The sequence below is a fragment of the Streptomyces sp. NPDC088794 genome, assembly GCF_044750545.1.
In the GTDB taxonomy this organism is placed as follows: Bacteria; Actinomycetota; Actinomycetes; order Streptomycetales; family Streptomycetaceae; genus Streptomyces.
The window spans coordinates 1-57,671 of record NZ_JBIVKB010000010.1; the positions used below are offsets into that span (position 1 = coordinate 1).

Here is a 57,671-nt window from a genome sequence, read left to right on the forward strand (position 1 = left end):
GCTTCCTGCACGAACCAGGCGAAGTCCTCGATCGTGCCCAACCGCGGGTTGACGGCGTCGTGCCCGCCCTCCGGCGAACCGATCGCCCACGGCACCCCCACATCCTCCGGACCGGCGGAGAGGGTGTTGTTGCGGCCCTTGCGGAACGTCGTCCCGATCGGGTGGATGGGCGGGAGGTAGAGCACGTCGAAGCCCATCGCCGCGATCGCCGGCAGCCGGCGGGCCGCGGTGCGGAACGTGCCGTGCGGCTGCTCGGGCGTGCCCTCCGACCGCGGGAAGAACTCGTACCAGGCGCCGTACAGGGCCCGCTCCCGCTCCACCAGCAACGGCAGCGGGTCGGAGGCGGTGACGAACTCCCGCAGCGGATGCCCGGCCAGGACCGCGTCCACCTCCGGCGTCAACCCCGCCGCCAACCGGGAGGCCGCCGGGCGGTTCTCGTCGCGCAGGGCGGTGACGGCGGCCAGGAGCACCTCGCGCTCGTCGGCGGGGACGTCGGGGTCGGCGGCGGCCCGCTCGTACAGCCGCGCGCCCTCCTCCAGGACCAGTTCCGTGTCCATGCCGGCCGGGATCTTGATGCGGGCGTGGTGCCGCCAGGTCGTGACGGGGTCGCTCCACGCCTCCACGGTGTAGGTCCAGTGGCCCGGCGCGTCGGGGGTGACGGTGGCGCCCCAGCGGTCGGTGCCCGGGGCGAGTTCGCGCATCGGCGTCCACGGGCCCGGGCGGCCGTCGGGGTCGGTGAGGACGGCATTGGCGGCCACGGCGTCGTGGCCCTCGCGGAACACGGTCGCCGAGACCTGGAACGACTCGCCGGTCACGGCCTTGGCGGGGCGGCGCCCGTGCTGGATCACGGGGCCGACGTCGAGGACGGGGATACGCCCGATACCGGTCGCGGCGCCCGCGGAGGGTGGCTCCGGGGCCGGCGGGACGATGTCGGTGGGGGGTACAGGGGCTGGGGCGGTGCTGGGCGTCGGGGGTGCTGACGAGTGGTGCGTGGCGGGCATGACCGCTCCTGTCCGCGTCAACGTGGGTGGGCGGATGGCTGTGGGGAGGTGGGTCCTGCGTGGTGTTCCGGTGGAACGCGCTGGGATGTACCGCTGGTGTACCGCTGAGAGGTATCGGGCGAGCGTGCTGGGGGTGTACCTGGGGGAGCCTTCCCACCCTAAGCGAGTGAGCAATCCGGCACTTTGTTAACTACTCAGCCGTATGTCTACACACAAGACCGGCCCCGTTCGAGGGGAACGGGGCCGATATCGGGACTCTGCCAGGACCAGCAGGGGACTTTGCCACTACGAGGGCGGCACCTGGAGAAGTTCGTCCGGTGATCCGGGACCCCGTCCGGAGACCTTTCCGGCCACCGCAAGTTTGACCAGGGCTTTGGACACCTGGGCCGGAGACGCCCTGCGGTGGGCGGCCAGATAGAGCGCGGCGGCGCCCGCGGCATGGGGGGTCGCCATCGACGTACCGGAGAAGGTGGCCCGGCCGGTGTCGCTCGCGTCGGACGCCGACGTGATCGAGACGCCCGGGGCGAACAGGTCCACGGCGGACCCGTAGTTGGAGAAGCCCGCCCGTGCGTCCGCCCGGTCGGTGGCGCCGACGGTGACGGCCTCCTTCACGTCGGCGGGGGAGTAGCCGGAGGCCGGCTGGCCGCCGTTGCCGGCGGCGACGGTGTACGTGACGCCGGAGGCGATGGAGGTGCGTACGGCCGCGTCCAGCTGGGCGTTGCGGTAGCCGCCGAGGCTGAGGTTGGCGACCGCGGGCTTGCGGGCGTGCCGGGTGACCCAGTCGATGCCCGCGATGACCTGGGCGCTGGTGCCCGCGCCGGCGTTGTCGAGGACGCGTACGGCGACAACCTTGGCCTTCTTGGCCACGCCGTAGGTCGCGCCGGCGATGGTCCCGGCGACGTGGGTGCCGTGTCCGTTGCCGTCGTTCGCCGTGCGGTCGTCTCCGACGAAGTCCCAGCCGTAGCTCGCGCGCCCGCCGAAGTCCTTGTGCGTGACGCGGATGCCGGTGTCGATGACGTACACCGTGACGCCGTTGCCCCCGGCGGCGGGCGCGCTGTAACCCCTGTCCAGCGGCAGGGCGGGCTGGTCGATCCGGTCCAGGCCCCAGGACGGCGGGTCGGACTGCGGGGCGCCCGGCGTGCGGTCGAGCGCGATCCGGGTGTCCTGGACGACCGAGGCGACCCCGGAGTCGGCCGCGAGCCGCCTCGCCTGTCTCTCGGTCGCCTTGATCGCGTAGCCGTTGAGGACCGTGCCGTAGGTGTGGCTTATTCTCGCCCCGTACCGCTCGGCGATGTCCTGGCCGGCGGCCGACGGGGCCTTCGTGTCCCCCCTGAGCGTCACCAGGTAGCTCCCGCTGACCGAACCGGCCTCCCCGGCGCCGTGTATCCGCCCCTGTGGTACGGCGTGCGCGGGCAGTGTGATGGCCGAGAGCGCGGCGGCACAGCTCACCGCGGTCAGGCCCCCCGCCCAGCGCAGACGCCATGTGCGCGTCCTTGCCATGATTCGAGTTCCCCTCCTCGATTCGGCGTGCGGCGAGCACGGAACGCCGGGCGCACCCGACGGCCGGGCGGCACGCCACTTGGAGCCTCTCGTGCGGTGCGAAGGCCCACAAGGATGCCTATGGGGGCGGAATCGGCCATATCGGTTATGGGGTGAACAGGGTGATGACGGAAGGTTGCGCTCATTTTCGGTCGATGAGTGATCGACCTGTACCGGCACGCTTGATCCGGAAGGGTCCGCCACACGGACGCCGGGGTAACCATTACCGTCGTCAATGACGTCGAGACGCACACCGCCGTGCGTCCGCACAGCGATCTGCGCTGAGGTGGAATGTGAAGGCGATCCGTCGATTCACCGTCCGTCCCGTTCTCCCCGACCCCCTCCGGCCCCTGAGTGATCTGGCCCGCAATCTGCGCTGGTCCTGGCACGCCGAGACGCGCGACCTGTTCCAGTCCGTCGACCCCGAGCGCTGGGCGGCCTCGGACGGTGATCCCGTACGGCTGCTCGGCAGTGTCTCCCCGACGCGGCTCGCGGAGCTGGCGGAGGACCATGGGTTCCTGCACCGGCTGACCGAGGTCGCCGGTGACCTCGACGAGTACGTGACCGGTGAGCGCTGGTACCAGGCGCAGCCCGGTGGGCTGCCCGCCGCCATCGCCTACTTCTCGCCCGAGTTCGGGGTGACGGCCGCGCTGCCGCAGTACTCGGGCGGCCTCGGCATCCTGGCCGGCGACCATCTGAAGGCGGCCAGCGATCTCGGGGTGCCGTTGATCGGGGTCGGCCTGCTGTACCGGCACGGTTACTTCCGGCAGTCCCTGTCCCGGGACGGCTGGCAGCAGGAGACGTACCCGGTGCTCGACCCGAACGAGCTGCCGGTGGCGCTGCTCAAGGAGGCCGACGGCACGCCCGCGCAGGTCTCCCTCGCGCTGCCCGGCGGCAACCGGCTGCGGGCCCGGATCTGGCTGGCCCAGGTCGGCCGGGTCCCGCTGCTGATGCTCGACTCGGACATCGAGGAGAACGCCCTCGGTGAACGCGGCGTGACCGACGTGCTCTACGGCGGCGGCAGCGAGCACCGGCTGCTGCAGGAGATGCTGCTCGGCATAGGGGGTGTGCGGGCGGTGCGGACCTATTGCCGGCTGACCGGTCACGCCGAGCCCGAGGTCTTCCACACCAACGAGGGGCACGCCGGGTTCCTCGGTCTGGAGCGGATCGCCGAACTCGGCGACCAGGGGCTGGACTTCGACGCCGCGCTGGAGGCGGTGCGGGCCGGGACCGTGTTCACCACGCACACCCCCGTGCCGGCCGGCATCGACCGCTTCGACCGTGAACTCGTCGCCCGGCACTTCGGTCCCGACGCCGAACTCCCACGCATCGACGTGGGCCGGATCCTGGGACTGGGCATGGAGACCTATCCCGGTGGCGAACCCAATCTCTTCAACATGGCCGTGATGGGGCTGCGGCTCGGGCAGCGCGCCAACGGTGTGTCGCTGCTGCACGGGCAGGTCAGCCGGGAGATGTTCTCCGGGCTCTGGCCGGGGTTCGACCCCGAGGAGGTGCCGATCACCTCCGTCACCAACGGGGTGCACGCGCCGACCTGGGTCGCGCCGGAGGTGTTCCGGCTCGGTGCCCGGCAGATCGGCCCGCAGCGCACCCAGGACGCCATGACCGTCGGCGGCTCGGACCGCTGGGACGCGGTCGCCGACATCGGCGACCAGGACATCTGGGAACTGCGGCGGGTGCTGCGCGAGCACCTGGTGGACGAGGTGCGCGAGCGGCTGCGCGCCTCCTGGCGCCAACGCGGGGCGGGGACGGCCGAGTTGGGGTGGATCGACGGGGTCCTGGACCCGGACGTCCTCACCATCGGATTCGCGCGGCGCGTCCCCTCGTACAAGCGGCTGACGCTGATGCTGCGGGACCGGGACCGGCTGATGGATCTGCTGCTGCATCCCGAGCGGCCGATCCAGATCGTGGTGGCGGGCAAGGCGCATCCGGCGGACGACGGCGGCAAGCGGCTGGTGCAGGAGCTGGTGCGGTTCGCGGACGATCCGCGGGTGCGGCACCGGATCGTGTTCCTGCCCGACTACGGCATGGCGATGGCGCAGAAGCTCTACCCCGGCTGCGACATCTGGCTCAACAACCCGCTGCGCCCGCTGGAGGCCTGCGGCACCTCCGGCATGAAGGCCGCGCTCAACGGCTGCCTCAACCTCTCGGTCCTGGACGGCTGGTGGGACGAGTGGTTCCAGCCCGACTTCGGCTGGGCGATCCCGACGGCGGACGGCGCGGGGACCGACCCCGACCACCGGGACGACATCGAGGCCGCCGCGCTCTACGACCTGCTGGAGCAGCGGGTGACACCGCGTTTCTACGAGCGCGGGGAGCACGGCCTGCCCGACCGCTGGATCGAGATGGTCCGGCAGACCCTGACCCTGCTCGGCCCGAAGGTGCTGGCGGGGCGCATGGTCCGGGAGTACGTCGAACGCCTCTACACCCCGGCCGCCCACGCGCACCGCGCGATGGACCCGGCCTCGGCCCGTGAACTCGCCGCCTGGAAGGCCCGGGTGCGGGCCGGCTGGCACGCGGTCACCGTCGACCACGTGGAGACGTCCGCCGCCACTCCCACGGCGGAGTTGGGCACCACCCTCGGACTGCGCGTCCGTGTCGGCCTGGGCGACCTCGGCCCCGAGGACGTCGACGTCCAGGCCGTCTCCGGGCGCGTCGACCCCGAGGACCGCATCACCGACGCGGCGACGGTCCCCCTGAAACCGGCGGGCGGACCGGACGCGGAGGGCAAGTGGGTCTACGAGGGCCCCCTCGCCCTGGACCGCACCGGGCCCTACGGCTACACGGTCCGCATCCTGCCGACCCACCGACTCCTGGCCTCCGGCGCGGAGTTGGGCCTGGTCGCGGTGCCTTCGGAGGAAGCGGTGGAGGGGGCGGGGGTGCTGCTCAGGTAGCGTCCCGCGGTGAGCGGCGGTCCTCGCGGCCGTCGCTCACGCCGCGTCGAAGGGCGCGCACAGCTGCTGGAGCACCTTCCCGCAGCGCCGCGCGTACGCGTTCTGCAGGCCGCGCGCCGCCGGGCCGCCCGCTCGGGCGTACCACTTGGCGCCCCGGCTGAAGGCGGAGACGGTGAGCCAGACCGTGCCGTCACCGGTGCGGTCGACCAGGAAGAGTTCCTCGCCGCACTCCGGGTGGCCGGTCAGGGTGCCGTAGGCCCAGCCGGCGCGGCGGGGTTCGTCGACCGTGTAGACCACCCGGCACGGGGCCTTGATCATGCCGGCGAGGGTGACCGTGACCTCGACGTCGGGAGCCGCGCGCTCGGCGGTGGTGTCCATGCCCACGCCCATCGTGCGGTGCATCTCCCAGGTCAGGACCGCCTCGGAGGCCCGTCGGAAGACCTTCTCGCCCTCGCCGAGGCGAGTGCGGACGTGCAGGGAGCGGAAGCCGGGAGGGCAGAAACCGACGCGCCGGGTGGCGCCGACGTCGTCGTACGTGAAGTCCGTCAGAGGCATGGGAACCAAGGGTAGGGCGGTACCCGGGAATGCCTTCGTCCCGGGTACCGCCCCGTGCCAACCCCCCTCGGGTCAGCTCACGTTGACCGCGGACCAGGCCGCCGCCACCGCGTTGTACTCGGTGCTGCCGGAGCCGTACAGCGCGGCCGCCGCGGAGAGCGTGCCGGTGCGGGCCGCCTTGTAGTTCGTCGTCGACGTGAAGTACGTCGTCAGCGCCTTGTACCAGATCTGGAGCGCCTTGGCCCGGCCGATGCCGGTGACCGTGGAGCCGTTCGACGTCGGCGAGTTGTAGCTGACACCGTTGATCGTCTTGGCGCCACTGCCCTCCGAGAGGAGGTAGAAGAAGTGGTTCGCGACGCCGGACGAGTAGTGGACGTCCTTGTTGCCGACGGTGGAGGACCAGGAGTCCGCCGAGCCGCCGTCCTTGCTCGGCTTGTCCATGTAGCGCAGCGGCGTGCCGTCGCCGTTGATGTTGATCTTCTCGCCGATGAGGTAGTCACCGACGTCGGAGGAGTTGCCCGCGTAGAACTCGACGCCCGTGCCGAAGATGTCGGAGGTCGCCTCGTTCAGGCCGCCGGACTCACCGCTGTAGTTGAGGCCCGCGGTGTTGGCGGTGACGCCGTGGCTCATCTCGTGGCCTGCCACGTCCAGCGAGGTCAGCGGGTGGGTGTTGCCCGAGCCGTCGCCGTAGGTCATGCAGAAGCAGCTGTCGTCCCAGAACGCGTTCACGTACGAACTGCCGTAGTGCACGCGGGAGTAGGCGCCGACGCCGTTGTTCTTGATGCCGCTGCGGCCGAAGGTGGACTTGTAGAAGTCCCACGTCTCCTGCGCACCGTAGGCGGCGTCCGCGGCGGCGGTCACGTCCGTGGTGGAGCTGGAGGCGGTGCCGGTGCCCCACGTGTTGGTGGTCTGCGAGAACAGGGTGCCGGTGCCGGACGTCCCGTGCTTCAGGTTGTACGTCTTGTGGTTGCCGCGCGAGGCGTCGGTCAGCGAGTACGTCGTGCCCGACAGCGTGGTGGTGAGGCTGACGGTGCCCGAGTACAGCGTCTTGCCGGTGCCGGTGGCGTTCTCGATGCCCTGGTACTCGAAGAGCTTCTTGCCGGTGGCCGCGTCGGTGATGACGTGCAGCTGGTTGGGGGTGCCGTCGTCCTGGAAACCGCCGACGATCGTCTCGTAGGCGAGGACGGGGGTGCCGTCACCGGCCCAGATGACCTTTCTGGCACCGTCGGCCGCGGTCTTGTCCGAGCCGGCGGCCTTGGCGGCGGTCAGCGCCTGCTTCTCGGCCTTGGCGGTGGTGATCTTCGGCGTGACCGAGGCCACCTTGATGGTCGCCTTGACCGCCTTGGTGACACCCTCGGCCTTGCCGGTCGGGGAGGTGTGCACCACGAGGTCGCCGCCGAGTACCGGCAGGCCCGCGTAGGTGCGCTCGTAGCGGGTGTGGACGGTGCCGTCGGCGTCCTTGACGACGTCCTTGGCGACCAGCTTCTCCTTGGTGCCGAGGCCTATCTGCTGCGCCGTCTCGGAGACGTCGGCCTGCGCCTTCTGCAGGAGCGAGGTGCGGGCGGCTGCCGTCAGCGAGGTGGGCGCGGCGGCGAGCTGTGCCTTGCCCGAGGAGTCCGCCGGGGTCTGGGCGGAGGCCGTGCCGGCGGCCAGACCGGTGCTGAGCAGCGCTCCGGCGGCGACGGCGGTGGCAATGGCGAGCGTGGTGCGCTTGTGACGCGCGTAGAGGGGGGTCACACAAGCTCCTTGTGGTGGGGGAGTCCGGCCGGCGTGGGGCGCCCGGCCGGGTTGCTGTGAAGTTGTGCGGCGGTTGTGAGGAAGAGTGACATCGGGGGCGCGTACATGTCAGGACCCCGAAGTGATGTTGGCTGAAAATCGACTGACGGGTGAACATTGCTGGAATGTAAACGGACTTGACCTCGATAAAAGGCCAACCAGCGGTCGGTATAGGCGTGGCAAAAAGAAGGCGCCGCCCCGGTGGTTCGAACCACCGGGGCGGCGCCCTGACGTCGGGCCCCCGTGGGGGCCGGTCGGACCGTGCGGCCTACGGGAAGGTGAGGCTCCAGCTGTTGATGTAGCCGGTGTCCTGCGCCGCCACGTCCTGCGCCTTCAACTTCCAGACCCCGTTGGCGACTTCGGAGGACGCGTTGACCGTGTAGGTCGCCTGCACGTTGTCCGCCGAGTCGTTGGCGCTGGAGTTCTTCAGGCGGTACGTCGACCCGTCCGGGGCGACCAGGTCGAGCACCAGGTCACCGCGCCAGGTGTGCACGATGTCGACCGAAACCGAGAGGTTCGACGGGGCGTTGCCCGTCCGCCCGGACACGGTGATCGACGACGTGACGGCCGCCCCGTTGTCCGGAATCGACACGTCGGCCGTGTTCTCGAACGAGGTGCCGCCACCGCCGCCGCCACCGGAGCGCGCACCGACCGCGACGGCCGCCCACGCGTCCTGCACCGCCTTGTACTCGGTGCTCGTGGTGCCGTACAGCTCGCCCGCCGCCGCGAGCGTCCCGGTGCGGGCCGCCGCGTAGTTGGTGGTGGACGTGAACTTCGTGGTCAGCGCCCGGTACCAGATCTGGAGCGCCTTGTCCCGGCCGATGCCGGTGACCGGAAGGCCGTCCGAGGTGGGCGAGTCGTAGCTGACGCCGTTGATGACCTTGGCGCCGCTGCCCTCGCTCAGCAGGTAGAAGAAGTGGTTGGCGGGGCCCGAGGAGTAGTGGACGTCGATCGAGCCGATCCCCGAGTACCAACTGTCCTTGGATGCGCCGTCCTTGCTCGGCTTGTCCTGGTAGCGCAGCGGGGTCCCGTTGCCGTTGATGTTGATCTTCTCGCCGATGAGGTAGTCACCGACGTCGGAGGCGTTGTTGGCGTAGAACTCGACGCCGGTGCCGAAGATGTCGGAGGTCGCCTCGTTCAGGCCGCCGGACTCGCCGCTGTAGACGAGGCCCGCGGTGTTGGAGGTGACACCGTGGCTCATCTCGTGCCCTGCCACGTCCAGCGAGGTCAGCGGACGGGCGTTGCCCGAGCCGTCGCCGTACGTCATGCAGAAGCAGCCGTCGTCCCAGAACGCGTTCACGTACGCGTTGCCGTAGTGGACGCGGGAGTACGCGCCGACGCCGTTGTTCTTGATGCCGCTGCGACCGAAGGTGTTCTTGTAGAAGTCCCAGGTCTCCGCGGCCCCGTAGTGCGCGTCGGCGCCCGCGGTCGCGGTGTTCGACGTGGTGCCGTTGCCCCAGGTGTCGGTGGTCTGGGAGAACAGCGTGCCGGTGCCGGACGTGCCCCGGTTGAGGTTGTACGTCTTGTGGCCGCCGCGCGCGCCGTCGGTCAGCGTGTAGTTCGACCCGGACTGGGTCGTGGTCAGCGTGACCGTGCCGCTGTACTGCGTGTTGCCGGTGCCGTTCTTGATGGCCTGGTACTCGAAGAGCTTCTTGCCGGTGGCCGCGTCGGTGATGACGTGCAGCTGGTTCGGCGTGCCGTCCTCCTGGAGACCGCCGACGACCGTCTCGTACGCCAGGACCGGGGTGCCGCTCGCCGCCCAGATCACCTTGCGCGGTGCCGCGTCGGCGCTCGCCTTGGTGCCGCCCAGCGCCTTGGCGCGGGTGACGGCCTGCTTCTCGGCGGCGGCCTTGGTGATGTCCGGGGTGACGTCGGAGACCTTGATGGTCGCGTTCGTCGCCTTGATGACGCGCTGGGTGGCGCCCGACTTGGCGGTGTCGACGACCAGGTCGCCGCCGAGCACCGGCAGGCCCGCGTAGGTGCGCTCGTAGCGGGTGTGCAGGGTGCCGTCGGCGTCCTTGACGACGTCCCGCGGGACGAGCGTCTCCTTGGCGCTCAGGCCGATGTCCTTGGCGGTCGCCGCACCGGCCGTGTCGGCCGCGCGTATCAACTCCGCGCGCTGGGCGGGGGTGAGCTTGACGGCCGCGTGGGCCTTGGACGCCGAGGGCGCCGGGGCCGGGGCGGCGGAGGCGGCGCCCGACTGGACGGCCGCGGCGAGCAGGGCGGTCACGCCGGCCAGAGCGACGGCGGCGACGCGACGGTGCGCCGTGGGGCGCTGTGCGGTGTGGGAGGTGCGTCTGCGAGAGGAACTGCTTCTCAACACTGACTCCTTCTGCGTGGCCGCGGGTCTCACGGCCAGTGGGGATCCGGACGATGGGTCGACCGTCCGGGCAGAACTGGGTCAAACGCGGAACCAGGTGCAGGTGGCCGCTCGACGAGACGGCACTGGTTCGTGCTGTCTGTGGGGTTGCTGTGGAGCGGCCGTGGGAAGCGTGCCAGGGGAGTGCGGTTTCTGTCAGGGGCGCGTCAGAAGGTTGGCCGGAAATCGTCCGTTGTTCGGTAGTTCATGTTCGTTATACGGAGCCGTTGTCCGGTCGGTCCGGGGAGCCGCTGTCCGCTGACCGGTGAGTCAGTGCCGGTCGGCCGCACCTACCCGCCGCCAGGGGCGACGTCACCGTGCCAGGTCCGCCACAGCGCCGCGTACGCCCCGTCCCCCGTCACCAGCTCGTCGTGCGTGCCGAGTTCGGTCAGCAGGCCGTCCTCCATCACCGCCACCCGGTCCGCGTCGTGCGCGGTGTGCAGCCGGTGCGCGATCGCGATGACCGTACGGCCTTCGAGTACGGCGGCCAGGGCGCGCTCGGTGTGCCGGGCCGTGGTCGGATCCAGCAACGCCGTCGCCTCGTCGAGGATCAGCGTGTGCGGATCGGCCAGGACGACCCGGGCCAGGGCGAGTTGCTGCGCCTGCGAGCCGTCGGTACGGCAACCGCCCTCGCCCAGCACCGTGTTCAGACCGTGGGGCAGCTCCCGCACCCAGTCGTCGGCGCCGACCGCCGCGAGGGCCGCCCACAACTCCTCGTCCGTGGCGGCCGGTTCGGCGATCAGCAGGTTGTCCCGGACCGTGCCCAGGAACACGTGGTGCTCCTGGGTGACCAGGACGACCTGGCGGCGCAGCTGCTCCGGGTCCAGGCCGACCACCGGCACCCCGCCCACCGTCACCGTGCCCTCGGTCGGCGCCTCGACGCCCGCGAGCAGTCGGCTCAGCGTGGTCTTCCCGGCTCCGGACGGCCCGACCACCGCCAGCCGCTCGCCCGGCCGCACGGTCAGGTCGACCCCGCGCAGCACCTCGCCGCCGCGCTCGTAGGCGTACCGCACCCCCGTCACGTCGATACGGTCGCCGGACGGGGCCGGGGAGTCGGCCGGCACCGCCCGCGGAGCCTTCGCCAGGCCCTCCACGCGGGCGAACGAGGCGCCGCCGCTCTGCAGTTGCTCGATCCGCATCAGGATCTCGTCGAGCGGGTTGCTCAGCCGTTGCAGATACAGGGCCGCCGTCACCACGGCGCCCAGGCTCAGCGTGCCCTGCCCGTGCAGCACCCCGCCGACCAGCAGGACCGTGACCACCGGGATCAGGTACGAGACGTCCACCGACGGGAAGAACACCGAGCGCAGGAACAGCGTGTACATCCGGGTGCGCCGGGAGACCTCCAACGCGTCCCGGCTCGCCGCGATCCGGCGCTTCTCCAGCCGCAGCGCCTCGACCGTGCGCGCCCCGGACGCCGTGGCCGCGAGGATCTCGGCGACGTCCGAGGTGGCCGCGCCCTCGGCGAGGTAACCGTCGCGCGCACGGCGCAGATACCAGCGCAGCGCGACCCACGTGCTGACCAGACCGAGCAGTCCGCAGAGGCCGAGCAGCGGGTCGATCACGAACACCGCGCCGATCAGGAACAGCGCCTGCGCGCCGTTGATGAGCAGTTCGGGCCCGGCGTCGCGCAGGGTCGTGCCGACCGTCGCCACGTCCGCGGTGCCGCGCGCGGTCAGGTCCCCGGTGCCGGCCCGCTCCACGACCGCCGCGGGCAGCGCGAGCGCGCGGTCGACGAACTCCTCGCGGACGCGGGCGAGGACGCGTTCGCCGAAGCGGTGTCCCACGTAGCGTGCCCAGCGGGCCAGGAGGAGTTGGGCGACGGCGCAGAGCAGGATCCACACGGCCAGGCGGTCCACGGCGTGTACCCCGTCGCCGGCGCGGACGTCGTCGACGATGCGGCCGACCAGCCAGGGGCCGACGAGGCCGGCGGCGGCTGCGAGGGCGTTGAGGGCGAGGACGGTGGTGAAGGCCTTGGTGTCTCCGCGGATCAGGCGGGTGATGGCTCGGCGTACGTCTTTCGGTTCCGCGACGGGGAGTTGGGCGTTTGTCATCCGACGGTCTCCTCGGCGGTGGCGTCCCTTGCGACGAGGGCTCGGTAGCCGGGGTCTTCGGCCAGGAGGGTGTGGTGGGTTCCGGTGGCTGCGACCTTGCCGTCCACCAGGTAGTAGACGGTGTCGGCGTGGTCCAGTACGAGGGGGGAGGTGGTGGTGACCACGGTCGTACGGCCTTGTCTGTCCTGTTTGAGACGTTCGGCTACGCGGGCCTCTGTGTGGGCGTCCAGGGCCGACGTCGGTTCTACGGCGAGCAGGATCTCGGGGTTGGCCAGCAAGGCCCGTACGAGTCTGATGCGTTGGCGTTGGCCGCCGGAGAGGTTGGTGGCCTGGGCGTTGATCTGGGAGTCGAGGCCGTCGGGGAGGGACTGGAGGATGTCGTCGGCGACTGCGGTGTGGATGGCCTGCATGATGTGCGCCTGAGGGGGTGCCTGGTCCGGTTGTTCGGCGGGTGCGGGTTCGTCGTGGCTGGTCGCGCAGTTCCCCGCGCCCCTGAGGGGCACGCTCGCACCGGCGATCAAGTCGTGCAGTTGGCCTGTGAACAGGGTGGAGTCGTGGTCCGCCACCAGGATGTGCCGTCTGATCTGGGGGAGGGCGATCTGGTCCAGGGGGATGTCTCCCCAGGTTGCTCTCGATGGGGCGTATCGGCCCAGGCGGTCGATCACTTCCGTCGCGTCGGACGGGCGGGCGCCTGCCAGGGCCGTGAAGTGGCCGGGACGGATGCGGACGCCGGACTCCGGGTCGTGCAGGGTCGACGGTTCCGCGGGGGCGTCTCGGGTGCCGGTGTCCTCCATGGGGTCCAGGCGCAGGAAGCGGACCACTCGGCGGGCCGAGACCAGGCCGCGGCTGATCTGGTAGCCGCACTCCACCCAGAACCCCACCGGCGCCACCAGCACCGCCACATAGCCGTACACCGACACCAACTCGCCGATGCTGATGTCCCCTTGGGCAGCGAGGCGGGCCGCCAGCCAGGTCACCACGGCGAGGAAGAGGGTGGGGAGGCCGACGCCGAGTGCCTGGACCCAGCTGGTCACCGCGCCGACCCGGTAGCCCTGGCGGCGCAGGTGCTGGGAGTCGGTGCGGAAGGCGTCCGCGAACAGGCCTTTGCCGCCCAGGCCGTTGAGGACGCGCAGGCCGCCGGCGAGGTCGGCGATACGGGCCGTCAGGATGCCCTGCCGGTCCCGGTACTCGGTCTCCGCGCCCTGGAGGCGGGCGAGCAACGGGCCGACGATCAGGACGATCAGCGGCATGCCGAGCAGGACGACGGCGGCGATCAACTCCGAGACGGACAGCAGGAATCCGGCGACCGCCAGATAGGCGACGACCGCACCGACCCCCGGTCCGACCGCCGTCAGCGACGTGCTGATCGTCTGGACGTCACCCACGCCGATCGTGACGACCTCCCCGGCCCCCACCCGGCGGGGCAGCGCGGCGCCGAGGCGGACCGCCTGGTCGACGACCACCTTCACCGTGCGGAAGTTGGCGTCCATCCGCACCCGCGTCATCGTGCGGTGCCGCATCAGGCCCAGCCAGGCGTTGAACGCCCCGACTCCGAGGAGGGCCCCCGTCCAGCCCACCAGGGCCGGATGGTCGCCGGGCACCAGTCCCTCGTCGATCGCCCGGGACAGCAGATACGGCGTGGCCGCGAGCAGCACCATCCACGTGCTGCTCAGCACCGCCCCGGCGAGCGACATGCCGGGCTGGCAGCGCACCAGCCACCACAGGTAACGGCCACCGCCCCGGCGGTCGGGCTCGCCCGGATCCTCGTACGCGTCGATCATCCGTCCCCGGCCCTTTCGACCCCTGTCACGCCAGACTGTCCCGCCACGCCCGGTGCAGATCCGCGAACCGGCCCGTGCCCGCGACGAGTTCGGCCGGGCTGCCGTCCTCGACGATCCGGCCGTGCTCCATGACCAGGACCCGGTCGGCGATCTCCACGGTCGACAGGCGGTGCGCGATGACCACCGCCGTGCGCCCTTGCAGGACCGTCGACATCGCCCGCTGCACGGCCCGTTCGCCGGGGACGTCGAGGGAGCTGGTCGCCTCGTCCAGGATCAGCACGGCCGGGTCGGCGAGCAACGCCCGCGCGAACGCGACGAGTTGGCGCTGACCGGCGGAGATACGGCCGCCTCGTTTGCGTACGTCCGTGTCGTAGCCGTCGGGTAGCGCCTCGATGAAGTCGTGCGCGCCGATCGCCTTCGCGGCCCGCTCGATCTGTTCGCGGCTCGCGTCGGGGCGGCCGATGGCGATGTTCTCGGCGACCGTGCCGGAGAACAGGAACGCCTCCTGCGTCACCATCACCACCCCGCGCCGCAGTTCGGGCACGGCCAGCTCGCGCAGGTCGACGCCGTCCAGCAGGACCTGTCCCGCGGAGGGGTCGTAGAAGCGGGCGAGCAGCTTGGCCAGGGTGGACTTGCCGGCGCCGGTGGTGCCGACGACGGCGACCGTCTGGCCGGCCGGGAGGGTCAGGTCGAAGGCCGGCAGGACCTCGCCGCCGGTGCGGTAGCCGAAGCGGACACCGTCGAAGACGACCTCGCGGCCCGGGTGTTCGCTCTCCAGGGCCGGCAGCTCGACGGGCGAGGCGGGCTCCGGCACGGACGGCGTCTGCGCCAGCAGCCCGGCGATCTTCTCCAGGGAGGCCGCCGCCGACTGGTAGGAGTTGAGGAACATGCCGAGCCGGTCGATCGGGTCGTACAGGCGGCGCAGATACAGCACCGCGGCGGCCAGCACGCCGAGTTCGAGGGAGCCGCTCGCCACCCGGTAGGCGCCCCACAGCACGATGCCCGCGACCGCCGTGTTGGCGACGAGGCGGGAGCCGACGACGTACCGGGCCATCTCTAGGAGCGCGTCGCCGTTGCTGAGCTCGTGCCGGCGGTTCAGCACCCGGAAGTCGGTGTCGTTGGCGGCCTCGCGGCGGAAGGCGCGGACCGGCCGGATGCCGTTCATCGTCTCGACGAACTTGACGATCACGGCCGCGATCGCGGTGGACCGCAGCCGGTACACGCGGACCGCGCGCCGCTGGTAGACGCGGACCAGCAGGTACAGCGGCACGAAGGACGCCACCGCGAGCGCGCCGACGCCGAGGTCCAGCCAGAGCAGCATCGCCGAGATGTAGACGAAGGACAGGATGACCGTGATCAGTTCCTGGAGGCCCTCGTTCAGCAGCTCGCGCAGGGACTCGACGTCGGTGGTGGAGCGGGAGATCAGCCGGCCCGAGGTGTAGCGCTCGTGGAAGTCGATGCTGAGCGCCTGCGCGTGCCGGAAGATACGGCCGCGCAGGTCGAGCAGCACGTCCTGGTTGACGCGGGCCGAGGCGATGATGAACGCGTACTGCAGTCCGCCGGAGATCAGCGCGCACAGCAGATAGGCCACGGCCACCGCGATCAGCGGTCCGTGGTCGGCGCGCCGGAACGCCGGCACCGCGCTGTCGATCGCGTACGCCACCAACAGCGGGCCCGCCTGGACGGCCGCCTGCTGGACGAGCAGCAGGAAGCTGGTGAAGGCGACGCGGGCCTTCATGGGGGCGAGCAGGGAGCGCAGCAGGATCGAGGTGGCGCCCGGGGGAGTGGGCAGCACGTCGCGGTCGAAGGGGTCGCCGGCGCCCTTGGGGCGGGGCAGGTCCGGTTCGTCGTCCGCCGCCGGGACGGGGGAGGAGGTGGTCGGAGCCGTCATCGGTCGTCCTCCGCTTCGTCGGTCCCGGACATGAGGTGGGCGTACTCGGCGTTCGTGCGCAGCAGTTCCTGATGCGTGCCGACGGCGGTGATCCGGCCGCCGGAGAGCAGGGCGACCCGGTCGGCGAGCAGGACCGTGGAGGGGCGGTGGGCCACGATGAGCGCGGTGGTGTCCGCGAGGACCTCCCGCAGCGCGGCCTCGACGGCGGCCTCGGTGTGCACGTCCAGCGCGGACAGCGGATCGTCCAGGACCAGGAACCCGGGTCTGCCGACCACCGCCCGCGCCAGCGCCAGGCGTTGCCGCTGACCGCCCGACAGACTCAGGCCCTGCTCGCCGACCTGCGTGTCGGTGCCCTGCGGGAGCGCGTGCGCGAAGTCGGCCTGGGCGACGGAGAGCGCGCGGTTCAGCTCGGCCGCGCCCGCCTCGTCGTCGGCGCCCATGAGCACGTTGTCCCCGATGCTCGCCGAGAACAGCGTCGGCTCCTCGAAGGCGACGGCGACCCGGGAGCGCAGCTCCGCCCTGGACATCGCGGTGATGTCCTCGCCGTCCAGGGTGATGTGCCCCTCGGTGACCTCGTGCAGCCGCGGCACGAGCGCGGTCAGCGTCGTCTTGCCGCTGCCGGTGGACCCGACCAGCGCCATGGACTCGCCGGGACGGATGTGCAGGTCTATCCGGTCCAGCACGGGCGCGGACCCGGGCTGGGCGTCGGGGTATCGAAACCGGACCCCACGGAACCGGATCCCGCGCTCGCGCTCGCCGTCCGGACCCTCGGCCGGCTGCTCCGAGCCGAACGCCCGCTGCTCCTCCGGCAGTTCGTCCATCACCTCGAAGTACCGCTCCGTGGCCGTCGCCGCCTCCTGGCTCATCGCCAGCAGGAAGCCGATGGAGTCCACCGGCCAGCGCAGCGCGAGGGCCGTCGAGAGGAAGGCGACCAGGGTGCCCGCCGACAGGTCGCCGTCGGCGACCTGGACGGTGCCCAGGACCAGGGCCGCGCCGATCGCCATCTCGGGCAGCGTCACGATGACACCCCAGATGGCGGCCAGCAGCCGCGCCTTGCCCAACTCGGTGCCGCGCAGGGTGTGCGACAGCTTCCGGAACGCCAGGGCCTGGCTGCGGTGCCGGCCGAACCCCTTGATGATGCGGATGCCGAGGACGCTCTCCTCGACGACCGTCGTCAGATCGCCGACCTGGTCCTGCGCGCGCCGCGCCACCAGCGCGTACCGCTTCTCGAAGACCACACAGGTGACGATCACCGGGATCGCGGGACCCAGGATCACCAGCCCCAGGGTCCAGTCCTGGAGCAGCATGATGATCACGCCGACCAGGATCGTCACCCCGTTGACCAGCAGGAAGGTCAGCGGGAAGGCGAGGAACATGCGCAGCAGCATCAGGTCCGTGGTGCCCCGGGACAGCAACTGCCCCGAGGCCCACCGGTCGTGGAAGGCGACCGGCAGCCGCTGCAGATGTCCGTACAGATCCGCCCGCATCTCCGCCTCGACGTGCGACAGCGGCCTGGCCACCATCCACCGTCGCAGCCCGAACAGCAGCGCCTCCGCCAGCCCGAGCAGCAGCAGGTACAGCGCCCCGAGCCACACCCCGGCCGGATCCCGGTCGGCGACCGGCCCGTCGACCATCCACTTCAGCACCAGCGGGATCACGAGCCCCGTACAGGAGGCCAGCACGGCGACGAACGCGGCGGTGAACAGCCGCGCCCGCACGGGCCGGACGTAGGGCCAAAGACGCAGCAGGGTGCGCACGGTGGACCGCTCCCCGGTCGCCGTGCCTTCCTCGGTGGTCGAACGTGTAGTGGCCATCGTCAGTGAGCCTACGGATCGGCACTGACAACGCCCAGCGAGTTTTGGCCGGACCCTGATCGGCCGCTGGACCTACGACCTGCGCGTTCGAGGAGTCGTACAGGGCCGTGGAGGGCGGGGAGCCGGCCGGTAGGAGGCCGGCATCAACCGATCGGTTGATGCCCCTTCGAGCGCGACGGGCGATGTGGCGGATGCCCGCTCCCCGGGACGCTGAAGCCATGTCCGTCATCGAAGTCACCGAACTGCGCAAGTCCTACGGGGGCCGGCCCGTCGTCGACGGCGTCTCCTTCGCCGTCGAGGAGGGCGAGATCTTCGGGATCCTCGGCCCCAACGGCGCCGGCAAGACCACCACCGTCGAGTGCGTCGAGGGACTGCGCGTCCCCGACGCCGGCCGCGTCCGCGTCACCGGCCTCGACCCGATCGCCGACCACGAGCAGGTCGCCCGCGTGCTCGGTGCCCAGCTCCAGGAGAGCGAACTCCAGGCCAAGCTCACCGTCCGCGAGGCCCTGGAGCTGTACGCCTCCTTCTACCCGAGCCCGCTGGACTGGGGCCCGCTCGCCGAACGCCTCGGCCTGACCGCGAAGCTCACCACCCGCTTCGCGAAGCTCTCCGGCGGCCAGAAGCAGCGCCTGTTCATCGCGCTCGCGCTCATCGGCAACCCCCGGATCGTCGTCCTCGACGAACTCACCACAGGCCTGGACCCGCGGGCCCGCCGCGACACCTGGCAGCTCATCGAGGACGTGCGCGCGGGCGGGGTCACCGTCCTGCTCGTCACGCACTTCATGGAGGAGGCGCAGCGCCTGTGCGACCGGATCGCCGTGATCGACCAGGGGCGGGTGGCCGCCCTGGACACCCCGGACGGCCTGATCCGGCGCTCGGCCGGCTCCACCGTCATCAGCTTCACGCCCTCCGCGCCGCTGGACGAGGGTGACCTGAACGCGCTGCCCGCGCTCGTGTCGGTCGAGTACAAGGACAGCCGGGTCACGCTGTCCGGCACCGACGAGACCGTCAACGCGGTCATCACCCTGCTCGCCCGCCGGCACATCACCGCCCACCAACTCCGCGTGTCCGACGCCACGTTGGACGACGCCTTCCTGGACCTGACGGAGGTCTCCGCATGAACACCGCCGTCCTGCGCACCGAGGTGCGCCTCTTCCGCCGCGAACCGGGCGCCCTCTTCTGGATCCTGTTCTTCCCGACCCTGCTCCTGGTGATCCTGGGTTCCATCCCGTCCTTCCGCCACCACCAGGCGGACCTGGGCGGCCTGCGCACGGTCGACGTGTACGTCCCGGTCGCCGTCCTGCTCGGCATGATCGTCGGCGCGCTCCAGTCGATGCCGCAGAACCTCACCGGCTACCGCGAGCGCGGCATCCTGCGCCGCATGTCCGCCACCCCGGTCCGCCCGTCCGCCCTGCTCTCCGCACAAATGCTGGTCTACGGCGGGGCGGCGCTGATCTCCGCCCTGCTCGCGCTGGTCGTCGGCCGGCTCGCCTTCGACGTACGGCTGCCCCAACAGGCCTTCGGCTACCTGCTCGCCCTGGTCCTCGCGATCCTGGCCGCGCTCGCGCTGGGCGCGGTGGTCTCGGCGCTGTCCCGCACGACGAAGATCGCGGGCGCCATCGGCTCCGCGGTGTTCTTCCCGATGATGTTCTGCGCGGGCGTGTGGATCCCCGTGCAGGCCATGCCGGACACCCTCGCGCGGATCGTCGGGTACACGCCTTTCGGGGCCGCCGCCGAGGCCCTGAACCGGGCGGCGGCGGGGAACTGGCCGGGCTGGACGCACCTGGGTGTGCTGGTCGCCTGGACCGTGCTCCTGACGGCCGGCGCCTCGCGCTGGTTCCGCTGGGAGTAGGGGAGGCGGCCGTGCAGACTGGGGAGATGACCACGAAGGACCGGCAGATCGAGCGGCGCTGGGAGCAGCTACACACATGGGGGCCGTACGGTCTGCTCGGGATCAGTGTCGTCCTCGCGGTCGCCGCCTCCGGCCTGGACGACCGCTCCGTCGACTGGTACCTCGGCTGGTCCCTGGTCGGTGCCGCGGTCGTCCTCCAGCTGTGGTGGCACGGCACCCGCTCCCGCCGTCCGGGCCGTGGCCGTGTCCCCTCCCGGACAGGGACGGCGTACTACGTCGTCCGCTGGGCCATCGCCTTCGTCCTCACCTGGATCAACCCGTTCTTCGCCTTCTACGCCGCCGCCGGCTTCATGGACGCCGACGAACTGCTCCCGGGCCGGTGGCAGCGGCTCGGACTGCTCGCGAACGCGGTCACCGTGGCCGGTGCGCAGGCCGGCGGGCTGCCGTTCGAGAGCGGGGTCCAGTGGATCCTCTTCCCCGCGCTCGTGTTCGCCAACTCCGGCCTGCAGATGGTGATCGCGCATCTGCAGGAGCAGGAGACCCAGCGCTCCCACGAGCGCAACGAGACCATCACCGAACTCGAACGCACCAACACCGCCCTGCAACAGGCCCTCGACGAGAACGCCGCCCTGCACGCCCAACTCCTGCTCCAGGCAAGGGAGGCCGGGGTCGCCGACGAGCGCCGCCGGCTGGCCGCCGAGATCCACGACACCATCGCCCAGGGCCTGACCGGCATCATCGCCCAGCTCCAGGTCGTGGCCAACGCACCGGACCTGACGACCGCCCGCACCCACCTCGACCGCGCCTCCACGCTCGCCCGGCACAGCCTCGGCGAGGCCCGCCGCTCCGTGCAGAACCTCGCGCCCATGGCCCTGGAGAACCACGGACTGCCCGAGGCACTGAAGAACACGGTCGCCGAGTGGGGCGAACGCACCGGCGTCCGCGCCGAGTTCACCGTCGCGGGCACCGCCGAGCACCTCCACGACGAGGTCTCGGCGACCCTGCTGCGCATCGCCCAGGAGGCCCTGTCGAACGCCGCCCGGCACGCGGGTGCCGGCCGCGTCGGCGTGACCCTCACCTTCCTCGGCTACGAGGTCATCCTCGACATCCGCGACGACGGCCGGGGCTTCGACCCCCTCGCCCTGCCCGAACGCACCCGCACCGGCGGCTTCGGCCTCGACGGCATGCGGGCCCGCGCCGAACGCATCGCCGGCACGCTCACGATCGAGACCGAACCGGGGCACGGCACGGCCCTGTCGGCTCGCGTACCGTTGGTCCGCCATGAGTGACGAACCCCTGATCTCCCCTGCCGAGCCCCAGATCTCCGTGCTGATCGTCGACGACCATCCCGTCGTACGGGACGGTCTGCGCGGCATGTTCGAGTCCGCGCCCGGCTTCCGCGTGCTGGGCGAGGCCGCCGACGGCGTCGAGGCCGTGGAGCGGGCCGCCGCCCTCGACCCGGACGTGATCCTGATGGACCTGCGCATGCCGGGCGGCGCGGGGGTCGACGCGATCCGCGAACTGACCCGCCGCGGCGCCCGCGCGAAGGTGCTCGTCCTGACGACGTACGACACCGACTCCGACACCCTGCCCGCGATCGAGGCGGGCGCGACGGGCTACCTCCTCAAGGACGCCCCGCGCGACGAACTGTTCACCGCCGTCCGCGCGGCGGCGGCAGGCCGTACGGTCCTGTCGCCCGCCGTCGCCTCCCGCCTGGTCTCCGCGGTCCGCACCCCCAAGGCGCCCGGCAACGAACCCCTCTCCACCCGCGAGCGCGAGGTCCTGGCCCTGGTCGCCAAGGGCACCTCCAACCGCGAGATCGCCCGCGAACTCTTCATCAGCGAGGCGACCGTGAAGACCCATCTCACCCACCTGTACGGCAAGTTGGGCGTGAACGACCGCGCGGCGGCGGTGGCGACGGCGTACGAACGGGGAATTCTCGGCTAGTTCGGACCTCGGCCGGTTCGGCTAGTTCGGGTAGGGGAGCAGGCCGGAGGCTGTCTTCTCCCAGGCCGCCTTCAGTTCGGCGAGCAACTCGGGCTTGTCGGGCGCGAGATCGGCCTGCTCGCGCACGTCGGTGCCGAGGTCGTAGAGGTGGTCGTCGCCGTCGGCGTCCTGGTAGTACTTCCAGTCGCCGCGCCGCAGGGCCCGGTTGGCCCGCACCCGCCAGAACAGGTCGCGTTCCGGGAGCCGTTCGCCGTGCAGCAGGTAGCCGGCGAAGGAGGTCCCGTCGAGCGGATACGCCGGGTCGGGCCGGGCGCCGGCCAGCTCCAGGAAGGTCGCGGTCCAGTCGGGGGAGAAGTTCGGTTCGTGGCTGACCTGGTTGCCGTCGATCCGGTGCGGCCAGCGCACGATGGTCGGCACCCGGATGCCGCCCTCCTGGAGCACGAACTTCTCGCCGCTCAACGGCCACAGGTACGACCAGCGTTCACCGCCGTTGTCGCTGGCGAAGTACACCAGCGTGTTCTCCTCCTGCCCGGACCGGCGCAGCGCGGTGAGCACCTCGCCCACGGCCGCGTCGAGGCTCTGCACCATCTCCGTGTACTTGGCGACAGACCCGCCGTCGTAGTGGTTGAGCGCGTTGGAGACCTCGGCCTGGTTCTTCGCGGCCCGGATCCTCGCCGCGATCTCGGCGCCGGTCTCCTCGTCGCCCTCCGCGAGCCAGGGCCAGTGCGGAGTGGTGAAGTTGAGGTTCAGCAGCCACGGCCGGTCGTGGTCGCGGCCGACGTACTCCACCGCCCGCTCGGTCAGCACCTCGGTGTAGTAGCGCAGGTCCCTGTAGGTCGCGTCGCCCTCGTAGAGGTCGTAGTCGCCGAGCTGCCCCAGCTTGGAGAAGTACTCCAGCACGCCCCCGTGGTTGCCGAAGAACTCGTCCCAACCCGACTTGGTGGGGCTGTAGTCGGGCAGCCAGCCGCAGTGCCACTTGCCGATGAGGGCGGTGGCGTAGCCGGCCTTCTTCACCAGCGAGGCCAGGGTGGGGTGGTGGGGGTCGAGCCCCTGCGCCCGGTTGGCGATCGGCTCGGCAAGGCCGCCCGGCGTACGGCCCGGATAGCGCCCGGTGTAGAGGCTGAACCGGGTCGGCGAGCAGGTCGCGGAGCCGGAGTAGGCGTCCGTGAACCGCACTCCCTGCCGGGCCAGCCGGTCCAGGTTCGGTGTCTTGATGTGCGGGGCGCCGTAGGAGGAGAGGTCGGCCCAGCCGAGGTCGTCGCCGAGGATGACGAGAAGGTTGGGACGCCTGCCGGAGGCTCCGGGGCGGGCCTTGAACGGCTGTTCGGCGGGGGCGGCTGCGGCGGAATCGGCGGCTGCGGCGACGGTCGGCACACCGCCGACGGCGGTCACGGCACCGCCGCCGACAAGACCACCGAAGGCGCGACGGGATATCTGAGGCATGCGTTCCAGTCGATCAGCGGCTCCGGACCTTGGCCAGGAATCCGGCCCGGAGTTCATGGGCCTGAAACGAACCGCACCGGACCCTCACCCCACCCTCAGCAACAACACCGACCGCGCCGCCACCGTGATCGCCGCCCCCGCCCGGTGCACCGCCCCCGGTGCCTCCCCCTGCTCCTCCTTCGACGTGTCGACGACCACCTCGTACCGCTCCGCCCACGGCGAGCCCGGCAGCACGAAGGTCGCCGGACGGTCGCCGGCGTGCAGGACAGCGAGGAAGCTGTCGTCGATGATCGGGTCGCCGCGTTCGTCCCGGCCGGGGATGTCCCGCCCGGAGAGGTACATGCCGAGCGTGGCGGCGGGCGCGTACCAGTCCCGTTCCGTCATCTCCGTGCCGCGGGCCGTGAACCAGGCCAGGTCCCGCAGGCCGTCCACGGAGTGCGCACGGCCGGAGAAGAAGGCGCGGCGGCGCAGCACCGGGTGCCGGTGGCGCAGGTCGATCAAGCGGGCGGTGAGGTCGGTCAGGGCCCGCCAGCCGGGGTCGTCCAGCAGGCTCCAGTCGATCCAGCTGATCTCGTTGTCCTGGCAGTACGCGTTGTTGTTGCCCCGCTGGGTGCGCCCCAGTTCGTCGCCCGCGACCAGCATCGGCACGCCCGTCGACAGCAGCAGCGTGGTCAGCAGGTTCCGCAACTGCCGCCGCCGCAGCGCCTGTACGCGCTCGTCGTCCGTCTCGCCCTCGGTCCCGCAGTTCCACGACCGGTTGTCGTCGGTGCCGTCCCGGTTGTTCTCGCCGTTGGCCTCGTTGTGCTTGCGTTCGTAGGAGACCAGGTCCCGCAGGGTGAAACCGTCGTGCGCGGTCACGAAGTTGACGGACGCGTACGGCCGTCGGCCGCCCCACGCGTACAGGTCGCTGGAGCCCGACAGGCGGTAGCCGAGATCCCGTACGTCCGGCAGCGCGCCGCGCCAGAAGTCCCGTACGGCGTTGCGGTAACGGTCGTTCCACTCCGTCCACAGCGGCGGGAACGCGCCCACCTGGTAGCCCCCGGACCCCACGTCCCACGGCTCGGCGATCAGTTTCACGCGCCGCAGCACCGGGTCCTGCGCGATGACCGCGAGGAACGGGGACAGCATGTCGACGTCGTGCATCGAGCGGGCCAGCGCCGCCGCGAGGTCGAAGCGGAAGCCGTCGACGCCCATCTCGGTCACCCAGTAGCGCAGGGAATCGGTGATGAGGCGCAGCACGTGCGGCTGGACGACGTGCAGGGTGTTGCCGCAGCCGGTGTAGTCGGCGTAGCGGCGGGCGTCGGACTGGAGGTGGTAGTAGCCGCGGTTGTCGATGCCCTTGAGGGAGAGGGTGGGGCCCTGTTCGCCCGCCTCGGCCGTGTGGTTGTAGACGACGTCGAGGATGACCTCGATACCGGCCGCGTGCAGTGCGCGGACCATCCGCTTGAACTCGCCCACCTGCTGTCCCGTCGTACCGGAGGCCGCGTACCCGGCGTGCGGGGCGAAGTAGCCGATGGAGTTGTAGCCCCAGTAGTTCTTCAGGCCGCGGCGCAGCAGGTGGTCCTCGTGCGCGAACTGGTGCACCGGCAGCAGCTCCACCGCCGTCACGCCCAGCTTCACCAGGTGCTCGATCGCCGCCGGATGCGCCAACCCGGCGTAGGTGCCGCGCAGTTCCTCCGGTATCTCCGGGTGCAGGGCGGTGAAGCCGCGCACGTGGAGTTCGTAGATGACGGAGTCGGCCCAGGGGGTCTTGGGGCGGCGGTCGTCCTCCCACTCGTCGTCGTCGTGGACGACGACTCCCTTGGGGACGAACGGCGCGGAGTCGCGGTCGTCGCGGACGGTGTCGGCGACCTGCTGCTGCGGCCAGTCGCGGACATGCCCGTACACCTCCGGCGGCAGGCCGAAGTCACCGTCCACCGCGCGCGCGTACGGGTCGAGGAGGAGTTTCGCCGGGTTCCAGCGGCCGCCGGTCCACGGGTCCCAGCGGCCGTGCACCCGGTAGCCGTAGCGCTGTCCGGGCAGCACGCCCGGCACGAAGCCGTGCCAGATCTCGTGCGTCAGCTCGGTCAGCCGGGCCCGGGTCTCCTTGCCCGACTCGTCGAACAGACACAGCTCGACGGCCTCCGCCCCGCCCGCCCACAGCGCGAAGTTGGTGCCCGCCACCCCGTCGGGACCGACCCGGTACCGGGCGCCCAACGGCATCGGCGCACCGGGCCGCACGGGCACGCCCGGCGTCCTGCGCCGGGACCCGTTCACCACGGCGGCCGGAGCTACGAGCTCCGCTGCCACCGCCTCCTGCTCGGCTGCGCTGGACACCTGTCAGCCTCCCACGGCTCGTGGGACGACGGGGAAAGGGGCGTACGGCGTCCCGACCGGACGTGCCCTCTCCTGTCGTCCTCCCCACTGTTCTGCCCAGAGCTTGCGTCGCACTCACGTTTCCCTTGGCGACCCCTGTCGTTGTCACGCCGTGAGGCATGCACACGGGCGCGCACGGCGCGCGGGGGCCGCGCTGGCCGCCCTACTGACCTGGGCCGGACTGCTGGCCGGAGCCGCCGGCTGCTCCGCGGACCCCGACGGCGGCATCGACATCGGCGGGGCCTTCGGCAAGGCACCCGCCCCCGAGGACGTCATCCGCGTCTCCCCGGACGACGCGAGCAAGGGCGTGACCCCCGAGGAGACCCTTCGCGTACGGGTGCCCAGCGGGCGCCTGGAGTCGGTGCGGGTCGTCAAGGCGCAGGACGCGCAGGAGTCGGAGGTCGCCGGGCACATCTCCGACGACGGCCTGCGCTGGGAACCCGACGAGCCGAGGCTCGCGCTGGCCGCCAAGTACACGGTCGACGCGGTCGCCCTGGACGGCTACGGCCGCCGCTCGGCCCGGCACACCACCTTCACCACGTACGTCCCCGACGAGCGCTTCATCGGGTACGTCACCCCCGAGAACCGCTCCGTCGTCGGCACCGGCATGATCGTCTCCCTGGAGTTCAACCGGGAGATCGACGACCGTGCCGCCGTCGAGCGCGCCGTCCACGTCACCTCCCGTCCGGCCACCGAGATCCGCCCGCACTGGTTCGGCAAGGACCGCCTCGACTTCCGCCCCGAGAAGTACTGGAAGCCCGGCACCCGGGTCACCGTCTCCCTGCGGCTGCGCGACGTCGAGGGCGCGAGCGGGGTCTACGGGCTCCAGTACAGGACGTTCTCCTTCACCGTCGGCCGCAGCCAGGTCTCGCTGGTCGACGCGGCCCGGCACACCATGCAGGTGCGGCGGGACGGCGAGCTGCTGGCCACCGTGCCCGTCACGGCCGGGGCGCCGAAGACCACCACCTACAACGGCAAGATGGTGGTGACCGAGATGCTCGACGTGACCCGCATGAACAGCCGCACGGTCGGCTTCGGCGGCGAGTACGACATCCCCGACGTCCCGCACGCCATGCGCCTGACCGACTCCGGCACCTTCCTGCACGGCAACTACTGGGCACCGAGCGCTCCTGGACGCGTCAACGTCAGCCACGGGTGCGTGGGGCTCAGGGACGTGAAGGGCGGCGGCTCCGACACCCCCGCGGGCTGGTTCTTCGACCGCAGCCTGATCGGGGACGTCGTCGAGGTCGTCCACAGCGATGACAAAAAGGTCGCTCCCGACAACGGGCTCGGAGGGTGGAACATGGGTTGGAAGGAGTGGAAAGCGGGCAGTGCGCTCAAGTGACCCGGTGAGGGGCCAGGACGGGGGGAGCGCGTCGGGGAAGCGGGCGAAGGGCGATGTTGCTACTGAACGGTGACCTTCGGCTCACAACTTCCCCAAAACCTTGCAGTTAATATGCGCCAATGTGCGCGTCGGACGCGCCGGGGTGCGGGCCTGACCAGGCCCGGCGAGGGGAGAACGAGTTGAACGTGCGGCCGATATCGGGGGCGTCGGTTGACGCACGCGGACGTGGGAGCAGAAAACTGCCGGCGCTGGTTCTTGGAGTGCTGCTGGTGACTCTCACCGCGTGTGGCGGAGGAGGATCGGACTCCGGTTCGGGGTCGGGGGACAGCAAGGGCAAGGACGCGGCGAGCACCGCGGAGACCAAGCAGTCGGAGGCGGTCGTCGCGATCGCCCCGAAGGACGGCGCGAAGTCCGTCGACACCAGTGGCGCTCTCAAAATCAGCGCCAGCAAGGGCACGTTGACGCAGGTCGAGGTCAAGGACGCCAAGGGCACCGCGATATCCGGCAAGATCGCTGCCGGCGGGGCGAGTTGGACGCCCTCCACGCACCTGGCCGCGGCCACCAGGTACACGGTGCACGCGGTCGCCAAGGACGCCAAGGGCCGGGTCGCCGCCGAGGACTCCAGCTTCACGACGCTGACCCCGGCGAACACCTTCATCGGCAACTTCACGCCTGAGGACGGCTCCACCGTCGGCGTCGGGATGCCGTTCTCGGTCCGCTTCACCCGGGGCATCACCAACCCGGAGGACGTGAAGAAGGCGATCACCATCACGACCTCGCCGGCCGTCGACGTCGAGGGCCACTGGTTCGGCAACGACCGCCTCGACTTCCGTCCCGAGAAGTACTGGAAGTCCGGCACCAAGGTCACCGTCAAGCTCGACCTCGACGGCGTCGAGGGCCGGTCGGGCGTCTACGGCAAGCAGTCCAAGACGGTCAAGTTCACCATCGGCCGCAACCAGGTCTCCGTCGTGGACGCCAAGAAGCACACGATGAAGGTCACGCAGGACGGCAAGACCATCAAGACCATCCCGGTCACCACCGGCAAGCCCGGCTACGACACCTGGAACGGCCAGATGGTCATGAGCCAGAAGCTCGAAGTGACCCGGATGAACGGCGAGACGGTCGGCTACGGCGGCGAGTACGACATCAAGGACGTCCCGCACGCCACCCGGCTGACCGACTCCGGCACCTTCATCCACGGCAACTACTGGGGCGGCGGCGCCTTCGGCAACTACAACGCCAGCCACGGCTGCATCGGCCTCCAGGACGTCAAGGGCGGCTGGAGCAAGACCGTGTCGGCCGCGTGGTTCTTCAACCACTCGATCCTCGGTGACGTCGTGGTCGTGAAGAACTCCAACGACGCGACCGTGGCGCCCGACAACGGGCTCAACGGCTGGAACATGTCGTGGGCGAAGTGGAAGTCGTGACACCTCGTAGATCACCGGCATAGATCCACGGGCCCGGCGCTGTGACCGACAGCACCGGGCCCGTTGCCGTCCGACCCCCTTAACCTGCGTACATGACCGTGAATCTCGAAGTCGCCGAGGGCGTCGGCACGATCCGTCTCGACCGCCCGCCGATGAACGCGCTGGACGTCGCCACGCAGGACCGCCTCAAGGAGCTGGCGGAGGAGGCGACCCGGCGCGAGGACGTACGGGCCGTGGTGATCTACGGCGGGGAGAAGGTGTTCGCGGCCGGGGCGGACATCAAGGAGATGCAGAACATGGACCACACCGGGATGATCCTGCGGGCGCGTGCGCTCCAGGACTCGTTCACGGCGGTGGCCCGGATCCCCAAGCCGGTGGTCGCGGCGGTGACGGGGTACGCGCTGGGCGGCGGCTGCGAGCTCGCGCTCTGCGCGGACTTCCGGATCTGCGCCGACAACGCCAAGCTCGGCCAGCCCGAGATCCTGCTCGGCCTGATCCCGGGCGCGGGCGGCACCCAGCGGCTGGCCCGGCTGATCGGCCCGTCCAAGGCGAAGGACCTCATCTTCACGGGCCGGATGGTCAAGGCGGACGAGGCGTTGACGCTGGGTCTGGTGGACCGGGTGGTACCGGCCGACGAGGTGTACACCGCCGCGCACACGTGGGCGGCGAAGCTGGCGCAGGGCCCCGCGCTCGCGCTGCGTGCCGCGAAGGAGTCGATCGACACCGGCCTGGAGACGGACATCGAGACCGGGCTCGCGGTCGAACGGAACTGGTTCGCGGGCCTGTTCGCCACGGAGGACCGGGAGCGGGGGATGCGGAGCTTCGTGGAGGAGGGTCCCGGCAAGGCGAAGTTCCTCTGAACCCCTTGCAATTGACGCGGTGTCTGATTCGGGTCCCTCGATGGGGCGGTTTATGGGAGCCTTAATGCAACCTTAAATCTGTCGTGTCGAGGGAGTCCGTCGATTGCCTCCAGCAGAGCCGTCACCGCAGATCAGACGGGCCGTCGAGACACCCGAACTGCCTGTGACATATGCCGAACGCCCTAATCGGAGCGGTGGATTCCGGGGGGCGTATTCCAGCGGAACGGCCCCGGAGGACGGGCCCGGCGGCCATGATGGGGTCATGGCGGGGCTGGAGGGCATGGAACAGCCGCGGGGAAACGGCCGTGCGACCGCGGCGCGTTGGTCGCCCGCGGTCGAGGACGAACGGGCGCTGAAGGCGCTGGAGTTGTTCGGAAACCCGACCGAGGCCGAGGTCCCCCTGCCGTCCCGTCCCGAGTCCGCCGCGACGGCGCGCCGCCTGGCCCAGGTGGTCGTCCTGCGTCAATGGGGGCTCACCCCGAAGCTGACGGAGGACGCGGTCCTCCTGGTCTCCGAACTCGTCGGCAACGCCGTCCGCCACACCGGCGCCCGGGTCTTCGGCCTCCGCATGCGCCGCCGCCGAGGCTGGATCCGCGTCGAGATCCGCGACCCCTCACGAGGCCTCCCCTGCCTGATGCCGGTCCAGGAAACGGACATCAGCGGCCGCGGCCTGTTCCTGGTCGACAAACTCTCCGACCGCTGGGGCGTCGACCTGCTGCCGAGGGGCAAGACGACATGGTTCGAGATGAGAGTGGCGGACCGCTGACGGTTCAGTTTCTTTGTCTTTCAGCCCGTCCGGCGTTTGAGGACAAGGCCCCTTCAGGGCCGATCGGGGTCCGGGGCGGAGCCCCGGCGGGGTCGAAGGGGCAGCGCCCCTGGGGATGGGACGGGTAGGGGCGGCGGGGGCGAGAAACAGGTTCGCGACCCGCGCAAGCCACCGATCGGACGAATCACCCCTTTTCACGCCTGGCCCACCTTAAATGGACCGGTGACCCCGACCAACCGCCGGACGGCGCTTCGCCTCCTCGCCGCAGGCGCGTTCACCACAGGCTGCGCAGCAACCGGCGCCGTCGCCCACCCCGCCCCCACCTCCACGCACGCCAAGCCCGCCCCCGCTCCCACCCCCCGCCACTACCCCGGCCTCCCCGCCCAGCTCACCCACGGCCCCCGCACCCACCCCCGCGTCGCCCTCACCTTCCACGGCCAGGGCGACCCCGCCATCGCCCGCAGCCTGCTCACCGAGGCCGAACGGCACGGCGCCCACGTCACCGTGCTGGCCGTCGGCACCTGGCTGGACGCCCACCCCGACCTGGCCCGCCGCATCCTCGACGGCGGTCACGACCTCGGCAACCACACCCAGCGCCACCTCGACATCAACGCCATGTCGGAGGCCGACGCCCTCGCCGAGATCACCGCCTGCGCGGACCGCCTCAAGCGCCTCACGGGATCGATCGGCACCTGGTTCCGCCCCTCCCGCGCACCCCGCGCCTCGCCCCAGGTCACCCGCCTCGCCGCCCGCGCCGGCTACCCGCACGTCCTGTCCTACGACGTCGACTCGCTCGACTACACGCGGCCCGGCGCAGCCGCCGTCACCCGCCAGGTCCTCGGCGAGGTCCGCGCCGGCTCCGTGGTGAGCCTGCACTTCGGCTACCCGGACACGGTCGCCGCCCTCCCCGCCGTACTGGAAGAACTCGACCGCCGCGGCCTGACCGCGGTGACCACGACGGAGCTGTTCAGCTGATGCACCGCACCGCGATCACCCGCACCCCGATCACCCGCACCCCGATCACCCCGACCCACCTCACCCGCGCCCTTCTCGTGGGCGCCGCGCTCGTCGGCCTCGCCGCCTGCGGCACCGGCACCCGCAGTCAAGAGAACGAGGCTCTCGGCACCAAGGCCGCGCGCCCGCCCGCCAAGGCGGCGAAGCAGGCCGCCGTCCAGGGACTGCCCGGCATGCCACCGGTCCTCGACCCGAAGGACGTCTACGCGGCCGACCGCCCAGGCAGACTCTCCCCGGTGGTCAAGGACTTCCCGTCTCGCGTCTACGTCCCCAACACCAACTCCGACACCGTCTCCGTCATCGACCCCAAGACGTACAAGGTCATCGAGACCATCCCGGTCGGCGCCCAGCCCCAACACGTCGTGCCCTCCTGGGACTTGAAGACGCTGTGGGTCAACAACGACCGGGGCAACACCCTCACCCCCATCGACCCGAGGACCGGAAAAGCCGGCAAGGCGGTCGACGTGCACGACCCGTACAACCTCTACTTCACGCCCAACGGCAAGTACGCCGTCGTCATGGCCTCCCTCGACCGCGAACTCGTCTTCCGCGACGCGCACACCATGAAGCGCATGAAGACCGTCCCGGTCAGCTGCTACGGCGTCAACCACGCCGACTTCTCCCTGGACGGCCGCTACTTCATCGTCTCCTGCGAGTTCAGCGGCGAACTTCTCAAGGTCGACACCGAGAAGATGAAGGTCGTCGGGCAGCAGAAACTGCCGTTCGACGGCGCGATGCCGCAGGACGTCAAGATCTCCCCGGACGGCGGGAAGTTCTACATCGCCGACATGATGGCCGACGGCATGTGGGTCCTGGACGGCGACACGTTCGGCAAGCCGTCCTTCCTGCACACCGGCAAGGGCTGCCACGGCCTCTACGTCAGCCGGGACTCGCGCGAGATGTACGTCTCCAACCGCGGCGAGGGCACCATCTCCATCTTCGACTTCACCGAGAACAAGCTCACCAAGAAGTGGCACCTGCCCGACGGCGGCAGCCCCGACATGGGCGGCGTCTCCGCCGACGGCAAGGTCCTGTGGCTGTCGGGCCGCTACAACTCCGAGGTGTACGCCGTCGACACCCGCACCGGCCACCAACTGGCCCGCGTCAAGGTCGGCAGCGGCCCGCACGGCCTCGCCGTCTACCCGCAGCCGGGCCGCTACTCGCTCGGCCACACCGGCATCTTCCGCTGAGGCGCGGTCAGTCGGTCCGGGCGGGCAGCAACAGCGCCTCCGCGCCCACCGGCAGATAACCGGCCGCCAGGAACGCCCGCATGCTGCGGGCGTTCCCCGGTGCGACCTGCGCCCACAACGGTTCCGCGACGAGATGGCGGGCGGCGGTCACCAACCGCCGCCCCAGCCCCCGGTGTCGTACCGAAGCGTCCACCTCGACCGAGACCTCGAGGCGGCCGGCGATCCCGCGCCCCATGACCAGGACCCCGCCCTCCGCCGTCCACGCGCGCACGTCGTCGCGCCGGCCGCGGGCGTACACGATGCGCGGATGGTCGCCGTCGGTGATCTCCATCAGCGGGAGCGGCGGTTCGCCGGGCAGCGGGGAGCCGACGAGCATCGCGTCGATGGTCTCGGCCGTCCGGCCCGTCCGCTCCAGGAGCGCGGTCAGGAAGCGCGGGTTCATCGGTGCCGCGAGCGCGTCGCACGCCACGGCGGCCAGGGTGTCGCGGACCCATCGCGGGTCCTCGTCCGTGAAGACCACCGCGTGCGCGGTGAAGGCGAGCACGCCCGCGTCCCGGTCGGACGCCTGGGACACCACCGTCGTACCGCCGTCCGCCGGCGGGAAGACACCACGGGCCGCCGAGTCGAGAATGTCCCGCAAGGTCTCCATCGCCGCGCTCCTTGAGTCTCCACCCACTGGAAGGCCCAGACTCCCAGACATGATCGACGACGGCACCGGACTTCTCACCATCGGAGAACTGGCCAGAGCCACCGGACTCACCGTGCGCACCATCCGCTACTGGTCGGACGAGGGCGTGCTCACCCCGGTGACCCGCTCCGCCGGCGGCTACCGGCTCTACGACGCCGAGTGCGCCGCCCGACTCGAACTGATCCGCACGCTGCGCGAGTTGGGCCTCGGTCTGGACGACGTGCGCAAGGTGCTGGCCGGTGAGACGACGGTCGCGGAGGTGGCCGCCGCTCATGTGGTGGCGCTGGACGCGCAGATCCGTTCCCTGAGGGTGACCAGGGCGGTGCTGTCGACCGTGGCGCGACGCGGTTCGACCGCGGAGGAGATGACGCTCATGCACAAGCTGGCACGGCTCTCGGCGGCCGAACGCAGGCGGATCATGGAGGAGTTCGTGGACGAGTTGTTCCACGGGCTCGACACGGTGGACCCGTGCATCAAGGAGCGGATGCGGTCCATCGCGGTGGACCTGCCGGACGAGCCGACCCCCGAGCAGGTGGACGCCTGGGTGGAACTGGCCGAGATGGTCCAGGACCCGGAGTTCCGGGCGTACATGCGCAAGGCGGTCGAGTTCAACGCGTCGGACCAGGAGCGCGCCGCCGTCCGCGGGCGGTCCACGTGGTTCCCCATGCGGCTGGTGCAGCTGGGCGCGGAGGCCAGGCAGCGGGGCATCGCCCCCGAGTCGCCGGAGGCCGAGGCGATCCTGCGGGAGGTGCTGGGGGACGGCGGCGACCCGGCCGTCGTACTGGAACGGATGGAGTCGGCGGCCAACCACCGGCTCGCCCGGTACCGGGAGTTGCTGTCCACGGTGAAGGGCGCCGGGCCCGCGGCGGCGCACCGGGAGGAGTTCGCGTGGGTGGTCGCCGCACTGCGGGCTCGCGCGGCCGGTTAATCTGGCCTGCGTCAACAAGCAGTAGCGCGTTACGAAGGGGCGGATCCGGTGGCGGACATCGAGGAAGCACGCAAGCATTTCCAGCGGATCGACACGGACGGTGACGGGTTCATCACCGCCGCCGAGTTCAAGACCGCCCTCGCTCAGGGAGGTGACTGGAACGTCACCGAGTCGGTCGCCGAGGTGATCATCAAGAGCCGTGACCTGAACGGCGACAAGGTCCTGTCCTTCGACGAGTTCTGGGCGCACCTGAACAAGTGACCCGGGCGCGCGAGCTGAGCGCGTGACCTGAACGAGGGGGCCGGTCCGGTGGCGGACCGGCCCCCTCGTCATGGGCCGCCGTCACCCGTTCGCCGCAGCCGGCGGAATAGCCCCGGGAGCCACGGGGTTGATGCCACCCAGACGTATGCATGTGCATCAACTGCGGAAGGGCATGTCATGAAGATCGGCATCATCGGCGCGGGCAACATCGGCGGCAACCTCACCCGGCGGCTGGCCGCTCTGGGTCACGACGTCTCGGTGGCCAACTCCCGTGGCCCGCAGACCCTCACGGCGCTGGCCGAGGAGACCGGCGCGACCCCGGTCCCGGTCGAGGAGGCCGCCCGCGGCGCCGAGATCGTCGTCGTGACGATCCCGCTGAAGGGCGTACCGAAGCTGCCGGCCGGGGTGCTGGACGGGGCGGCCGACGGGCATGTCGTCCTCGACACCGGCAACTACTACCCCGGCCGCGACGGCCGGATCGCCGAGATCGAGGACGACGGCCTGACCGAGAGCCGCTGGACGGAACGCCAGGTCGGCGGCCCGGTCGTGAAGGCCTTCAACGGCACCTACGCCGCCGACATCCTGGACCGGCACCGCCCGGCCGGCGACCCCGACCGTCTCGCGCTCCCGGTCGCGGGCGACGACGAGGCGGCCAAGGCGAAGGTCCGGGCACTGATCGACGAACTCGGCTTCGACACCGTCGACGCGGGCGGCCTCGACGACTCCTGGCACCAGCAGCCGGGCACCCCGGTCTACGGCCTGCGCGGAGACATCGAGGCGGTCACCAAGGCACTGGCCGAGGCCTCGCCCGAGCGTACGGGCGACTTCAAGGGCTGAGGGGCCCGCGGCGTCGGCCGGGTCGCCGGGCGGCACGGATCCATCCCCATCCGGAACCTTTCGCCTCTGTGTGTGCTTGCGTGACGCATGTTCGACTCCCTCGTTGATCGGGTGATGTGCCGTACCGATCAACGCGGTTGGGGGATGGAGTGAGGACGTGCCGGGCGTGCGGGGACGGGTGGGTTTGTGGTCGGACTTCCGACGAGCATCGGCTCACGAGAGGCCTTTGTCCGGCCCATTACGCACAACACCGGAAGGGTGGAGGTCTGGTTCCTGTCGGTGCCGCTCGCGTGGTGCGGGAGAAGGCCATGTGTGCCTTCGGCGGATGTGCGCGAGCGGTGAGTGCCAGGGGGCTGTGCACAGGCCACTACCGGCAGCGCAGAACCGGGAAGCCACTCTCCCCGCTGGGGACGAAGAGAGCCAACGGTGCTGTCCGTGACATGGTCGAGCGCGGAATCGTCGAGTGTCTCGGATGCGGCGAGCACAAGCCCATATCGGAGTTCTCGACGCTCAGCTCAGCAGGTTCGCCGCGGCCGTACTGCAAGCCGTGCAACAGCGAGCGTGTTCGTCTCGGCACCTACCGGGTGACGAAAGAGTTCGTGGACCTGCTCCTGGAGTTTCAAGGTGGGAGGTGTGTCATTTGTGGAACTCCCGACGCGGGGGCGAAAGCCATGCACATCGACCATGATCACGTATGTTGTCCCGGCCGTCGGAGCTGTGGTGATTGCGTGAGGGCTCTGCTCTGCTCCACGTGCAATTGGCGCGGCCTCGCCTGGTATGAGGCTCTTCCGGCCACCCTTCGCACGTTCGACGTCCTGAACGACTACATGGCAAATCCGCCCGCGCGTCGGCTCCGTACTCAACCAGTCGCTACGCGTGAGAGGTAGCCGTCACGCGCTCGTGGCCCACTTCTTGAGCGCGGTTTTGTCGGCGAAGTCGGCCACGTCCTTGTCGATCGGGTCGCTGGTGTACTGGTGGAAGCGCCACTTGGCCTTGATGCGGGGCTTGGCGGCGGTGACATAGTCGGCGATCCAGAGGCCGTCGCCGGCGTACGAGGTCGTGTCGACGTTCAGCCAGAAGTCGCGGTTCGCGTAGAGGATCACGCGATTGTTCGGCCGAAGTGCCTTCACCTTGCGGATGAAGCTGTCCTTCTCCGCGTTGGTCGCGTGTGTGCCGTCGCCGGTCCTCTCCCAGTCGACGGCGAGGATGTCGCCCGCCTTCTCGGGGGCGTGCTTGACGAAGTACTCGGCCTGGGCGGTGAGGTTGCCGGGCCATAGGAAGTGGTAGAAGCCGGTGACCAGACCCGCCTCACGGGCGTGCGCGGTCTGGGCGGAGAGCCTCGGGTTGACGTAACTGCGGCCCTCCGTCGCCTTGATGAAGACGAAGGAGAGGCCGTCCGTGTCGTAGGTGGCGGACTGGTACGCGCTGACATCTATGCCGCGGAGCATGTGGGGGCTCCCTGAAGTGTGAATGGGGGGACGGAAGTTGATGATGCCCCACAGACCCGGTCGCCGCTATGCAGATCCGTTATATCGACAGCTTCGTACGGTGCGGGCTGGTGCCCGGGCCGGAGCGCCCGGTCGAATGGGTGGGCGGCTGAACGCCCGTCGGCGTCGTGGCCCCCGGCCTAAGGAGTTCGCTCCGCCATGACCTCCTCCCAAGCGACCGCCCTGCTGACCGGTCTGGCCGTCGTCATCATCGCGGCAGGGCTGCTGGGGCAGTTGGCCCGCAGATTCGGCCAGCCCCCGGTGATCGGCGAGATCCTGGCCGGCATCCTCCTCGGCCCGACCCTGTTCGGCGGCGCCCTGACCGACGCGCTGCTGCCCGCCGACATCAGGCCGTTCCTGACCGCGCTGGCCGACGTCGGCGTCGCCGTCTTCATGTTCCTGGTCGGCCTCGAGTTCGACCGCACCCTGGTCCGCGGCACCGGCCGGATCGCCGCCTCGGTCTCGCTGGCCTCGCTCCTGCTGCCGTGCGGCCTGGGCATGGCACTCGGCGCGTATCTGCTGGACAGCCATCCCACCGACAACCACACGGGGTTCGTCCTCTTCATGGGCGTCGCCATGTCGATCACCGCGTTCCCGGTCCTGGCGCGGATCCTCACCGACCGGGACCTGCACCGCACCCCGCTCGGCGCACTCGCCCTGTGCTGCGCGGCCGTCGCCGACGTCCTGGCCTGGTCGCTGCTCGCCGTGGTGGTGGCCGTCGTCGCACCGGGCGGCCACCCCGAGCGGGCGCTGCTCTTCCTGCCGTACCTGCTGCTCATGCTCCATCCCGTACGACGGCTGCTCGGGCGGCTGTTGACCCGGCCGGCGGCGACCGCGCCGCCGGCCGCGGTGCTGCTCGCCACGGTGTTCGCCGGGCTGCTGCTGTCCGGGGCGGCCACCGAGTGGATGGGGCTGCACTTCATCTTCGGCGCGTTCCTCTTCGGGGCCGTCGTCCCGCGCGCGGGCTCGGAGCGGCTGCGCGCCGATCTGCGCGAGCGGGTCGGCCTGGTCAACAACGTGCTGCTGCTCCCGGTCTTCTTCCTGGTCGCCGGTCTCCAGGTCGACCTGTCCGGGCTCGGCTGGTCCGACCTCGGCCAACTGGCGCTGATCCTGCTGGTGGCGACGGGCGGCAAGCTCGTCGGCGCGTACGCGGGCGCCTTCGCCGTCGGCCTCGACCGCCGTATCTCCTCGGCCCTCGCCGTCCTGATGAACACCCGCGGCCTCACCGAGCTGATCATCCTCAGTGTCGGCCGCCAACTCGGCATCCTGGACGAGCGGTTGTACTCGCTGATGGTGGTGATGGCCCTGCTGACCACCGCGATGACGGGACCGCTCCTGGAGGCCGTCTACCCGCGCCGGCTCGCCCTGCGCGCGACCGCGGACGACATGATCCGAAGGCGCACCGAGCGCCCGTATGTGTAGACAGAGTGTCAACTGTGGCCGAGATGGCACGGGTTGTGACTCTGCTCGCAGGTTAAACACCACCGAAGGGGCAGTCGTCCCCTTGGCTGCATTGCTGTCAAGGGACGTTGAGGGACATCGGTGGGGAATCGCAAGGAAGAAGAGAAAGAGGAAACAGAGGAGAGGGAGGGCGAGGGGCACGAGCCGAAGCGCAAGGTGCTCGACCTGACCGCCGTGCAGGTGGCGGCGAGTGCGCTCGCGACCGTGGTGGGGGCGTTCCTGGCCTCCCTGTTGGGGGTGACCGGGACGATCATCGGCGCCGCCGTGGTCAGTACCAGCGCCACCACCGGTGCGGCGGTCTTCCAGCACGCCTTCCGGCGGACGGGGGAGGAGATCCGCAACCGGGTGCCGCTGGTGGGGGTGCCGAGAACGCCGACCGAGGAGCGGGCGCAGGTGCGCGCGGACGCCCGGGCGGCGTTCGCGTCGCCGCCGGGCGCCCCGGCCGCCGGCGCGGAACCGTCCTTCGCGGCCCCCGAGGGCGAGACGGTCACCACGTATCGGGGCGGCTCCCGGCGCGGCGCCTTCACCTGGAAGAACTTCGGCTGGAAGAAGTACGCCCTGGCCACGGGCCTGGTGTTCGCGCTGGCGATGGTCACCGTGACCGCGGTGGAGCTGATCGCGGGCAAGCCGGTGTCGGCCGTGGTCAAGGGTGAGCCGGGCAAGGGCACGTCGGTGGGCGGCGGCTCGGCCGGCGACTCCCACCCCACGCCCGGACCGAGCCTCACCCCGGGCACCTCCGGCGGTACGACGCCGCAGCCCGGCCGCTCGGCGGTGCCGGACGCGAGCGCGACGCCGGAGACCGGGTCCGACTCCGACTCCGGGTCCGACTCCAGTTCCGGTTCGGGGGCCGGCGAGGGCTCCAGTCCCGAGTCCAGCCCCACCCCCGAGACCTCGGCGTCGTCCGTACCGTCCGGCGACGGTGCGCTGAGCAGTTCCGACGTGACCGCCCCGTGAGGCGGCGGACCGAGACCGATCCGGGGCGGTGGTTCCGATCTCAGGGGGTACCGGGAAAGACAGGGGCGCCGCGACCGAGAGGGTCGCGAACCGCGCGGCCGACGGCCGGACGACGCGAGAGGTGGATGACGTGCAGCGCACAGCCATGCTTCCCAAGAGCTGGTGGGGATCGCGGGCCGAGCCCTCGGCGGCGGACGACCGGGCGGGCCAGGACGTCGACATGGCCTGCGGCATGGTGATGGCCCTGGCCCCGTGCGGCCGCGTACCGGCCAGGAACCTGCTCGCGGACGTCGCACGGCAGTGCAACACCGACTTGCAGGACGTGGCCGCGGCCCTGGTCGCCGCCTGGGAGGGCGAGCCGCTCCCGCGCCTGATGCGGCGGGGCCTGCGACGCGCGCTGCGGCGGCTCTACGCGGAGGATCGAGGGTGCGAGCGGGTACCCGCCCAGGAACCGTCCGGAAGGGGAACACCATGATTCACGCAGCCGATGTCAGAGAGTGGCGCGACCGGGATGTCGTGGACGAGGAGTCGCACAAGATCGGCGTGCTGGAGGCCGTGTACGTGAGCACCAGGACCGACGAACCGGCCATGGCGACGGTACGGATCGGCCTGCCCACCCGGCACCGGCTGATCTTCGTCCCGCTGGCCGACGCGACCGTCGGGCCCGACTACGTCCGGGTCGGCTACGCCCGAGCGCTGGTGAAGCAGGCCCCGTCGATCGGCACCGACGACGTGCTGCCGGCCGAGGCGGAGGAAGCGATCTTCAAGCACTACGGCCTGTCCTACCAGCCCGGCGCGGCGGGCGAACGCCAACTGGCGCGCCGCTGAACGGAGTCGGCCGCGCGGGACTCCTGGTCCCACCCCGCGGGCGTCGTGCGCGAGCGACTCCCGCCGGGTCACCGCACGTCGCCCGCGAGGACGGATGCCGGTGGGCCGAACTCCTCGCCGAGGAGCAGGAATCCGGAGCCGGTGAGGCAGAGGATCAGGCCCAGCGTGGGGGGCGGGTGGTGCAGTCGCAGGGTCCCGCCCGCCGCGGTGACCTCTTGCGCGGCGTACAGGAAGACGTTGAGGCCGCTGCAGTCGCAGAACGAGGTGGCGGTGAGGTCGACGTCGATGGTGCGGACACCCTCGCGCAGACATTGCGCGAGTGCCGTGCGCACCAGTGGGGCCGATGTCAGGTCGATCTCACCGGCCAGGGTGATCAGGGCCCGCTGCCTACGGTCATGGCGGTGGACGGTGAGCTGCGGGAAGGGCATGACGCCTCGGTTCGGAGGACCATCCGGGAGCGGACGTGGAGGCGGAACGAGGGCCGGGCCGACAGCCTGTGGCACAGGTCGGCGGACCCGTCCGATTTCCCTCCGGGGATGCGCCAGGGCACGGACGGAACATCCGTTCCCGGACCATCTGTGTCGATGTGCGACGAACTGCCAGGGTCTGGGACTTCCGCACTTCACCTTAGTCCTCAACCGGTCCCGCGGACCGGGTCGGTCCGCCTGAACCGTCACCCCTGCTCGCCCCGACCGGGGCTGGTCTACCGTCCCTGGACAGCGCATGATCCGCCTGTCGGCGGCGTACGGGCCAAGAATTTCGTCACGGCCGGCAGCGAGATCCTGGTCGAGGGGGACCTCGATGTGACCCAGACCCTCGCCGGCGTCTACAACCACGGCCGCACCGTCATCAAGGGGGACACCCGTGCCGAGGTCGTGCTGACCGACTATCACCTGACCGAGTTCCACGGCGGCCTCCGCGCCGAACTCGCCATCGCCGGCGACTTCCTCAGGATCGCGGACCCGGCGAAGGTCCAGGTCAACGGCTGGGCAGGAGGCGTACGCGACCTCCAGGGCACGATCCTGCCGGGACTCGGCACGCGCTCGACCCGGGCCCTGCGCGCCCTCGACCCCGACTTCCGGGAGCTGGACACCAGAGTGATCCTGAAGGCGGCCGAGGCCGGCCGGTCCCTGCTGCACATCCCCGGTCGAGCCGACGCCGGGACACCCGCCGCGACACCCGCCGGCGCGATCCGCGATCTGCTGCGCCTGGCCCGCCACCGCGAGCACGACCGCTGGGACGACGGCTTCGTCGTCGACGCGGGCCAGGACGGCGAACCGTCCGAGGTGTACTTCTGCGAGGCCGACGAGCCGGACGAGCCCGGTGCGCCGGAAGCCCTCGACCCCGCCACGGAGCCGGGCCGCTGGACGCAGACCCTGACCGCGGCCGGGTATCACGTGAGCGTCGACCCCCACGACGAGGACGTCCTGCGCGTCCACCGCTGAGCCGTCAGGTCGGCCATTCCGGTTCGGAGAGCGTCGCGTCGAGGGCGTCGAGGAGGACCTGCGCGGGTTGCGACGCCGGCGGTTTGCCGTGCACCGCGGCGACCACGTGTCTGCGCATGCCGGCGATCCGGTCGAGTCTGACCCCGGGGTGCCGGTTGGCGAGCAGGGTCAGGCCGGGCAGCAGGCTCACGCCGAGACCGGCCGCGACGAGCGCCTGTACGGCGACGTAGTCATCGGTCTCGAACTCGACGACCGGCGTGAACCCGGCCCGTCCGCAGGACGCGACGAGATGCTCGCGGCAGCGCTCGCACCCGGCGATCCAGCGGGTCTCCGTATAGGTGGCCAGCTCCGCGCGGGGCCCGTCCCAGGAGCGGTCGGCCGGCGTGACCATGTACAACGGCTCTTCGAGCAGCGGTGTCATGGTCGTGTCGCGGCGGTCGCGCGCGGGCGGGTCGCCGTGTTCGAAGATCAGCGCCACGTCGACGTCGTTGTTGCGCAGGGCGCTGAGCGCGTCCGGCGGTTCGGCCTCGCGCAGGATGAGCTCGATACCGGGATACTCGGCGGAGATACGGGCCGCCGCGAGCGGCACCAGCGTGGCCAGCGCCGAGGGGAAGGCGGCCAGCCGGACCCGGCCGGTGCGCAGTCCGGCCAGCTCGTCCAGTTCGGCGTGCACCGACTCGACCTGCGCGAGGATCGACTCGGCGCGGTCCACGAGGAGCCGGCCCGCGTCGGTGAGCCGGATACCGCGCCCCATCCGCTGCAACAGGGGCACGCCGACCTCGGCCTCGAGCTTGGCGAGCTGGTGGCTGACCGACGGCTGGGCGTAGTGCAGCGACTCCGCAGCCGCCGTGATCGACCCCTCACGGGCGACGGCGACCAGCACACGCAGCCGACTCAGGTCGATCATGCGCGAATGATAGCCCGCGTCGATGAAAGCCTCGAAAACACGCATTGGACCGCTACCGGGGCCACTGCGAGGGTGAATCGATAGTTGGTGCGAGTGAGTTCGACCGCGCACGTCCTGTCGGCGTTCTCACCCCCATTCGTGCCCGGCCCTCGGGCGCGGAACACGGAAAGGAGACGCTCCATGGCCAAGGCTGTGAGCTCGCCGTCGCGATCGATGTCGGTGGGCGACCGCGCGGCGCGGACCCTGGCGAACGCCACCAAGACCGTTCCGCAGATGTCCTCCATCACGCCTCGCTGGCTGGTGCACCTGATGTCCTGGGTCCCGGTCGAGGCCGGCATCTACCGGGTGAACAAGGTCGTTCACCCCGAGTCGGTGCGGATCGAGTGCGACAACTACGACGAGTCCCCGCTGCCCGACACCTTCGTCGACTACTCGCCGGAGCCCCGGGAGTACCGGCTCAAGGCCGTCCAGACGGTCCTCGACCTGCACACCCGGATCGCCGACCTGTACTCCAGCCCGCACAACCAGACCGCGCAGCAGCTGCGGCTGACCATCGAGGCGGTGAAGGAGCACCAGGAGGGCGAGCTGATCAACAGCCCGGACTACGGGATGCTGGCCAGCGTCGCCGATGGGCAGCGGATCTCCACGATGGCCGGGCCGCCGACGCCGGACGACCTGGACGCCCTCATCACCAAGGTGTGGAAGCAGCCGGCCTTCTTCCTCACCCACCCGGAGGGCATCGCCGCGTTCGGCAGGGAGTGCACCCGGCGCGGTGTGCCGCCGGCCACGGTGAGCATGTTCGGCTCGCAGTTCCTGACCTGGCGCGGACTGCCGATCATCCCCTCCGACAAGGTCCCGCTGGAGAACGGAAAGACCAAGTTCCTGCTGCTGCGCACCGGTGAGTCGCGCCAGGGCGTGGTGGGACTGTTCCAGCCCGGGCTCTCGGGAGAGCAGGGGATGGGTCTCTCGGTCCGCTTCATGCAGATCGACCGCAGCGCCATCGCCTCCTATCTGATCTCCCTGTACTGCTCGCTCGCGGTGCTCACCGAGGACGCGCTCGCGGTGCTCGACGACGTCGAGGTGGACAAGTTCCATGACTACGCGCCGAGTTACCGGTAGCCATGACCACGCCCTCACCCACCGATAACGGATCCGCCCCGGCGTGGCTGCCGGACGAGGAGACGCTGAGCAGGCTGGCCGGGGAGTTCTTCCGAGCCCTCCCCGGGCAGCCGACGGACATGGGCGCCGACCTGGGTACGGACACGGGAACCCCGGTCCCCGACGGCCACCCGACCCCGGCCCTCGACGGCCACCCGGCTCCGCTCCCCGACGGTCACGCGCAAGGGCCTTCGGGCCCTCCGCACAGTGCGCAGGCCCCGACGCAATGGCCGACGCCGACCGGTCTGCCGGTCCGGTCCGAGTGGCCCGCGCCCACCGGCCTGCCGGCCGCGGACCCGCCCCCTCCGGCGCCGACCGCCGGAATGAGCCCGCCCTCCGGGCCGCCCCCGACCAGCGCCCCGGCCACGTTCGCGGCGACCGCGCCCGGCCTCGCCGGCCCCACCCCGGAGGTGCCGGCCCCACCGGTGGCCCCCGCTCCCTCCGGGCCGTACTACTTCCTCACCGAGGCACCCGGCCTCCCCGCCCAGCCGCCGGAGCTGCCCGGCTTCGGGCACCTGGGGCTGCCGCCCCTCCCGCCCCTCTTCGAGTCCGCGGCGCCGACGGCGACGGCGACGCCGTACTACTTCCTCCGGGAACCCGGCGAACCCGGTGTGCCCGACGCACCCGGCGCACCGGAGGGGCTGCCGGTCGACCCGCACCCGGCGTTCGACGTGCACGCGGTGCGGCGGGACTTCCCGATCCTGTCCGAGCTGGTCAACGGGCGTCCGCTGATCTGGCTGGACAACGCTGCGACCACGCAGAAACCGCAGGCGGTGCTGGACCGGCTGGTCGAGTTCTACTCGCGGGAGAACTCCAACATCCACCGCGCGGCACACGAGTTGGCGGCCCGCGCGACGGACGCGTACGAGGGCGCCAGGAACACCGTCGCCCGGTTCGTCGGGGCGGGCTCCGCCGAGGAGATCGTGTTCGTCCGGGGCACCACCGAGGCGATCAACCTGGTCGCCAAGGCGTGGGGGCCCAAGAACCTCCGCGCGGGCGACGAGATCGTGCTCTCCCACCTGGAGCACCACGCCAACATCGTGCCCTGGCAGATGATCGCGCAGCAGACCGGCGCGGTGATCAAGGTGATCCCGGTCGACGACGACGGTCAGGTGCTGCTCGACGAGTACACCGCGCTGCTGTCCGACCGCACCAAGCTGGTGTCGGTCACCCAGCTCTCCAACGCGCTCGGCACCGTCGTACCGGTCGAGCAGATCATCGAGAGCGCGCACCGGGCCGGCGCACGGGTCCTCGTCGACGCGGCGCAGTCCGTCCCGCACCTGCCGATCGACGTCACGGCGCTGGACGCGGACTTCCTGGTCTTCTCCGGGCACAAGCTGTTCGGACCGACCGGGATCGGCGTGCTCTACGCCAAGCGCGAGGTCCTCGAGGACATGCCTCCGTGGGAGGGCGGCGGCAACATGATCACCGACGTCACCTTCGAGAAGTCCAGCTACCAGCCCCCGCCGGGCCGCTTCGAGGCCGGTACCGGCAACATCGCGGACGCGGTGGGGCTCGCCGCGGCCATCGACTACGTCGAGCGCATCGGCCTGCCGAACATCGCCGCCTACGAGCACACCCTGCTCGAACACGCCACCGAGGGCCTGCGCGGGGTGCCCAGACTCCGGCTGATCGGCACGGCCCCGAACAAGGCGAGCATCGCGTCCTTCGTCCTGGACGGCTACGAGCCCGCCGAGGTTGGCACGGCCCTCAACGAGGAGGGAATCGCGGTGCGTTCGGGCCACCACTGCGCGCAGCCGATCCTGCGCCGGTACGGCCTGGAGGCCACGGTCCGTCCGTCGTTCGCCTTCTACAACACGCACGAGGAGGTGGACACGCTGATCACAGCGGTCCACCGGCTGGCGGGCCGACGCGGCGGTCACCACTAGCCCGGGCCACCACCTCGAGTCACTGGTGCCACGCTGCCCGGACGGGATCCCGTCCGGGCAGCCTCAGCTACGACGCGAAGTCGGGCACGTACTGGTCCTGGAGCGCGCCTCGATCTACGCCGACAACAACTGGAAGTCCCGCATCTACCTGGTCGACCTCCATGGCGCGACGAACGTCCTGGGCCGGGACTCCCTCACCGCCGTGCCGGGACACCGGATCAAGCCGGTCCGTAAGACGCTCGTCACCGACCTCTCCGACGTCCCAGGGCTGACCCGCGTCGACAACGTCGAGGGCATCACCCTCGGCCCCCGCCTCCCCGACGGCCGCCGCACGGTCGTCCTGGTCTCCGACGACAACTTCGCCGCCCGCCAGGTGACGCAGGTGATCGCCTTCGCGGCGCACGGAATCTGACGTTCGTCAGGCACGTCGTCCGGTCGGCCCGGTCCTGGTGGGGGAATCAAACGCGGCCGCCGGACGCTTTGGCGTGCGTGAAAAAGATAGGTTTCCTCTCGTTCGGTCACTGGTCGCCGAGTCCGCATTCCAAGACGCGGTCCGGCGCCGACTTCCTGCACCAGTCCATCGATCTGGCGGTCGCCGCCGAGGAGCTGGGCGTGGACGGCGCGTACTTCCGCGTGCACCACTTCGCCCAGCAGGCGGGCAGCCCGTTCCCGCTGCTCTCGGCCATCGGCGCGCGGACCTCGAAGATCGAGATCGGCACCGGCGTGATCGACATGCGCTACGAGAACCCGCTGTACATGGCGGAGAACGCGGGCGCGGCCGACCTGATCTCCGGCGGCCGACTCCAGCTCGGCATCAGCCGTGGCTCACCGGAGCAGGTGATCGACGGCTGGCGCTACTTCGGCTACGCCCCCGAGGAGGGGGAGACCGGCGCGGAGATGGCCCGCCGGCACGCCGAGGCGTTCCTCAAGGTGATCGAGGGGGAGGGCTTCGCGCAGCCGAACCCGCGGCCGATGTTCCCCAACCCGCCGGGACTCCTGCGCGTCGAGCCGTACTCCGAGGGGCTGCGCGAGCGGATCTGGTGGGGCTCCAGCTCGAACGCGACCGCCGTCTGGGCCGCGAAGCTGGGGATGAACCTGCAGAGCTCCACACTGAAGGACGACGAGACGGGCGAGCCGCTGCACGTCCAGCAGCGCAAGCAGATCGAGGCGTACCGCGAGGCGTACAAGGAGGCAGGCCACACGCGCGAGCCGCGGGTGTCCGTCAGCCGCAGCATCTTCGCCCTGACCGACGACGTGGACCGCGCCTACTTCGGCCGCGACCGCAACTCGCGGGACCAGGTCGGCATGATCGACGACACGACCCGGGCGATCTTCGGCCGCTCGTACGCCGCCGAGCCGGACGCGCTGGTGAAGCAGCTCCAGGAGGACGAGGCCATCCAGGCCGCGGACACCCTCCTGCTCACCGTCCCCAACCAGCTCGGGGTCGACTACAACGCCCATGTGCTGGAGAGCATCCTGACCCAGGTGGCACCGGAGCTCGGCTGGCGCTGAGTGTTCTGCCCGCCCTGCGTGCGGGGCGGGCGCTGTGCGGCTCGGCGGCCTGGACGCCTCAGCACTCGATGATGTTCACCGCGAGCCCGCCCCGGGCCGTCTCCTTGTACTTCACGCTCATGTCCGCCCCGGTCTCCTTCATGGTCTTGATGACCTTGTCGAGGGAGACCTTGTGCGAGCCGTCCCCGCGCATCGCCATCCGTGCCGCCGTGACCGCCTTCACCGCGGCCATGCCGTTGCGTTCGATGCAGGGGATCTGGACGAGGCCGCCGACGGGGTCGCAGGTGAGGCCGAGGTTGTGCTCCATGCCGATCTCGGCCGCGTTCTCGACCTGTTCGGGAGAGCAGCCGAGGACCTCGGCCAGGGCGCCGGCCGCCATCGAGCAGGCGGAGCCGACCTCGCCCTGGCAGCCGACCTCGGCGCCGGAGATGGAGGCGTTCTCCTTGAAGAGCATGCCGATCGCGCCGGCCGCGAGCAGGAAGCGGACCACGCCGTCCTCGTCCGCGCCGGGCACGAAGTTGATGTAGTAGTGCAGGACGGCCGGGATGATGCCGGCGGCGCCGTTGGTCGGGGCGGTCACGACCCGGCCGCCCGCCGCGTTCTCCTCGTTCACGGCCATCGCGTAGAGCGTGATCCACTCCATCGCGTGCGCCAACGGGTCGCCCTCGGCGCGCAGTTGGCGGGCCGACATGGCGGCCCGGCGGCGGACCTTCAGGCCGCCCGGCAGGATGCCCTCGCGGGCCATGCCGCGCGAGACGCACGCCTGCATCACCCGCCAGATGTCGAGGAGCCCCGCGCGGATCTCCTCCTCGGTGCGCCAGGCACGCTCGTTCTCCAGCATCAGGGCGGAGATCGACAGACCCGTCTCCTTCGTCAGGCGCAGCAGCTCGTCGCCCGTGCGGAAGGGGTACTTCAGGACCGTGTCGTCCAGCTTGATCCGGTCCGCGCCCACCGCGTCCTCGTCGACGACGAAGCCGCCGCCCACCGAGTAGTACGTCTTCGACAGCAGCTCGGCGCCCGCGGAGTCGAACGCCCACAGGGTCATGCCGTTGGCGTGGTAGGGCAGGGTCTTACGGCGGTGCAGGACCAGTTCGTCGTCGAAGGAGAACGGGATCTCGTGCTCGTCGAGGAGCCGGATCCGCCCCGCCGCCCTGATCGCCTCGACCCGCGCGTCCGCCCCCTCCACGTCCACCGTCCGCGGCGAGGCGCCCTCGAGACCGAGCAGCACCGCCTTGGGCGTGCCGTGCCCGTGCCCGGTGGCGCCGAGCGAGCCGTACAGCTCGGCGCGGACCGACGCGACGGACTCCAGCAGCTCCTCGTTGCGCAGCCGGCGCGCGAACATGCGGGCCGCGCGCATCGGGCCCACCGTGTGGGAGCTGGACGGGCCGATGCCGATCGAGAACAGGTCGAAGACCGAGATGGCCACGGGAACTCCTCAGAACGCTTGGTGGTGCGGGGTGGGGCACCGCGCTCACCTTCCAGTGTGCGCGGTGCCCCGAGGGGCCGACTACAGCCCGGGGTACAGCGGGTGTTTCGCGGCGAGCGCGGTCACGCGCGCCTTGAGCGCCTCGGCGTCGTACACGGGCTTGAGCGCCTGCGCGATCACGTCCGCGACCTCGGCGAAGTCCTCGGCCGTGAAGCCGCGGGTGGCCAGCGCGGGCGTACCGATGCGCAGACCCGAGGTCACCATGGGCGGCCGCGGGTCGTTCGGGACGGCGTTGCGGTTGACCGTGATGCCGACCTCGTGCAGTCGGTCCTCGGCCTGCTGCCCGTCGAGTGCGGACTCCCGCAGGTCGACCAGGACCAGGTGCACGTCGGTGCCGCCGGACAGGACGTTCACCCCGGCCTCGCGCGCGTCGGCCGCGGTGAGGCGCTCGGCGAGCAGCCGGGCACCCTCCACCGTACGCCGCTGGCGCTCCTTGAACTCCTCGCCCGCGGCGACCTTGAAAGAGACCGCCTTGGCCGCGATCACGTGCTCCAGGGGACCGCCCTGGAAGCCCGGGAAGACGGAGGAGTTCAGCTTCTTCGCGAACTCCTTCTTCGCCAGGATGATCCCGCCGCGCGGACCGCCGAGGGTCTTGTGGGTGGTGGAGGTGACGACGTCCGCGTACGGGACCGGGTTCGGGTGCAGGCCCGCGGCCACCAGGCCCGCGAAGTGCGCCATGTCGACCCAGAGATACGCCTCGACCTCGTCGGCGATCCGGCGGAACTCCGCGAAGTCCAGCTCGCGCGGGTACGCCGACCAGCCCGCGATGATCACCTTGGGCCGGTGCTCCTTGGCGAGCTTCTCCAGCTCGGCCATGTCGACCAGACCGGTCGCGGAGTCCACGTGGTAGGCGACCACGTCGAACTGCTTGCCGGAGAAGTTCAGCCGCATCCCGTGGGTGAGGTGACCGCCGTGCGCCAGGTCGAGCCCGAGGATGGTGTCGCCGGGCTTGGCCAGCGCGAACAGGGCGGCCTGGTTGGCGGAGGCGCCCGAGTGCGGCTGCACGTTGGCGTACTCGGCGCCGAACAGGTCCTTGACCCGGTCGATCGCGATCTGCTCGACCACGTCGACGTGCTCGCAGCCGCCGTAGTAGCGGCGGCCCGGGTAGCCCTCGGCGTACTTGTTGGTGAGGACCGAGCCCTGGGCCTCCATGACCGCGACGGGCGCGAAGTTCTCGGAGGCGATCATCTCCAGCGTGGACTGCTGGCGGTGCAGTTCGGCGTCGACCGCGGCGGCGACGTCCGGGTCCAGCTCGTGCAGGGGCGTGTTCAGTGCGGACATGCGTCTGTGACCCCTCAGCCGGCCGTCTCGGCGGCGTACTCGTCGGCCGACAGCAGGTCGGCGGGCTCCTCGGTGTAGCGGACCTTGAAGAGCCAACCGCCCTCGAAGGGGGCCGAGTTCACCAGCGACGGGTCGTTCACCACGTCCTCGTTGATCTCGGTGACCTCGCCGCTGACCGGCGAGTACAGGTCGCTGACCGACTTGGTCGACTCCAGCTCGCCGCAGGTCTCGCCCGCGGTCACCTGGGAGCCGACGTCGGGGAGCTGGGCGTAGACGACGTCACCGAGCGCGTTGGCCGCGTACTCCGTGATGCCGACCGTCGCGACGCCGTCCACGGCGGCCGACAGCCACTCGTGCTCCTTGCTGTAGCGCAGCTGCTGGGGATTGCTCATGGCCTGGATTCTCCTGTACGCGGGGGAGTGTGGGTGAAGGGTGAAGAGGTGCGGGGGAGCACTGCGGAAAGTGTTACTTCCGGCGCTTGTAGAACGGCAGCGCCACGACCTCGTACGGCTCGTGGCTGCCCCGGGTGTCCACGCCGACCCCGGCCGTGCCGGGAGCCGCGTGGGCCGCGTCGACGTAGGCCATCGCGATCGGCTTGCCCAGCGTGGGGGAGGGGGCGCCTGAGGTGACCTCACCGATCACCTGGCCGTCGGCGACCACGGCGTACCCGGCACGGGGGACACGGCGGCCCTCGGCGACCAGGCCGACGAGGACGCGCGGTACGTCGTGGTTGAGGTTCTCGAGGGCCTCGCGCAGCGCCTGGCGCCCCACGAAGTCGCCCTCCTTCTCGAACTTCACCACCCGGCCGAGCCCGGCGTCGAAGGGGGTGAGCGAGGCGCTCAGCTCATGCCCGTACAGCGGCATGCCCGCCTCCAGGCGCAGCGTGTCCCGGCAGGACAGACCGCAGGGGATCAGGCCGACGCCCTCGCCCGCCTTGGTCAGCGCCTGCCACAGCTCGACCGCGTGCTCGGGCTTCACGAACAGCTCGAAGCCGTCCTCGCCGGTGTAGCCGGTGCGGGCGATGAGGGCGGGGACACCGGCGACCGTGCCGGGCAGACCGGCGTAGTACTTCAGGCCGTCGAGGTCGGCGTCCGTGAGGGACTTGAGGATGCCGGGGGACTCCGGCCCCTGGACGGCGATCAGCGCGTAGGCGTCCCGGTCGTCGCGCACCTCGGCGTCGAATCCGGCCGAACGTTCCGTCAGCGCGTCGAGCACGACCTGGGCGTTGGAGGCGTTGGCGACGACCATGAACTCGGTCTCCGCGAGGCGGTAGACGATCAGGTCGTCCAGGATGCCGCCGTCGGCCCGGCAGATCATGGTGTAGCGGGCGCGGCCGACGCCGACGGAGGCGATGTTGCCGACGAGGGCGAAGTTCAGGAGCCGGTCCGCCTGCGGGCCGGTGACGGTGATCTCCCCCATGTGGGAGAGGTCGAAGAGCCCGGCCTTCGTGCGTACGGCGAGGTGCTCGTCGCGCTCGGAGCCGTAGCGCAACGGCATGTCCCAGCCGGCGAAGTCGGTCATGGTCGCGCCCAGCGAGCGATGCAGGGCATCGAGCGCGGTGTGACGGGGTTCGGTGCTGCTCATCGGACGTGAGTCTCCCAAGGCATGACGGCGAGGTCGTTCCTCCCCATCTGTCATCGGAACCTGAGAGGTTCGTCATGACCGCACGGGACATGACTTGCACCTTGGGTGGGGCCACCGGCAACACCGGGGGCCCGCTTTTCAGATGTGCCTCGCCCGCGCGGTAACGGGGCCTGAGAGATTCAAGGGAGGGACTTGCTCCTTCGGCGCCCCAGGTGACTGGGGACTCTCCCGCGCGGATTCAAACGGCCGGTATGCAGTTGGCGCGCACATCATCGCACAGGCTCTGTAACAGGCTTGTGGCCGGAACCGAACGGAACCGGGAGACACCGTGGATTACCTTCTCTTTACATTCGGTGGGGAGAAGCTTTCCTGACCCGGCAGGGAGGACGATCACGGTGACAAGGACCACGGCGTACGCGGCGACCTCGGCCGTCGCGCTGCCCCAGCAGGCCCCGGCACCCGCCCGCGAGCGCTGCGCCGAGCGGCCGGCCCCGGTCGTCCGCGACCTGCGCGACCGCTCGGGCCGCAGCCCGCACGCCCTGCTCTTCGGCCCCCGCGACCTGGTGGTGATCACCGGCCTGCCGGGCAGCGGCAAGTCCACGCTGATGCGGCGCGCGGTCAAGGGCATCCGCATCGACTCCCAGGACGCCCGCGACCGCTGGGACACCCGGGCGTCCCGCTTCCTGCCGTACGCCGTCTACCGCCCCCTGGTCCGCCTCGCCCACTACGCCGGTCTCGGCCGCGCCCTGCGCGCCGGCGCCGGCGTCGTCGTGCACGACTGCGGCACCCAGGCCTGGGTGCGCGGCTGGCTGGCCCGCGAGGCCCGGCGCCGCGGCGGCATCCTGCACCTGGTCCTGCTCGACGTGCCCCCGCGCACCGCCCTGGCGGGCCAGCGCGACCGCGGCCGGGGTGTCTCCCGCTACGCCTTCCTGCGCCACCGCACGGCGGCCGGCCGGCTGATCCGCTCCGTGGAGCGCGGCGACCTGCCCGAGGGCGTCGGCTCGGCGGTGCTCCTGGACCGGGACGCGGCGGACGTGCTGCGCAGGATCGGATTCACGGGCTGAGGTGCCGCCGCCGATGGGCCGCCGTCGAGCCGTGCCGCCCCGGGGCCGCCGCACTCGTCGACCCGTGCCGAGGCGGCAGTGGCCCGCGGCGGGCGGTGCCCGGACCGGGCTCGCGCCGGGACCCTACGGTCCGGCCGCCGTCCCGGCCCGTGCGTTGCGCGGACGGTGCGCCGGGCGAGATCGGCCGCACGAGCCCACCGCCAGGGCCCCCGTACCCGTTAGCCTTTGCTGCCACAGCGGTACTTCACAGCAGGCGGTCGGACAGATGGACTTCCCAGCGGATCTCCCCGCGGAGTTTCCCATGCAGGCGCACCCCCATCCGCACGGCGGATGGCCCGGCAACGAGCTGGAGGAGGTGCTGTCGGCGTCCCTCGGCGTGCCCATGGCGGGCGGCCGGATCGTCGAGGTGCTCAGCCGCAGCTTCCTCTGGATCCCGCTGCCCAGCGGCGGCGGCCCGCACAGCGGCCCGCTGGACCTGCCCACGCTGGAGATCGAGGGCCAGGCGTACGTCCCGGTCTTCAGCTCCGAGGAGCAGTTCCGGCATGTCGTCGGCTCGCATCTGTCGTACACGATCGCGCCCGCCGTCGAGTTCGCCCGCGGTCTGCCCCCGCAGGTCGGCATCGCCGTGAACCCGGACGGCATGGTCGGGATCCCGCTCCCGCCGGCCGCCGTCGCCGAGCTGTGCCGCATCGGCCGCACCCTCCTCGACGGCCCCACCTCCGGCGGCCGCGTCCGCCTCTTCGAACCGGACTGGCAGGACGACCCGGTCGACTTCCTCGCCGCCGCCTCCGCCGAGTTCGAGACAACTCCCGTGATCCGCACGGCCCGCCGCTGCCTCGCCGCGATCGAGACGGCGGACCCGGTGATGTTCGTGGGCGTGGAACTCTCCGAATGGGAGGGCGACCTACGAGCCGTTCCCCTGGAGGCCCTGGGCCGAGCCCTGGCCAAGTCCCCACCCCAGTGGCCGGTCAACCTGGTCCTCCTCGACGTGACGGACGACCCGGTGGCGACGTGGATGAGGCAACAGGTCAGGCCGTTCTATCAAGCCGTTCACTGAACGTACCCAGGGGCGCGGGGCTGTGCCAATATGCGGCTCCGCCGCGTGGGCGCGACCAGCCACAATCAACCCGCACTCGCCGACGGACATCAGGCCAACACCCCGTAGGCGCATAAGCTGTCACAGAAACGCGGGGCCACTTCGAAGGGGCGGTAAGACACGTGAGCGCGAGCCTCAGCGGCAGCGTGGAGCACATGCTGCGCCAGGTCACGCCAGGGCGCTACGACGCCTACGAGGCCCTGCTCCGCGCCCTCGCGACCCCCGGTGCGGGCCAGGTCTGGATGCTCCTGTGGCACGGCCAGTCCGGCTCCCCGGACGCCCAGTACGGAAACATGGAGGTCGAGGGCCACGGCTACGCCCCGTGCGTCACCTCCGCCCAGGAGCTGTCCGCCAGCGGCTGGAACCGCTCGTACGAGGTCGTCGACGGGGTCGACGTGGCCCGCACGCTCTATCCCGACCACTTCGGCCTCTGGCTCAACCCGCACGCCCCCGGCGGCGGTGTCGGCATCCCGTGGCTGGATCTGCGCCGGATCGCCACCGGCCTTGAGCGCCAGCCCGCGGGCCCGCTGCGGCTGTCCGAACCCGGCATCGAGATCCCGCAGTTCTACGCCCTGCTCGCGCACAACGCGCACCGCACCCCGGCCGTCCGCGCGCTGCGCCGCGCCTGGGTGCAGCCGGCGCTCGGGGCGCCGTATCTGGCCATCGGTCTCGACGTGTACGACACCTCGCCGCCCGCGGTGGACGCGGTGCGGGCGATGATGCAGCAGTCGATCGGCGCGGTCCCCGAGGGCCTGCCGGTGTCGACCGTGGCGATGTCGGACGAGGACGACCCGGTCGCGATGTGGATGCGGGCCGGCGCCCGGCCCTTCTACGACCGTGAGGCGCACGCGGCTCCGGCCCAGGCCCCCGCGGCCGGGTACGGCTATCCACCGGCGCCTGGCGGATACTGAGCGGGCGCGCACTGGTCCAGACCGGCGCACGAGCTGGTCCAGACCGGAGAAGTGGTGGGTCTGCGCGCGTAGATAGCGGCGGAAGATCCGTCTGCTTACCAAATGTCCGGATTCATCCGCGTCCGACCCCCGTTACCCGCTGTCCGGATAACGGAACCCCTCTGACCTCATCACGTTTACGCATCCTTTCCCCGTCAAGTCTGGCAACAGATCGCCAAAGCGTTGAAGACTCCCGCACCAGGGGCTCTTTGTGCCCCGAGTACGACGGACTGATCACGCCGCTACAGCGGCAAGTGCGGGCCGGCTACCGCCGGTTGAGAGGGGTCCCTGCCAGATGACGGCACCATTGCACGAGCCGACCGCGGAAGCGGCCCCGAGTGCGGCCGAGGAAGCCGCGGTCGCAGCCGCCGGCGCCAAGACCGTTCAGGGACGTTCCCTGGGCCGGATCGCCTGGGAGCGCCTGAAGCGGGACAAGCTCGCCCTGACAGGCGGCATCGTGGTGGTCGTCCTCATCGTGGTCGCCCTGCTCGCGCCGGTGATCACCAACCTGCTGGGGCAGGACCCGGACGCCTACCACGAGAACCTGATCGACCCGCTGTTCGGCACCCCCAAGGGATCCCTGGGCGGCATCAGCGGCGAGCACCTGCTGGGCGTCGAGCCGGTCAACGGCCGCGACATCCTCGCCCGCATCCTCTACGGCGCCCGCGTCTCGCTCCTGGTGGGCTTCCTGTCCGCCGTCGTCGCGGTCGTCCTGGGCACCGTCCTGGGCATCCTGGCGGGCTTCTTCGGCGGCTGGGTGGACTCGCTCGTCAGCCGCGTGATGGACGGCCTGCTGGCCTTCCCGCAGCTGCTCTTCACGATCGCCCTGGTCTCCGTGATGCCGAACGAACTGCTGGGCCTCTCCGGGTCCAACGTGCGCGTCTTCGTGATGATCCTGGTCATCGGCTTCTTCGGCTGGCCCTACATCGGACGCGTGGTGCGCGGCCAGACCCTCTCGATGCGTGAGCGCGAGTACGTCGAGGCCGCCCGATCGCTGGGCGCCGGGCGGTTCTACATCCTGTTCAAGGAACTGCTGCCCAACCTCGTGGCGCCGATCATCGTGTACACGACGATGATGATCCCCACCAACATCCTCACCGAGGCTGCTCTCAGCTTCCTGGGCGTGGGCGTCAAGCCGCCCACGTCGTCCTGGGGACAGATGCTGTCGAGCGCCATCGACTACTACGAGTCGGACCCCATGTACATGGTGGTCCCGGGTGTGGCGATCTTCATCACCGTCCTTGCCTTCAACCTGTTCGGCGACGGCGTGCGTGACGCGCTGGACCCGAAGGCGTCCCGCTGAAAGAGCCGTACCCCAATCGTCCCGTGGCACCAACACGGGGTCTCTCATCTAATCCGGAGGATCCGAGATCGTGACTACCCAACGCACCTCAGGGCGGCGTAAGAAGGCATTTGCCGCCGCTGCTGCGGTCGCCGCACTGCTGGCCACGGCGGCGTGCGGCGGCGGCAACGACGACAACGGCGGCGGCGGTTCGAAGACCGGCGCGGCCGGCTTCGACGCGGCCAACAACAAGGTCGCCCAGGCCTCTCTGGCCAAGAAGGGCGGCACGCTGCGGTTCGGTGGTGCCCAGGACGCCGACTCGTGGGACACCACGCGTGGCTACTACGGCTTCATGTGGAACTTCGCGCGCTACTACAGCCGCCAGCTGGTCACGGGCAAGACGGAGCCGGGCAAGGCCGGCGCCGAGCTCACCCCGGACCTCGCCACCGGTCTCGCCAAGGTCTCGGACGACGGCAAGACGTACACGTACACCCTGCGTGACGGCATCACGTGGGAGGACGGCAAGCCGATCACGTCCAAGGACGTGAAGTACGGCATCGAGCGTGTCTGGGCGCAGGACGTGCTGTCCGGCGGCCCGACGTACCTGAAGGACTTCCTGGACCCCAAGGGCGAGTACAAGGGTCCCTACAAGGACACGTCCAAGGACAAGCTCGGTCTGAAGTCCATTGTCACCCCGGACGACAAGACCATCGAGTTCCACCTGCCGAAGGCCAACTCGGACTTCCAGGAGGTGCTGGGTCTGGTCTCGGCCTCCCCGGTCCGCCAGGACAAGGACACCAAGTCCAAGTACGGCCTCAAGCCGTTCTCCTCGGGCCCGTACAAGTTCGAGTCCTACAGCCCCGGCAAGAGCCTGACGCTGGTGCGCAACACCGAGTGGAAGCAGTCCTCGGACCCGATCCGCAAGGCGTACCCGGACAAGATCACCGTTCAGTTCTTCTCGGACGCCAACCAGCTGGACCAGCGTCTGCTCAACGGTGACCTGGACCTGGACATCAACCAGACCGGCATGTCCCCGCAGGGCCGCACCACCGCCCTGAAGGAGCACAAGGCCAACCTGGACAACCCGGTCTCGGGTTACATCCGCTACGCGACCTTCCCGCAGAGCGTGAAGCCGTTCGACAACGCCGAGTGCCGCAAGGCCGTCATCCTCGGTGCGGACCACGTCTCGCTGCAGACCGCCCGTGGTGGCCCGGTCGCCGGTGGTGACATCGGCACCAACATGCTCCCGCCGTCCGTCCCGGGCTCCGAGGGCCAGAAGTACGACCCGTACAAGATCTCCGGCGCGAACAAGAACGGCAACGTCGAAGAGGCCAAGGCGGCTCTGAAGGCGTGCGGCAAGCCGAACGGCTTCTCCACCACCATCGCGGTGCGCAACAACAAGCCGGTCGAGGTCGCCACGGCCCAGTCGCTCCAGGCGTCGCTGAAGAAGATCGGCATCAACGCCCAGATCGACCAGTTCGACGGCTCGCAGACCACCGGCATCATCGGTAGCCCCTCGAACGTGAAGAAGAAGGGCTACGGCATCATCATCATGGGCTGGGGTCCGGACTTCCCGACCGTCCAGGGCTTCGGTCTCCCGCTGTGGGACAGCAAGTACATCGCGGAGAGCGGCAACAACAACTTCGCCCTGATCGACGACAAGACCATCGACGGTCTGTTCGACCAGTACGTCACGACGCTGGACGAGGCGGGCAAGACCAAGATCTCGACCGAGATCAACCACAAGGTCATGGAGGGCGCGTACTACCTGCCCTTCACCTTCGAGAAGTTCATCAACTGGCGTGGTGACAACCTCGCGAACGTCTACACGTCGGACAACTACAGCGGCATGTACGACTTCGTGAACCTCGGTCTGAAGTCCGCGAAGTAATCCCGGCACACCCGCCGAACGGCACGAAAGGCAGGTGAAGGCCGGCGCGGCGTGGTCGCGGGCCATCGGATGACCTCCGGTGGCCCGCGGCCCCGCGGCGGGCCGTAAGCTGTGCTCGCTTACCTGATCAGGCGGCTGTTCGCCGCCGCTGTGATGCTCGTGGTCATCGTGATGGTGGTCTTCGGCATCTTCTTCCTCGTCCCCAAGTGGGCGGGCGTGGACATCGCCTCGAGCTTCGTGGGCAAGCAGGCCGACCCGGCTGCGGTCGAGGCCGTCCGGCAGAAGCTGGGCCTGAGCGACCCGATCTACTCCCAGGTCTGGGAGTTCTTCAAGGGCATCTTCGCCGGTCGCACCTACTCCGGCGGCGGCGACGTCACGCACTGCGCCGCGCCCTGCTTCGGCTACTCCTTCCGCAGCGAGCAGGCCGTCTGGCCGGTGCTCACCGACCGCTTCCCGGTGACCCTGGGACTGGCGCTCGGTGCCGCCGTGCTGTGGCTGGTCATCGGTGTCTCGGCGGGTGTGCTCTCCGCGCTCAAGCGGGGCACCATCTGGGACCGCGGCGCGATGGTCGTCGCGCTGGCGGGCGTCTCCCTCCCCATCTACTTCACCGGTCTGCTCAGCCTGGCGATCTTCGCCTTCGGGCTGAAATGGATCGACGCGCAGTACGTGCCCCTGGACCAGAGCTTCAGCGGCTGGTTCGGCGGCATGATCCTGCCCTGGATCACCCTCGCCTTCCTGTACGCGGCGATGTACGCCCGGATCACCCGCGCCACCATGCTGGAGATCCTCGGCGAGGACTACATC

The 57,671-nt window shown here is 70.7% G+C and carries 49 protein-coding genes and 1 riboswitch (1 of these 50 running past the window's edge); of the genes, 30 read left to right on the forward strand and 19 right to left on the reverse strand.

Annotation, left to right across the window (positions count from 1 at the left end):
* Together ACIP6U_RS26225 and ACIP6U_RS26230 are read right to left on the reverse strand one after the other, a co-directional pair.
* Positions 1-1,001: maltotransferase domain-containing protein (locus ACIP6U_RS26225; RefSeq protein ID WP_401722380.1), on the reverse strand; the 1,001-nt coding region annotated here is incomplete at its 3' end.
* 285 nt (positions 1,002-1,286) lie between these two features.
* Positions 1,287-2,501: a S8 family peptidase gene (locus ACIP6U_RS26230; protein ID WP_401722383.1), complete on the reverse strand. Its 1,215-nt coding sequence runs from the start codon at positions 2,499-2,501 to the stop codon at positions 1,287-1,289.
* 332 nt (positions 2,502-2,833) lie between these two features.
* On the opposite strand from ACIP6U_RS26230, the gene ACIP6U_RS26235 reads away from it, so the two are divergent.
* On the forward strand, positions 2,834-5,452 hold the full coding sequence (locus tag ACIP6U_RS26235) for a glycosyltransferase family 1 protein (protein WP_401722386.1): 2,619 nt from the start codon (positions 2,834-2,836) through the stop codon (positions 5,450-5,452).
* Between the two features lie 36 nt (positions 5,453-5,488).
* On the opposite strand, the gene ACIP6U_RS26240 is transcribed toward ACIP6U_RS26235, so the two are convergent.
* The 7 genes from ACIP6U_RS26240 to ACIP6U_RS26270 all read right to left on the reverse strand — a co-directional run bounded on the left by ACIP6U_RS26240 (position 5,489) and on the right by ACIP6U_RS26270 (position 17,679).
* Positions 5,489-6,007 (reverse strand): DUF1990 domain-containing protein, encoded by a 519-nt coding sequence (locus ACIP6U_RS26240; protein WP_401722389.1) that lies wholly within the window; start codon positions 6,005-6,007, stop codon positions 5,489-5,491.
* A gap of 72 nt (positions 6,008-6,079) precedes the next feature.
* A complete protein-coding gene (locus ACIP6U_RS26245; RefSeq protein ID WP_401722392.1) occupies positions 6,080-7,744 on the reverse strand; it encodes a M4 family metallopeptidase in 1,665 nt (554 codons plus the stop codon).
* A 307-nt stretch (positions 7,745-8,051) separates the two neighbouring features.
* Positions 8,052-10,103, reverse strand: coding sequence for a M4 family metallopeptidase (locus ACIP6U_RS26250; protein ID WP_401722395.1), 2,052 nt, complete (start codon positions 10,101-10,103; stop codon positions 8,052-8,054).
* Positions 10,104-10,432: 329 nt separating this feature from the next.
* A complete protein-coding gene (locus ACIP6U_RS26255; protein WP_401722398.1) occupies positions 10,433-12,193 on the reverse strand; it encodes an ABC transporter ATP-binding protein in 1,761 nt (586 codons plus the stop codon).
* The gene (locus ACIP6U_RS26260) at positions 12,190-13,974 is read right to left on the reverse strand and encodes an ABC transporter ATP-binding protein (RefSeq protein ID WP_401722400.1); all 1,785 of its coding nucleotides are present in this window, start codon (positions 13,972-13,974) and stop codon (positions 12,190-12,192) included. Before ACIP6U_RS26260 ends, ACIP6U_RS26255 begins: the two co-directional genes overlap by 4 nt.
* Positions 13,975-13,999: 25 nt before the next feature.
* Positions 14,000-15,865 (reverse strand): ABC transporter ATP-binding protein, encoded by a 1,866-nt coding sequence (locus ACIP6U_RS26265; RefSeq protein ID WP_401722402.1) that lies wholly within the window; start codon positions 15,863-15,865, stop codon positions 14,000-14,002.
* Positions 15,862-17,679, reverse strand: a complete 1,818-nt coding sequence (locus tag ACIP6U_RS26270) for an ABC transporter ATP-binding protein (RefSeq protein ID WP_401722405.1) — start codon at positions 17,677-17,679, stop codon at positions 15,862-15,864. Before ACIP6U_RS26270 ends, ACIP6U_RS26265 begins: the two co-directional genes overlap by 4 nt.
* Before the next feature lie 218 nt (positions 17,680-17,897).
* Between ACIP6U_RS26270 and ACIP6U_RS26275 the strand changes: the two genes are divergently transcribed.
* Genes ACIP6U_RS26275 through ACIP6U_RS26290 form a run of 4 tightly spaced genes read left to right on the forward strand, consistent with a single transcriptional unit; the run spans position 17,898 to position 21,478 of the window.
* The gene (locus ACIP6U_RS26275; RefSeq protein ID WP_401722408.1) at positions 17,898-18,800 is read left to right on the forward strand and encodes an ATP-binding cassette domain-containing protein; all 903 of its coding nucleotides are present in this window, start codon (positions 17,898-17,900) and stop codon (positions 18,798-18,800) included.
* On the forward strand, positions 18,797-19,531 hold the full coding sequence (locus tag ACIP6U_RS26280; protein WP_401722411.1) for an ABC transporter permease: 735 nt from the start codon (positions 18,797-18,799) through the stop codon (positions 19,529-19,531). The genes ACIP6U_RS26275 and ACIP6U_RS26280 overlap by 4 nt, the downstream gene beginning before the upstream one ends.
* A gap of 26 nt (positions 19,532-19,557) precedes the next feature.
* Positions 19,558-20,820, forward strand: coding sequence for a sensor histidine kinase (locus tag ACIP6U_RS26285; RefSeq protein WP_401722413.1), 1,263 nt, complete (start codon positions 19,558-19,560; stop codon positions 20,818-20,820).
* Positions 20,813-21,478 (forward strand): response regulator, encoded by a 666-nt coding sequence (locus ACIP6U_RS26290; protein ID WP_401722415.1) that lies wholly within the window; start codon positions 20,813-20,815, stop codon positions 21,476-21,478. Before ACIP6U_RS26285 ends, ACIP6U_RS26290 begins: the two co-directional genes overlap by 8 nt.
* Positions 21,479-21,499: 21 nt before the next feature.
* Here the strand turns inward: ACIP6U_RS26290 and ACIP6U_RS26295 are convergent, their stop codons facing one another.
* Positions 21,500-22,921 carry a sulfatase gene (locus ACIP6U_RS26295; protein ID WP_401722418.1) on the reverse strand — a complete coding sequence of 474 codons (1,422 nt, stop codon included), beginning with the start codon at positions 22,919-22,921 and terminating at the stop codon, positions 21,500-21,502.
* Between the two features lie 84 nt (positions 22,922-23,005).
* Complete coding sequence (glgX, locus tag ACIP6U_RS26300) at positions 23,006-25,237, reverse strand: glycogen debranching protein GlgX (protein ID WP_401722421.1); 2,232 nt, start codon at positions 25,235-25,237, stop codon at positions 23,006-23,008.
* Positions 25,238-25,388: 151 nt separating this feature from the next.
* Here glgX and ACIP6U_RS26305 point away from each other — a divergent pair, with 151 nt between their 5' ends.
* From ACIP6U_RS26305 to ACIP6U_RS26330, 6 genes are all read left to right on the forward strand, one after another.
* Complete coding sequence (locus ACIP6U_RS26305; protein ID WP_401722424.1) at positions 25,389-26,621, forward strand: Ig-like domain-containing protein; 1,233 nt, start codon at positions 25,389-25,391, stop codon at positions 26,619-26,621.
* Between the two features lie 179 nt (positions 26,622-26,800).
* Positions 26,801-28,048: an Ig-like domain-containing protein gene (locus ACIP6U_RS26310; protein WP_401722427.1), complete on the forward strand. Its 1,248-nt coding sequence runs from the start codon at positions 26,801-26,803 to the stop codon at positions 28,046-28,048.
* Positions 28,049-28,140: 92 nt separating this feature from the next.
* A complete protein-coding gene (locus ACIP6U_RS26315; protein ID WP_401722428.1) occupies positions 28,141-28,908 on the forward strand; it encodes an enoyl-CoA hydratase/isomerase family protein in 768 nt (255 codons plus the stop codon).
* 262 nt (positions 28,909-29,170) lie between these two features.
* A complete protein-coding gene (locus ACIP6U_RS26320; RefSeq protein WP_401722431.1) occupies positions 29,171-29,674 on the forward strand; it encodes an ATP-binding protein in 504 nt (167 codons plus the stop codon).
* Between the two features lie 222 nt (positions 29,675-29,896).
* A complete protein-coding gene (locus tag ACIP6U_RS26325) occupies positions 29,897-30,649 on the forward strand; it encodes a polysaccharide deacetylase family protein (protein WP_401722434.1) in 753 nt (250 codons plus the stop codon).
* Positions 30,649-31,878, forward strand: coding sequence for a hypothetical protein (locus ACIP6U_RS26330; RefSeq protein ID WP_401722437.1), 1,230 nt, complete (start codon positions 30,649-30,651; stop codon positions 31,876-31,878). Before ACIP6U_RS26325 ends, ACIP6U_RS26330 begins: the two co-directional genes overlap by 1 nt.
* Positions 31,879-31,885: 7 nt before the next feature.
* On the opposite strand, the gene ACIP6U_RS26335 is transcribed toward ACIP6U_RS26330, so the two are convergent.
* A complete protein-coding gene (locus ACIP6U_RS26335) occupies positions 31,886-32,527 on the reverse strand; it encodes a GNAT family N-acetyltransferase (protein ID WP_401722440.1) in 642 nt (213 codons plus the stop codon).
* Between the two features lie 49 nt (positions 32,528-32,576).
* Here ACIP6U_RS26335 and ACIP6U_RS26340 point away from each other — a divergent pair, with 49 nt between their 5' ends.
* From ACIP6U_RS26340 to ACIP6U_RS26355, 4 genes are all read left to right on the forward strand, one after another.
* The gene (locus ACIP6U_RS26340; protein ID WP_401722442.1) at positions 32,577-33,494 is read left to right on the forward strand and encodes a MerR family transcriptional regulator; all 918 of its coding nucleotides are present in this window, start codon (positions 32,577-32,579) and stop codon (positions 33,492-33,494) included.
* A 48-nt stretch (positions 33,495-33,542) separates the two neighbouring features.
* On the forward strand, positions 33,543-33,755 hold the full coding sequence (locus ACIP6U_RS26345; RefSeq protein ID WP_123997625.1) for an EF-hand domain-containing protein: 213 nt from the start codon (positions 33,543-33,545) through the stop codon (positions 33,753-33,755).
* Positions 33,756-33,803: 48 nt separating this feature from the next.
* On the forward strand, positions 33,804-34,592 hold the full coding sequence (locus ACIP6U_RS26350; protein WP_401722445.1) for an NADPH-dependent F420 reductase: 789 nt from the start codon (positions 33,804-33,806) through the stop codon (positions 34,590-34,592).
* A 440-nt stretch (positions 34,593-35,032) separates the two neighbouring features.
* The gene (locus ACIP6U_RS26355; protein ID WP_401722448.1) at positions 35,033-35,479 is read left to right on the forward strand and encodes an endonuclease domain-containing protein; all 447 of its coding nucleotides are present in this window, start codon (positions 35,033-35,035) and stop codon (positions 35,477-35,479) included.
* A gap of 3 nt (positions 35,480-35,482) precedes the next feature.
* Here the strand turns inward: ACIP6U_RS26355 and ACIP6U_RS26360 are convergent, their stop codons facing one another.
* Positions 35,483-36,040 carry a glycoside hydrolase family 25 protein gene (locus tag ACIP6U_RS26360; RefSeq protein WP_401722450.1) on the reverse strand — a complete coding sequence of 186 codons (558 nt, stop codon included), beginning with the start codon at positions 36,038-36,040 and terminating at the stop codon, positions 35,483-35,485.
* Positions 36,041-36,238: 198 nt separating this feature from the next.
* On the opposite strand from ACIP6U_RS26360, the gene ACIP6U_RS26365 reads away from it, so the two are divergent.
* The 4 genes from ACIP6U_RS26365 to ACIP6U_RS26380 all read left to right on the forward strand — a co-directional run bounded on the left by ACIP6U_RS26365 (position 36,239) and on the right by ACIP6U_RS26380 (position 39,322).
* The gene (locus ACIP6U_RS26365) at positions 36,239-37,501 is read left to right on the forward strand and encodes a cation:proton antiporter (RefSeq protein WP_401722453.1); all 1,263 of its coding nucleotides are present in this window, start codon (positions 36,239-36,241) and stop codon (positions 37,499-37,501) included.
* A gap of 120 nt (positions 37,502-37,621) precedes the next feature.
* Complete coding sequence (locus ACIP6U_RS26370) at positions 37,622-38,494, forward strand: hypothetical protein (RefSeq protein WP_401722456.1); 873 nt, start codon at positions 37,622-37,624, stop codon at positions 38,492-38,494.
* A 130-nt stretch (positions 38,495-38,624) separates the two neighbouring features.
* Positions 38,625-38,969 (forward strand): ANTAR domain-containing protein, encoded by a 345-nt coding sequence (locus tag ACIP6U_RS26375; protein ID WP_401722459.1) that lies wholly within the window; start codon positions 38,625-38,627, stop codon positions 38,967-38,969.
* Entirely contained in the window at positions 38,966-39,322 is a 357-nt protein-coding gene (locus ACIP6U_RS26380; protein ID WP_401722461.1) for a PRC-barrel domain-containing protein, read from the forward strand. The genes ACIP6U_RS26375 and ACIP6U_RS26380 overlap by 4 nt, the downstream gene beginning before the upstream one ends.
* 68 nt (positions 39,323-39,390) lie before the next feature.
* Here ACIP6U_RS26380 and ACIP6U_RS26385 read toward each other — a convergent pair whose 3' ends face one another.
* The gene (locus tag ACIP6U_RS26385) at positions 39,391-39,750 is read right to left on the reverse strand and encodes an STAS domain-containing protein (protein ID WP_401722464.1); all 360 of its coding nucleotides are present in this window, start codon (positions 39,748-39,750) and stop codon (positions 39,391-39,393) included.
* Positions 39,751-40,125: 375 nt separating this feature from the next.
* On the opposite strand from ACIP6U_RS26385, the gene ACIP6U_RS26390 reads away from it, so the two are divergent.
* Entirely contained in the window at positions 40,126-40,767 is a 642-nt protein-coding gene (locus ACIP6U_RS26390; RefSeq protein WP_401722467.1) for a hypothetical protein, read from the forward strand.
* A gap of 4 nt (positions 40,768-40,771) precedes the next feature.
* On the opposite strand, the gene ACIP6U_RS26395 is transcribed toward ACIP6U_RS26390, so the two are convergent.
* Positions 40,772-41,674: a LysR family transcriptional regulator gene (locus tag ACIP6U_RS26395; RefSeq protein ID WP_401722469.1), complete on the reverse strand. Its 903-nt coding sequence runs from the start codon at positions 41,672-41,674 to the stop codon at positions 40,772-40,774.
* Between the two features lie 180 nt (positions 41,675-41,854).
* On the opposite strand from ACIP6U_RS26395, the gene ACIP6U_RS26400 reads away from it, so the two are divergent.
* From ACIP6U_RS26400 to ACIP6U_RS26415, 4 genes are all read left to right on the forward strand, one after another.
* A complete protein-coding gene (locus ACIP6U_RS26400) occupies positions 41,855-42,793 on the forward strand; it encodes a family 2A encapsulin nanocompartment shell protein (protein WP_401722472.1) in 939 nt (312 codons plus the stop codon).
* Between the two features lie 2 nt (positions 42,794-42,795).
* The gene (locus tag ACIP6U_RS26405) at positions 42,796-44,721 is read left to right on the forward strand and encodes a family 2A encapsulin nanocompartment cargo protein cysteine desulfurase (protein ID WP_401722474.1); all 1,926 of its coding nucleotides are present in this window, start codon (positions 42,796-42,798) and stop codon (positions 44,719-44,721) included.
* Between the two features lie 25 nt (positions 44,722-44,746).
* Positions 44,747-45,133 (forward strand): esterase-like activity of phytase family protein, encoded by a 387-nt coding sequence (locus ACIP6U_RS26410; protein ID WP_401722477.1) that lies wholly within the window; start codon positions 44,747-44,749, stop codon positions 45,131-45,133.
* Positions 45,134-45,210: 77 nt separating this feature from the next.
* Positions 45,211-46,233, forward strand: coding sequence for an LLM class flavin-dependent oxidoreductase (locus ACIP6U_RS26415; protein ID WP_401722479.1), 1,023 nt, complete (start codon positions 45,211-45,213; stop codon positions 46,231-46,233).
* 58 nt (positions 46,234-46,291) lie between these two features.
* Here the strand turns inward: ACIP6U_RS26415 and ACIP6U_RS26420 are convergent, their stop codons facing one another.
* The 4 genes from ACIP6U_RS26420 to gcvT all read right to left on the reverse strand — a co-directional run bounded on the left by ACIP6U_RS26420 (position 46,292) and on the right by gcvT (position 50,584).
* Positions 46,292-47,659: an L-serine ammonia-lyase gene (locus ACIP6U_RS26420; protein ID WP_401722481.1), complete on the reverse strand. Its 1,368-nt coding sequence runs from the start codon at positions 47,657-47,659 to the stop codon at positions 46,292-46,294.
* An 81-nt stretch (positions 47,660-47,740) separates the two neighbouring features.
* Positions 47,741-49,000 carry a serine hydroxymethyltransferase gene (gene glyA / locus ACIP6U_RS26425; protein ID WP_401722484.1) on the reverse strand — a complete coding sequence of 420 codons (1,260 nt, stop codon included), beginning with the start codon at positions 48,998-49,000 and terminating at the stop codon, positions 47,741-47,743.
* A gap of 14 nt (positions 49,001-49,014) precedes the next feature.
* Complete coding sequence (gene gcvH / locus ACIP6U_RS26430) at positions 49,015-49,392, reverse strand: glycine cleavage system protein GcvH (protein ID WP_401722486.1); 378 nt, start codon at positions 49,390-49,392, stop codon at positions 49,015-49,017.
* A gap of 73 nt (positions 49,393-49,465) precedes the next feature.
* On the reverse strand, positions 49,466-50,584 hold the full coding sequence (gene gcvT / locus ACIP6U_RS26435; protein WP_401722489.1) for a glycine cleavage system aminomethyltransferase GcvT: 1,119 nt from the start codon (positions 50,582-50,584) through the stop codon (positions 49,466-49,468).
* Positions 50,585-50,732: 148 nt separating this feature from the next.
* A riboswitch (glycine riboswitch) is annotated at positions 50,733-50,825 on the reverse strand.
* Between the two features lie 148 nt (positions 50,826-50,973).
* Between gcvT and ACIP6U_RS26440 the strand changes: the two genes are divergently transcribed.
* From ACIP6U_RS26440 to ACIP6U_RS26465, 6 genes are all read left to right on the forward strand, one after another.
* Positions 50,974-51,648 (forward strand): AAA family ATPase, encoded by a 675-nt coding sequence (locus tag ACIP6U_RS26440; protein ID WP_401723091.1) that lies wholly within the window; start codon positions 50,974-50,976, stop codon positions 51,646-51,648.
* A 265-nt stretch (positions 51,649-51,913) separates the two neighbouring features.
* Positions 51,914-52,705, forward strand: coding sequence for an enhanced serine sensitivity protein SseB (locus ACIP6U_RS26445; protein ID WP_401722492.1), 792 nt, complete (start codon positions 51,914-51,916; stop codon positions 52,703-52,705).
* A gap of 194 nt (positions 52,706-52,899) precedes the next feature.
* A complete protein-coding gene (locus ACIP6U_RS26450; protein ID WP_401723094.1) occupies positions 52,900-53,655 on the forward strand; it encodes an enhanced serine sensitivity protein SseB C-terminal domain-containing protein in 756 nt (251 codons plus the stop codon).
* Positions 53,656-53,989: 334 nt separating this feature from the next.
* Positions 53,990-54,997 (forward strand): ABC transporter permease, encoded by a 1,008-nt coding sequence (locus tag ACIP6U_RS26455; protein ID WP_401722495.1) that lies wholly within the window; start codon positions 53,990-53,992, stop codon positions 54,995-54,997.
* Positions 54,998-55,067: 70 nt separating this feature from the next.
* Positions 55,068-56,867 (forward strand): ABC transporter substrate-binding protein, encoded by a 1,800-nt coding sequence (locus tag ACIP6U_RS26460; protein ID WP_401722498.1) that lies wholly within the window; start codon positions 55,068-55,070, stop codon positions 56,865-56,867.
* Between the two features lie 111 nt (positions 56,868-56,978).
* Positions 56,979-57,671, forward strand: partial view of an ABC transporter permease gene (locus tag ACIP6U_RS26465; RefSeq protein WP_401722501.1) — the 5' portion only. Its footprint extends 306 nt past the window's final position; the window shows 693 of its 999 coding nt (coding positions 1-693); it begins with the start codon at positions 56,979-56,981; its stop codon lies off the right edge, out of view.

Coding starts and splice junctions, on each gene's coding strand:
- ACIP6U_RS26230 (WP_401722383.1), bottom strand. CDS start 2,501: ATGGCAAGGACGCGCACATGGCGTCTGCGCTGGGCGGGGGGCCTGACC.
- ACIP6U_RS26240 (WP_401722389.1), bottom strand. CDS start 6,007: ATGCCTCTGACGGACTTCACGTACGACGACGTCGGCGCCACCCGGCGC.
- ACIP6U_RS26255 (WP_401722398.1), bottom strand. CDS start 12,193: ATGACAAACGCCCAACTCCCCGTCGCGGAACCGAAAGACGTACGCCGA.
- ACIP6U_RS26260 (WP_401722400.1), bottom strand. CDS start 13,974: ATGATCGACGCGTACGAGGATCCGGGCGAGCCCGACCGCCGGGGCGGT.
- ACIP6U_RS26265 (WP_401722402.1), bottom strand. CDS start 15,865: ATGACGGCTCCGACCACCTCCTCCCCCGTCCCGGCGGCGGACGACGAA.
- ACIP6U_RS26270 (WP_401722405.1), bottom strand. CDS start 17,679: ATGGCCACTACACGTTCGACCACCGAGGAAGGCACGGCGACCGGGGAG.
- ACIP6U_RS26275 (WP_401722408.1), top strand. CDS start 17,898: ATGTCCGTCATCGAAGTCACCGAACTGCGCAAGTCCTACGGGGGCCGG.
- ACIP6U_RS26280 (WP_401722411.1), top strand. CDS start 18,797: ATGAACACCGCCGTCCTGCGCACCGAGGTGCGCCTCTTCCGCCGCGAA.
- ACIP6U_RS26285 (WP_401722413.1), top strand. CDS start 19,558: ATGACCACGAAGGACCGGCAGATCGAGCGGCGCTGGGAGCAGCTACAC.
- ACIP6U_RS26290 (WP_401722415.1), top strand. CDS start 20,813: ATGAGTGACGAACCCCTGATCTCCCCTGCCGAGCCCCAGATCTCCGTG.
- ACIP6U_RS26295 (WP_401722418.1), bottom strand. CDS start 22,921: ATGCCTCAGATATCCCGTCGCGCCTTCGGTGGTCTTGTCGGCGGCGGT.
- ACIP6U_RS26315 (WP_401722428.1), top strand. CDS start 28,141: ATGACCGTGAATCTCGAAGTCGCCGAGGGCGTCGGCACGATCCGTCTC.
- ACIP6U_RS26320 (WP_401722431.1), top strand. CDS start 29,171: ATGGCGGGGCTGGAGGGCATGGAACAGCCGCGGGGAAACGGCCGTGCG.
- ACIP6U_RS26330 (WP_401722437.1), top strand. CDS start 30,649: ATGCACCGCACCGCGATCACCCGCACCCCGATCACCCGCACCCCGATC.
- ACIP6U_RS26335 (WP_401722440.1), bottom strand. CDS start 32,527: ATGGAGACCTTGCGGGACATTCTCGACTCGGCGGCCCGTGGTGTCTTC.
- ACIP6U_RS26340 (WP_401722442.1), top strand. CDS start 32,577: ATGATCGACGACGGCACCGGACTTCTCACCATCGGAGAACTGGCCAGA.
- ACIP6U_RS26355 (WP_401722448.1), top strand. CDS start 35,033: ATGGTCGAGCGCGGAATCGTCGAGTGTCTCGGATGCGGCGAGCACAAG.
- ACIP6U_RS26360 (WP_401722450.1), bottom strand. CDS start 36,040: ATGCTCCGCGGCATAGATGTCAGCGCGTACCAGTCCGCCACCTACGAC.
- ACIP6U_RS26365 (WP_401722453.1), top strand. CDS start 36,239: ATGACCTCCTCCCAAGCGACCGCCCTGCTGACCGGTCTGGCCGTCGTC.
- ACIP6U_RS26380 (WP_401722461.1), top strand. CDS start 38,966: ATGATTCACGCAGCCGATGTCAGAGAGTGGCGCGACCGGGATGTCGTG.
- ACIP6U_RS26385 (WP_401722464.1), bottom strand. CDS start 39,750: ATGCCCTTCCCGCAGCTCACCGTCCACCGCCATGACCGTAGGCAGCGG.
- ACIP6U_RS26395 (WP_401722469.1), bottom strand. CDS start 41,674: ATGATCGACCTGAGTCGGCTGCGTGTGCTGGTCGCCGTCGCCCGTGAG.
- ACIP6U_RS26400 (WP_401722472.1), top strand. CDS start 41,855: ATGGCCAAGGCTGTGAGCTCGCCGTCGCGATCGATGTCGGTGGGCGAC.
- ACIP6U_RS26405 (WP_401722474.1), top strand. CDS start 42,796: ATGACCACGCCCTCACCCACCGATAACGGATCCGCCCCGGCGTGGCTG.
- glyA (WP_401722484.1), bottom strand. CDS start 49,000: ATGTCCGCACTGAACACGCCCCTGCACGAGCTGGACCCGGACGTCGCC.
- gcvH (WP_401722486.1), bottom strand. CDS start 49,392: ATGAGCAATCCCCAGCAGCTGCGCTACAGCAAGGAGCACGAGTGGCTG.
- gcvT (WP_401722489.1), bottom strand. CDS start 50,584: ATGAGCAGCACCGAACCCCGTCACACCGCGCTCGATGCCCTGCATCGC.
- ACIP6U_RS26445 (WP_401722492.1), top strand. CDS start 51,914: ATGGACTTCCCAGCGGATCTCCCCGCGGAGTTTCCCATGCAGGCGCAC.
- ACIP6U_RS26450 (WP_401723094.1), top strand. CDS start 52,900: ATGCTGCGCCAGGTCACGCCAGGGCGCTACGACGCCTACGAGGCCCTG.
- ACIP6U_RS26455 (WP_401722495.1), top strand. CDS start 53,990: ATGACGGCACCATTGCACGAGCCGACCGCGGAAGCGGCCCCGAGTGCG.